Here is a 55,758-nt window from a genome sequence, read left to right as displayed (position 1 = left end):
TTGCCAGGCCCCTGGTGGAGGGCGTCGTCACGGCGTGTGCCCGCGACTTCGACCCGGATGGCACGCTGGGCCAGGCGGCCACGGATGCCACCGGCAGCTTCGAGGTGTTCTTCCCCGGAGACGTCTTCCGCCACATCCCCACGCTGCCGCCGCCCTTCGACTCCATCCTCCCGCACGAGCTCATCGGTGGGCCGGACCTCTACTTCAAGGTGCGCTCCGGCAACGCCTGGGTGGTGGACGAGCCGCCCTCGCGGGCCCGTGAGCGCGACAGGGAGAATCGCCGGAACTGCTCCTACCTGGAGCTGTGCGCCGAGCCTCCCCGCCTCGACACGATGACGCTCTGGACCCACGTGGGAGAGACCGGGCTGGGCCGGCTGGACGGGGCAGGGGACTGGTCCGGAGACGTCCAGTTCCGGGGCACCCTCGCGCGGACGTACCAGGGCGAGCCGGTGCGCTTCCGCTTCGTCCACGCGGCCTGGGCCGACACCGCGCCCCGCTACCCCCGGGACTACCGACCGCTGACGGCGGAACACCTCCACGGAGGCCAGGCGTACGCATACCTCCGCGAGCAGGTGGGCCCGGCGGCAGGGGATTGCATGTTGACGCCGGTGTTCCCCTTGCCGGACGCCGAGGGGTGGATTGCCATCCCCCAGGACCCGAGGCTCATCCACCTGGGGCGGCTCATCGGCCTCCGCCCGGAGTCCCTCGCTCCGCGCCCCGGGTGTGGCGCGGAGCCACGGCTGCCTTCCGGGAAGCAGCTCTGGCGGCGGAAGGTCTCCTTCATCCTCGAGGTGCGCACGGAGCGCCACGTGCTGCACCCACAAGGGCCGGTGACGCTCGTCCTGGAAGGACTCGCCGCTCCCGCGCACGAGGACGGGCAGACCTGCCACCCGGGGTGCTGAGAGCGGACCCTCCAGCCCCGGGTGGGCCTCCGGCGACCTGTTGGCGCTGGAGGCCCGTGGGCTCCCTCCGTGGACGGAGCCGGCGCGCCGGGCTACCGGGGCGCCTGCTTGAGGCCCTGCACGCCCACGTTGACGCCGGTGACGTGCGCTGCCTCGAGGAGGTTCAAGGAGACCTGCACGACGAACTTCTCGGTCAGCGCGAGGCGGGCCGCGTAGTCGTTTTCCTTGGCGGGGTTGGGGTCGCCGGTGGTCTCATGCTTCGGGTCGGACGCGTACACGAGGCACTCGGGCGCGTCCGGCCTCACTTCCGGGCATGGAACCTGGACGGCCGTGTTCAGCGTCTGCTTGGACGGGGCGTCCTGGGCCGCCGTCACGGAGCCGGCCTCCTGCCGCTGGACCCGCTTCCCATCCTGACGGTCGATGACGCGCCCCGCGCGAGGGTCCACCGTGAAGGCGGAGATGCGGCCGGGCTCGTTCACGTCCTGCAGGACGACACGGACGAGCGTCCCGGCGGGAATGTCTCGCGAGGGATTCCAGTCCGGCTCACGGGTGTGGCGCCAGCAACCGGACAGTGCGACGAGACACGACAAGGGCAGGAGGATTCTCTTCATGGAGATGACTCTGGCTGTGGGTGGGACTACTCGAAGAGCAGCACCTGCCGCACCCACGTGCTTCCGTGGCGCCGCAGCCAGTCCTGCCGTTCGTCCCGGAGTGCCTCGGCGGCGGGCGCTCCGGACCGGATGCGTGCCAGCACCAGTTCGAAGAAGGCCGAGGCCTCGGCATCGGGAATCTCCTGGGTTGCCGCCAGGACGGCCCGGGCACCTGACTCGATGAAGGCGAGCGGCAGCCCGAGATTCTCGTGGATATAGGCGCTGGTATGCGCGGCGTAGCAGGCGGCGAGCACCACGACGGGCCGCCCGCGCAGCCGCTGTCCGCGCAGGTCCCTGGTGGTCAGCGCGAAGCGCCCCGTGTCGCTCGTGGGCGAAAGCACGAGCACGGACGCATCCGCCACGCCGGGGTCGATGATTCCATGTGCATGGACCTGCACCTCCGTCGCATCCCGCATGGCCTCCAGCACGCGGACGGGCGTGGCCGCCGCGCCGCGCAGGACGGTGAAGGCCTCATCCGGACCGGTGGTGCTCCACGCCCGCAGCGCGGGGAGGCGCAGTGAGGCGGGAGCCAGTACGTCGGTGACGACCAGCCGGCGCTCCTGTTTCGGCGCCCGGGGTACCGACGGAGGTCCGACGCGGTAGGACCACGCCAGCTCCGGAGGCAGCAGGCCCGCGCGGCCCTGGACGGGGGGACGGGCCAGGACATGCACACTGGGACAAGCGCGCAGCGCCTCCACGATTTTCGAGGGCACCAGTCCTTCGACACCTTCGAGGGGAGACTTCCGTCCCGCGTCATAGTGGCCTGTCAGGCGCCCCTCGGCGTCCCGAGCCACCACGAAGGTGCGCTCGTCATCCACCGTGACGCCCAGCACGCACCGCTCCGGCGCGGGCAGGGCGCGCTCCTCCGCGAAGAGGGCAAGCCCCTGCTCCAGCTCCTCGTGTCGTCCCGCGTCGAGGAGGAGGGAGGTGTAGCTGTAGACGCGTGCCTTGCGCGCGCCCACGTCGGAGGCCTGCAGCTTCGCGGTCTCGGTCAGCACCTGCCGCAGCAGTTGCTGTCCCCGCGGGCGGTCCTGTTCGATGAAGTAGCGGCCCTCGAAGTGGCTCAGCATGGCCTGGTCTCCGGCGTCCAGGCTTCCGGAGGCGCGCAGCGAGGTCAGCGCTTCGACCAGTTGCTGGGTGTCCCCGGGCTGGTGCTGTGTCGTGCGGGCCAGCTCCGCGAGCAGGGAGATGCGGGCCATGGAGGGCTTCTGGCCGCAGCTCGAGGCCCGGTCCAGATGCTGGCGGGCACCCGCGAAGTCCAGGGCACGGTGGTGGGCGATGGCGAGGTTGGTGAGGGCCAACTCCCAGTCGGCGCAGCTCTCGGGCGTCTGGGAGACGAGCTCCTCCATATATGCGCGCGCCAGGACGAGGTCATTCCGCGCCCGGGCCACCTGCCCCAGGTCCTGAAGGAGGTTGCGCTGCGTGCCCCACTCCTGGCTGCTCCGGGCCAGCTCCATGGCCCGAAGGAAGTGCGCGGTGGCTTCGACGGGACGGTTCAGGCGGACACTCACCAGCCCCAGCTCCCGCTGCATCAGCATGCAGCGGTAGCCCTGCTTCGCGTCTGCCCTGCACGACTGCACCGCGGCCTCGAGTCGCTCCAGGGCGTGGTAGGGCTCGTCCCGCAGCGCCTCCGCCTTCGCCTGTCGCTCCTCCGCGAGCAGCGCGAACCACGGGTCCCTCGTGGCCAGCGCCAGCGTCCGGTATTCGTCCAGGTGCTCCCGGGCGTCGACGTACGTCATGGCTCCGAGGAGAATGTCCTCCTGGCGGGCCTTGCGCACCTTGTCGAGGAAGGACGCCTGCGCGGCGCCCTTCAGCTCGCCGCGAGAGAGTCGGACATAGTCCCGGGCCAGGGGCGCGCGGAGGGAGAAGTCCTGCCGGGCGGTGCGGCGCACGGCATCCTCCAGGTGGGAGCTGCCCTGCTTCTCGTCGAGCTTCGCCGCCAGGGGGCGCAGGGCCTCCACGCGCTCGGGAGTCGCCGCGGTGCGCAGGGCGTTGTACAGGCAGACCCGCGCCATTCCGGGCAGGGCGTCCGCCTGGGCCACGGAGAGGGGCGCGCCTCCCTCCACCATGCGCTGGCAGTCCTGCCGTGCGCCCTTCCAGTCCTTGCGCTCCGCCTCCGCCGCGCTTCGCAGCTCGCGGACCTTCTGGGCGGCCTCCTCGCTCCAGCCCGGCTCCTTCAGCGCCGCCACCTGCTCGAAGGACTCCGCCGCCTGGAGCGGCAGGCCGAGGGCCCGCAGCGCCAGCCCGCGGTTCCAGAGGGCCTGCGGGTGCTGGGGCCGTTCCTTCAGCGCGCGCTCCAGCAGCGTCAGCGCCGTCTGCCAGTCCTGCCGCTGCATGGCCAGCACGGCCTGGTCGGTGTCCACGTCCGGCGACTCGCGCAGCCTGCCGAGGTAGGCCGAGGCCTGCCCCAGGTCCCCGCGCAGCAGGAAGGCCATGGCCAGTCCGCGGTCGTCCCCCGCCTTCTCCAGCAGGGCCATTTCACGCATGGGCAGCGGCTGCGCCGTCGTGCCCTGGCTGCGCATCACCTCGTAGGGCTTGTGCAGGTCCGCGCCAGGCAGTGTCACCCGCGCCTCCAGCGTGCGCGTGGGCGCCTGGGCGAGCCACAGCGTGTGGGCGTCGGGCCGTGGGTCCGAGCGCGACACCAGCACCAGCGTGGCGAGGCCCGCTGCCAGCGCCAGGGGCACCACCATCAGCCACGCCTTGCGGCGCCAGGCGGGGGGCCCGTGCACGATGGAGGGGGCGGGCTCGTCGCTGGCGGCGTTCACCGCGTCGTCGGCGAGCAGCTCCATGGCGAGCAGCTCCTTCATCCGCGTCTCGCAGGGGCCGCAGCGGGTGAGGTGGTGGCGGAAGTTCTCCGCGTCCACCGGCATCAGCTCCCCGTCGACGAAGCGCTCCAGTCTCTCGCAGAGCTCGCTCATGACCCGGCCCTGCCTTCGCGCGGCGTCTCACCCGGCGTCAGCAGCTCCCTCAGGGCCTGACGGGCTTCGGAGAGCCACCGGCCCACCGTCCCCTCGGGCGCGCGAAGCTGCTGGGCAATGGCCCGGTAGCGCAACCCCGAGGCATGCAGTCGGTACGCATCCCTCAGGTGCGTCGGACGAAGCTGGTCGATGGCTCGCAGGAAGTCGTCCCTCGTCACCTGCTCCCACCGTTCCACGGGCACCGGCTCGCCCGTCGCATCCCCCTGCACCACGCGCAGCGCTGGCGCTCCGAGCACCTCGGTGCGCCGCCGGCGGCAGTGGTCCAGGAAGCGGTTGCTCAGCGTGGTGCTCAGCCACACGCTCACCGCCCCCGCGTTCTCCCCCACCAGCCGGTCGAAGTGGCGGTACGCGCGCTCCAGCGTCTCCTGCACGAGGTCCTCCGGGTCGGTGCCTCCTCCCGCGCACAGTCTCCGGGCAACCCTCAACAGGCCCGGGCGCCGAGCACGCGCGAAGTCCTCGAACTGGCGGTGCTGCACGTCATCCATCGTCGCGCCGCCCCCTACTCCCATCATTTCATGTCGTTCCACGCGTGGAGCGCCCCCTGCGCACGGGGAGAACGTGGGCGGGGAAATCTCTTCGGTGGAATCGTATAGCACGGCGCGTCACGGCCTCTTGTGGGAAGTGCCGCGGCCGGGGGCGGCCCGGGGAGGGGAGGGGACTCAGCCCAGGAGCGTGGCCGCGAGGGCGGGCCAGTCCGTGCCGGGCGGGAGGCGTCCCTCGGCGTGCTCCGGGCGGCCTCCGCCCCGGCCTCCGGCGGCCTCGGCGGCCCGCTTGAGGAAGGCACCGCACCCGAAGGTGGAGCCAGCGCCACGGGCAATGAGGACGGGCATGCCCTCGGGAAGCCGGCCGGCGAGCAGCACCACCGCCTCCGGTCGGGCCGTGAGGCGCGCGGCCACGGCGCGCAGCTGCTCGGGCCCGGCGCCGTCGAGCACCGCCACCACGCGCTTGTCCGCGGAGGCCTCCAGGGTGGCGGCGAGCTCCCCGGCGGTGTGCTCGGCCAGGCGTGCGCGCACGGCGCCGAGCGCCTCGCGGGCCTCGGTCAGCTCGCGGCGCAGCTTGTCCACCGCCACCGGCACCTCCGCCACGCCGCAGGTGAAGGCCCGGGCCATGGCGCGCAGCGTGCCGGCCTCCTCCCACAGCTCGCGCCGGGCGCGGGGGCCCGCGGAGAAGAGGACGCGGCCCTTGCCCTTGTAGCGCTCCACGCCCAGCACCCGCACCATGCCCACCTGGCCGGAGCGCGTGCAGTGCGTGCCTCCGCAAGGGGACACGTCGAAGTCGCCAATCTGGATGACGCGGATGTTGTCCGTCACCTTGGGGGCGCGGCGCAGCGGCAGCGCGGCCAGTTCCTCCGGCGTGGGGAAGAAGGCGCGGATGGGGATGTCGTCATCGATGATGTCATTCACCCGGGCTTCGGCCTCGGCCACCTGCCGCTCGTCCAGGGTGTCCTGGTCCGTGTCGATGGTGCACAGCGTCTCGCCCAGGCGTGAGGACACGGTGGCGGCCCCCGCGACGTCCACCAGCGCGCGCGACAGCATGTGCTGACCGGTGTGCAGCGACATGTTGGCGCGGCGGCGGGCCCGGTCCACCTCGCCCGCCAGCTCGGTGCCGGGCATGGGGAGCGCGGCGCCCGCGGGGACGTCCAGCAGGTGGTGGACGGTGCCGGCGTCGTCCACCTGCACGTCCCGCACGGGCAGGCCGCCGAGCATCCCCCGGTCGCCCATCTGCCCACCGGCCTCCGGATAGAAGGCGGTGCGCTCCAGGACGACGGAGGGCGCACCGCTCCAGGTGCCATGCGCGACGACGCGCGCGGTGAAGCGGTGGAGGAAGGGGTCGGCGTAGTAGAGGCGCTCGGTGGACATGCGCCGGAAGGGATAACACGGGCCCGCTGAAACTCACGCCGGGCTCGCGTCACTCCTCCTCGTGCGGGCGGAATGGCCCCGCGCCGCTGGCTCCCCGAGCGGGAGAGCCGGCGTTCCACTTCCCACACATCCGAAAGAGGTCCTTCCATGAAGCTCGTGGTCTCTACCGCCATGGCCGCTGGTGCCCTGCTCGCGCTCGCCGTCCCCGCCTTCGCCGGGGACAAGGCCTGTGACAAGGGGTGTCCGAAGGCGCAGGTGTCCGCCCAGAACAGCCCCATCGCCGCCACGCCCCGGGCCGACGCACCGTCGCTCGGAGCCCCCGACGCGCGGGTGACGGTGGAGGTCTGGTCGGACTTCCAGTGTCCCTTCTGCGCGAAGGGCGCCACCATCATCGACGGGCTGCGCGCGAAGTACGGCGAGCGGATTCGCATCGTCTTCCGTCACCAGCCGCTGCCCATGCACTCCCATGCGCGCCTCGCCGCCATCGCCACCATGGCCGCGCACGAGCAGGGCCGGTTCTGGGAGATGCACGACGTGCTCTTCAAGAACCAGCGGGAGTTGGACCGCGAGTCGCTGGAAGGGTACGCGCGGGAGCTGGGGCTGGACCTCGTCCGCTTCCGCAAGGCGCTCGACGGCGCCACGTGGGCCAACTACGTGGACGCAGAGGTGGTGGAGGCGCAGCGGCGTGGCATCGCCGGCACTCCCAGCTTCTTCATCAACGGCCAGGCGGTGATGGGCGCACGGCCGATGGAGGACTTCACCCAGCTCATCGACGCCGAGCTGGAGCGCTGAGGCGCCTTCCGGGGCCCGGCTCAGGCCGGGTCCCACTCCACGAGCAGCCGCCGGGGGCCACGGTGCAGGAAGTTGGGCAGGTACAGGACGGGGCTGCCCGGGGCCAGGCGCAGGCCGGGCAGTCGCTCCAGCAGCAGCTCCAGGGCGATGCGCACCTCCATCCGCGCCAGCGGAGCGCCGATGCAGTAGTGGATGCCCAGGCCGAAGCCCAGGTGCCGGCCCACGTCCGGCCGGCGCGGGTCGGCCTGGTCCGGTGCGTGGAAGGCGGCGCCGTCGCGGTTGGCGGAGGCGTAGAGGATGAGCAGCCGCGCACCCTCGGGCAGCGCCACTCCCCCGAGCGTCACCGCGCTCCGGGTGGTGCGCATCATGCCCTGCACGGGGGCGTCGAAGCGCAGAGCTTCTTCGATGGCGGAGGGGATGAGGCGCGTGTCCTGTCTCAGCGCCTCCAGTCGCTCTGGCTCCCGGAGGAGCATCACCAGCAGGTTGCCGAGCAGGTTGGCCGTCGTCTCGTGTCCGGCGAAGTGCAGCATGGACAGCAGGCTGATGAGCTCCACGTCGCTCAGCGGGGGCGTGTCCTCATGGCGAGCCTCGATGAGCGCGCTGATGAGGTCATCCTTCGGTGCGCGCCGTCGCTCCGAGATGTGGCCCGCGAGGTACTTCTGGATGGCCACGAGTCCTCGCGCGCATTCCACCTGCCGGGGAACGGGCGCGTTGCCGGCGGAGAGGGTAACGAGGTCCTCCGTCCAGGCCTTGAGCCGCTCCAGGTCCGAGTCGGGCAGCCCGAGAATGGCGCCAATGACTCGCGCGGGCAGGGGGAAGGCCAGGCCCTCCACGAGGTCCGCCCGGCCCTCGCGTGCGAAGGCGTCCACCAGCTCCGAGGCGATGGCGCGCACCCTCGGCTCCATGGCGGAGACGCGGTGGTGTGCCAGGGCCTTGGTGACGATGACGCGCATCCGCGTGTGGTTGGGCGGGTCGTCGTCCACGAGCGCCGGTACCTGCGGGTAGCCTTCCGCCAGCGCCTCCAGTACCTCGGGCGCGGGCGGCACGGGGTTGCGGAAGGCATTGGCGGACAGGAAGTCCCCCGGGTTCAGCAGCACCGTCTTCACGTCCTCATAGCGGGAGACCACCCACAGGTGGAGCTCCTCGCTGAATTGGACCGGCGCCTCCTGGCGGAGGCGCGCGTAGAGCGGGTACGGGTCCTCGACGTACCGGGGCTCGAAGCGGCTGGAGAAGGCGGGCGGCGGCGTCGACATGGCGCCCAGCTTAGCCGCGCAGGCGCTCGTCGGAGAGTCCCAGCTCCAGCGGCGGAATGCGCGGCAGGTGGATGGTGAAGGTGCTTCCCTGCTGGGGCGCGCTGTCCACCCGGATGCGTCCGCGGTGCGCGGTGACGATGCCATGCACCACGGCCAGGCCCATGCCGGTGCCCTCTCCCGTGGGCTTGGTGGTGAAGAAGGGCTCGAACAGCTTCGCACGCACCTCGGGCGTCATGCCCACGCCGGTGTCATGCACTTCCAGCACGGCCTCCTCGTTCTCCATCCGCGTGGACACGCGGATGCGCCCGCCGCCCGGCATGGCCTGGGCCGCGTTCATCAGGAGATTGACGACCACCTGGGCGACCTGTCCCGGATGGCCGAGCAGGTGCGGCAGTTCCGTCAACTCCAGAATCACCTCGCACTGGGGCCCCAACTGTCCGCGGGCGATGCGCAGCGCGACGGCCACTTCCTGGTTGAGGTCGTACTCCACCACCGCCTCCGGGTCCCCGCGCGCGAAGCGGCGCAGGTCCGAGACGATGGCCGTCACCCGACGGATGCCATCCAGCGTGGCGGGCAGCACGTCATCCACGTACTCGCGAAGCTCCTCGGGCAGCGCCTTGCACGCCCGGAGGTCCAGCAGGAGCGAGTTGACGTTGCTCTTCACGTAGCTCATCGGGTTGTTGATTTCGTGCGCCACGCCGGCTGCGAGCATGCCCAGGCTGGAGAGCCGCTCCTGCTCGCGGGCCCGCTGGTGGGCCAGGTCGAGCTGCCTGTGGGCCTGTGCCAGTTTTTCGTGCTGCTGCGCCAGGCTGCGCAGCGCCTGGTGGGTGAGGAAGACGCGGCCCTCGGAGATGAAATAGACGAGCAGCGAGAGCAGCACGAAGCACGCGGGCACGAGGGGAGGGCACCCGTCCGCCAGGGCCACGCCTCCCACCAGGGCCAGCATCCACCCCAGGCGCGGGCGGGCACCCGGGTCCACGAAGCGGTCCACCCACAGGGCGTTGAGGGGCAGGTACAGCCACATGGGCAGGGCCCAGTCGCTCGCCAGGCCGTAGATGATGTTGGCCACCATGTTCATGACGAACCGCAACGACTCCGCGGTCCGCGTGTGCTGGGAGAAGAAGCGGCTCGCGAGCACCTGGTTGGTGCCCGTCACCACCGCGAACACCGCCGTCACCAGGGCGATGCGCTCCCACTGCCCCCAGATGCTGTAGACGAGCAGCAGGTGGATGAGGATGCAGGCGAGCAGCGTGACATTCTTGAGGCGGGTGTTCACCCACGCTGCGTCGGCCTCCGGGTCCGCGGGCGTCAGAGACTGACGCCGTTTCATGCGTTGCCAACTCCGGGGCGCTCGGAGGGGGTCAGCTCTTCCGCGCGTACTGGCAGCTCCAGGCGCAACCGCTGGGGGCCACCCACCTCGGCGACGAAGGACAGCCGCCCGCCGTAGCGCTCCAGCAGACCGCCCACCACCTTCATGCTGTCCTCCGCCAGCACACCAGCGAAGCGCTCGATGATGGAGAGGGCCTGTTCCGCCGGGAAGGCGGGCTCCGCCATCTGCACCTTCAGCACCATGGACGCGTCGGACATGCCCACCTCCGCGCTCACGCCCGGCCGGGCCGTGCGGAAGGGGGCATACAACTGCGCCATCGTCTCACGCTGTCGCAGCAGGGACCGGAGATACGACACCAGCTCCGCGTCGTCCCACGGCTTGCTGATGAAGCGGCAGATCTCCCCCTCATTCACCGAGGCCACCACCGACTTGAAGTCCGCGTAGCCGGAGATGATGAGGCGCAGCGCCAGCGGGTGACTGCGCTTGACGCGCTGGAGCAACTCGCTGCCGGTCATCCCCGGCATCCGGAAGTCCGTCAGGATGATGTCCGGACTGAACTCCTTGAGCTGCTCCAGGGCTTCGCTGCCGCTGAAGGCCACCTGGACCTCGAAGCCTTCTCTGCGAAACAACCGGCGCAGCGCATGCGCCACCTGCGGTTCGTCGTCCACCACCAGTAGCTTGAATGCTTCCATGACAGCGTCGGCTCCTATGGCGGCCACTGTAACGAAGGCTCCGGCGAATTTCCCTGGGTCCTTCGTGGAGGTGACGGGTCACTCTCGCACCTGCGACAGGGTGGGAGTTCTCTCGGCGAATGTTGATGGCGCGCGAGGGCAGGCAAGGAAGCAGGCGATGCTTCGGCTATACGCGTATCCGGCATCTTTCCGTCAGGGGTCTCTCTTCGGGTGGGGAGCGCCTCGTTCGTCTCAGGCCGTGAGAGCCTGCTTCCACTCAAGTGGAAGTGACTCGAGGGCGCCGGCTGCTTCCACTCGAGTGGAAGTCAGCACTGCGGGTGTCGGCTGCTTCCACTCAAGTGGAAGTGAGCACCGCGGGTGTCGGCTGCTTCCACTCGAGTGGAAGTGACTCAAGGGCTCCGGCTGCTTCCACTCAAGTGGAAGTGACTCCAGGCGGCTGCAGCTTCCACTCAAGTGGAAGCTGCGTGACTGCGTGCCGTCCAGCGCGCGAGACGGTGCGACCAGCCTCCGGATGGTCGAGCCTCGCAGGTGTCACGCAAGTAGGCGTAACCACATGGGCACGTCGTTGGCTCGCTGGCTGCTCTTGCCGGGCGTGTCGCAATCACGCGGCACAACCGAACAGGCACCCATGGAAACCGACAACAACAGCACCCCCTCGTCCGCTCTCGAGCTTTCGTTGGACCAGGTCCACAAGCGCATCTTGAAGCTCGTCGAGCAGGGCCATCGCAGCGCCTATCAGATCGGGCGGCTCTACAACTACGTCGTGGACAGCGAGCTGGCGCAGAAGGACGGCTTCAAGGACGCCCGGGACTTCTTCCAGCAGAAGGTGAAGGTGCTCGGGCAGTCGGTGCTGAGCCGGAATGGCGCCGTGGCGCGCACCTTCCCCGAGGCGATTGCCCTGAAGTACGGGATGAGCAACCTCTACACGTTGCTCACGTACGCGAAGCTGGCGGGCCTCACGCTGGACCACGACGAGCCCGGTGCCACCCCCGTCGCGGTGTCGCAGGAGGACGGCGCGCTGCTGACGAAGCCATTCTCTGAATGCACCGTGGACGAGCTGCAGGGGGCGGTGAATCACAAGCGGGCGCCCCAGGTTCCGCTGCCGGAAGAAGACGCGGCCCGCGTCCAGCGCTACCGGGACAGTCTGCAGCGCCACTTCACCGAGAAGCTCAGCATCCGCGTGGACGCGCGAAGCCACATGGGGGAGCTGTACATCAGCCTGCGGAACATCCCCGAGAAGGAGATGCGGCGGCTCGTCGCGGCCCTGGCGGAGGAGTCCACCTCGCGTGACACGCGGGCGCAGGGCTCCTCGCACCGGGACACCTCCGAGCTCCACCTTGCCCCGGCTGCGCAGGCGCCCGTCTCCGCGCGTACTCCTCTCGCTCCGGTGGCTCAGCCGAAGGAGGTGGCCCACGACGATGGCCCCACTGCCGCCCCGCCCTCCACGGAGGCACGGTTCAAGGAGGCGGACACCCGAGACAGCCCCGTCGTGCCGCTCTCTCCGCTGCGGGACTCCGCGCAAGACGGCCCCTCCGCCGTCCTGCCACCCCTGGTGGCGCAGGTCGCCACCACCGCGCCGACGCAGGGCACGGCCCACAATGACAGTCCAGCCGTTCCCGCGACCGCGGTCGAGCAGCCGCGGGGCCCGGCGTACAACGACAATGTCGCCGTCCGCCCCACGCCCGTGGTGCAGCAGCCTGCCATGACGTCTCCGGCCTTCCCGGCGATGAAGGCCCCGACGTCCAATGGAACCACTCCCACTCCCGGGGTGGCGGCGGTGCAAGGCCAGAACGGGCCGCGTAACAAGTCGCAGGGGCTGGGGGGCTTCTTGCGCCGCATGACGGGCGGATGAAGCCTCGGGGGCACCTGCCCCCGGCCGGGCCTGCACGGTGAAATGCAGGCCCACTGCGGTCCGGAGCGGCAGTGGGGCTTCGGCCCGGAGGTCTATTGTCTATAGAACCTCTGAGGTACAGTCACCCAGGCTCAACCGGATGGTGCCCATGGATGAAGCAGTGGTGATTCAGGTCGGGAGTGGGCTGCGCACCGCGCGGCTGCGTGCCGGGCTGACCACGGCCCAGGTGGCGGAGGCGGCCTGCCTCCCGCCCGAGGCCTACGTGCGCATGGAGCGCGGAAAGCTGCTTCCCACCGTCTCCACCCTCGTTGCCCTGTGTCGCGCGCTCCGCATCCGCGCCGAGTGGCTTCGGCGCACCCCGGCTGCGGCCCGCTGACCGTCGTGACTCCCCATCCGGGAGCAGGAGGCTGGAAGCCGGGCGGCGCTTCGCCTATGTCGAAGGCCGGCACATTCCATGCGCGAGCTCCCGTCGCGGGCGCGAAGGCCCGTCCTCCTCCCGACCTGTGTGGTGGCGCTCCTGGCGCTCGCCCTCCTGTCGTGTGGTGTGGAGGAGGCCACGGGGCTGGAGCGGGTGCGGCGCGCGGGTGTGCTGCGCTGGGGCGCGGACGCGCAGGGGGGAGAGCCCTATGCCATGGAGGACCCGGACGAGCCGGGACGCATGCGTGGCTTCGAGGTGGAGCTGGCGGATGCGCTGGCGCGCGAGCTGGGAGTCCGCGCACGGTTCGTCCAGAACGACTGGTCCAGCCTCATCCCCTCGCTGGAGCGCGGCTCCTTCGACGTGGCGCTGAACGGGATTGAAATCACCCCCGCCCGTGCCGGCCGTGTCCTCTTCACCCGGCCCTACTACGTCTTCAACCTGCGACTGCTGGCGCGGCGGGACGACACGAGCGTTCCCCACCTGGAGTCCCTGCGGGGCAGGCGCGTGGGCACGCTGGCCAACTCCCAGGCGTGGGAGTTGCTCCTGCGCAGCGGCGCGCAGGCGGTGCCCTACGAAGGCGTGGAGGAGCCCTACATCGACCTGGAGCAGGGGCGGGTGGATGGCGTGCTGATGGACGACATCATCGCCCAGCGCTACGGCCAGCCACGTCCGGGGCTCCGCGTGGTGGGCGACGTGGGCGAGGGCTACTACGCGATTGCGGTGCGGCCCGGGGAAGAGGACCTTCGCGCGGCGCTGGACGCGGCGCTGGTCCGCATCGCCCGCTCGGGCGAGCTGCGCGCCATCTTCCGGCGTTGGGGCATCGACAGCGCGGCGCAGCAGCGCATGGTGGACTGGACGGACGCGCAGACGCGCGAGGTGCTGTCGGAAACGCGCACGACGCGCCTGGGCTGGGGGCAGCTCGTGTTGTTCCTCCAGGCGTCGCTGGTGACATTGCTGGTGTCGGTGGGCGCCATGGCGCTCGCCATTCCGCTGGGGATGGGGCTGGCCCTGGTGCGGCTGTACGGGCCCGTCTGGGCGGGGCGGCTGGCCACCGCCTACGTGGAGCTGTTCCGGGGGACGCCGGTGCTGTTGCAGCTCTATGTCCTCTACTACGGGCTGGCGGGCGTGCTGCGGCTGGACGCGCTCTCGGCGGCGATGCTCGGGCTGGGGTTGAACTACGCGGCCTATGAGGCGGAGGTGTACCGGGCGGGCGTGCTGGCCGTGCCGCGCGGGCAGCTCGAGGCGGCCCTGTCGCTGGGCATGCCCCTGCGACTGGCGCTGCGGCGGGTCATCCTGCCCCAGGCCTTCCGCGTGGCGCTCCCGGGCGTCACCAACGACTTCATCGCGCTGCTCAAGGACAGCTCCCTGGTGTCGGTCATCTCCGTGGTGGAGCTCACCAAGCGGATGACGATTACGGCGGTGGATGTTCGCAGCTGGCTGCTGCCCGGCGCGCTGTGCGCGTTGCTGTACCTGGCGATGAGCTACCCCCTGTCCCGCCTGGCCAGGCGGCTGGAGGCAAGGCTGGAGCGCGGATGATAGAGGTGAAGGACCTGTGCAAGCGCTATGAGGGACGCACGGTGCTGGACGGCATCAGCGCGGCCTTTGGGCCCGGCGAGGTGGTGGCGCTGGTGGGTCCCTCCGGTGGGGGCAAGAGCACGTTCCTGCGGTGCCTCAACGGGCTGGAGCCCTTCGACAGGGGCTCCGTGCGGGTGGGCGGAGACGAACTGGGACCGGGCGATGCGCGGGCGCAGGGGGCGCGACTGTGGAACATCCGCCGCCGGGTGGGCTTCGTCTTCCAGCAATGGCACCTGTTCGCGCACCGCACGGCGCTGGGCAACGTGACGGAGGCCCCCGTGCACGTGAAGGGCCTTGGCCGGAAGGAGGCCGCGGAGCAGGGGCGGGCGCTGCTGGCGAAGGTGGGCCTGTCCCACCGCGAGGGCGCCTATCCCGCCGAGCTGTCCGGTGGTGAGCAGCAGCGGGTGGCCATTGCCCGCGCGCTGGCCATGGAGCCGGAGGTGTTGCTCCTGGATGAGCCCACCAGTGCGTTGGATCCGGAGCGGGTGGGGGAGCTGGTGGACCTGCTGGCGCGGCTGCGCGGGGACGGGCTCACCCTGGTGACGGTGACACACGAGATGCGCTTCGCGCGTGAGCTGGCCTCTCGGATGTTGGTGCTCCACGGCGGGCGCATCATCGAGGAAGGTCCACCGGACCGGGTGCTCGCCAGTCCACAGCACGAGCGCACCCGCGCCTTCCTCGGTCTGGACCGCGTGGCCGGTCCGCCGCCCCAAAGGTCATGAGCGGCAACCGGTTGCGTCAGCCCGCCGGAGGAGCATGCTGACGGGCGAGCCGGGCAGAAGCAGCGCGTCCGCGGTGTTCCTCGCCGCGTCCGCGAGGGAATGACATGCGTCGAGAGGTGCAGCTCACCGAGTTGGGACAGGGCAGGGGGCCCCGGGTGCTCCTGTTGCCCGGGCTGGGAGCACGGGGCTCTGGCTTCCGCGCGCTCGCCGAGCAGCTCGCTCCCCTGGCCCGCCCTGTCCTGGTCGAGTACCCGGAGGGTGGGCATGCGGCCTGCGGCGCGGGCGCCCTGGCGCGGCAGGTGCTGCTGGCCGCCGGGCGCATGGACGCGGTGGTGGCCAGCTCCTTCGGCGGCATGGTGGCGGCGCATTTGGCGGCGGCCGGCGCGGCGCGGGGGGCGGCCTTCCTGGGCTCCTTCACCCGTCCCTCACAGCTGGGGGTGCGTGGACGCGTCATCGGGATGATGGGCCCCATCGCCATGTGGGGCCGGCCCGGCATCGTGGCGGCGGGGCTCGCGGCGTGGAAGCCGGTGCCCTTCGCCCGGGTCGCCGAGGTGGTCCCCACCACGCAGGTGGAGCGGAGCACGACGTGGCACCGCGCCCTGGCCATTGGCGACGAGCCGCCCCCGCCGGAGCTGCGACGGCTTTCCGTCTCCTGCGTGTGCATCCAGGGGGACCGCGACGTGCTGGTGCCCCCCTCCACCCTGGAGCGGCTGGCCGCGTCGCTCCCTTCCGGGACACCCCGGCACCTGCTGCGCGGCGCGGGCCACGTGCCCTACTTCACCCACCCGGAGGAGTGTGCCCGGTTGCTGCGGCCCTGGCTGGAGGCCCTGGCCCCCGCCGAGCCCGTCTCCGAGCCCGCCCGGCCGCGGCATCCGCGGGTGGCCGGTAGCGCCGCCTGAGCCTGGACGTCTGGCCTTCCGTGCCGTGAAGGCGCGCCCCACCCGGGGTGTGCCTCACCTGGCGGGAAGGGGTGGGGGGCGCGGGAGGGGGATGTACCTGACCGCGTCCCACCAGTAGCGTTCGGCCGCCAATGCGGACCCGCCTCGCTCGCGCGCTCACCCTCGTCCCCCTGCTCACCTCCGCCCCCGTGCTGGCCTCATCCGCGGCGGACTCCGGTTCCCCGCCTGACGCCGTGCGCGCCGCGCCCGTGCTGCCGGCCCCTCCGCCTGTCGCCCGTCCGTCTCCCCCCGAGGCGGAGCGCTCGCACACGGTGCTGCTGCTGGGCGACAGCCTCATCGCCACCGGCTTCGGTGAGTACCTGCAGGCCCGCCTGGAGGCGCACCCACGCATCCGCACCGCCCGGCGCGCGAAGTCCTCCACCGGGCTGGCCCGCCCCGACTTCTTCGACTGGATGGAGGTAGGGCAGCAGGAGGTGCAGCGCCACCAGCCCGACGTCGTGGTGGTCATCCTCGGGGGCAATGACGGGCAGTCGCTCAAGGACGGGAAGGGCGGCAAGCCCATCCACTGGGGGCGGCCCGAGTGGGAGCAGGCCTATCGCCAGCGACTGGAGGACTTCGCGAAGGTCCTCTCGGCGCCGGGGCGGAAGATTGTCTGGCTGGAGCTGCCGGCCACCGGGCGCAAGCGCTTCGAGCAGAAGCTCACGCTCATCCGCGGCCTCCAGCGCGAGGTCATCACCGCCCGCCAGGACGCGCTGCACCTGGATACGCGCCCCTACTTCACGGATGCGAAGGGCCGCGTCCTGCTCCAGGCCCGCGTCGAGGGCTTCCGCAAGCCGATGCGGCTGCGCATGGAGGATGGCGTCCACTTCACCGTCGCGGGTGGACGGTACTTCGCCAGCAAGGTGTATCCGGAGGTGCTGGGCGTGCTGGGGCTGGCGCCGGGATAGTGCTCCCCCGGGGCACGGGTGGGCTGCCGTCCGCGCGTCAGTGCGAGTGGGGCGCGGAGTCCGGGCCTCCGGGCAGGTTGTCGGAGCTGTTCCCCTCCGGGCGGAGCCGGCGGATGGCGCGCAGGAGGAGCTGCTCGTCGCGCGGGTTGGCCAGGAAGCCGCGCGCTCCGAGCTGACGGGCCCGCTCGAAGCCCTCATCGTCCGATGTGCCATGGACGATGAGCGAGCCGGCGATGCGGACTTCCCCGGCCAGCAGTCCCTCCATGGCCTGGATGGGCGCGAGCACGACGTCGTCGGGTCCGGTGTGCAGCACCTCCAGTGGGGTGGCCACCTTCGCGGGGATGCCGTGCCGGGCGAGCTGCCGGGAGATGAGGACGGCGGTGACGGGGGGCCAGCCGTAGAGCAGCAGGGGGCCTCCAGGGGATGGGCTGGGGACCGCGGGAGGCTCGGCGGGCTCTTCGATGCCGTACAGCGCGGCCAGCGCGCGGGTCAGCGCGGGGTCCGACGCGACATGTGCCTCGACGCGGGGCTTGCCAGTCACCGCCCGCACGGCGTCCACCGCTTCCAGGGAGACAGGGGCGGGCAGGGCGATGTGGAGCACCTCGCGCTCCCCCTGCTCCAACTGGAGCAGCTCCACGCGGAGCGGCACGGCGCGGTACTGGCGCGCCACGCGGGCGGGAATCAGCGAGGCCACGGCACGCTCGGGCAGCTCGCGCAGGTCCACGGCCTCCACGCCCAGCTGCGCGGCCAGGCCCCGGAGGACGTCGGCCTCGGAGCAGACGCCCTCGCGCACCAGCGCGCGTCCCAGCGGGACCTGGGTCTCATGATGATGTACCAGTCCCACTCGGAGCTGGGCGCGGTTGAGCACTCCCAGTTCCAGGAGTATCTCTCCGAGCGGACGTCGCGCGCCGGTCTCCATGGTAGGAAAGGAGTCTTCACTCCACGCCCCAATCCGCGAGGGACGGCGGGACGGGCGCCTGCCCCGTCGCTCGCTCCCGGGGCATGCCCTCAGCGGCGCGAGGCGAAGACGCGCGCGTAGGCGTCCGGCTGGAAGCCGACGAGGACGGTGCTCCCGGTGACGAGCACGGGACGCTTGATGAGCTTCCCGTCGGCGGCCAACCAGGACACCAGCTCCGCGTCGGACGCGGCGTCCACCTTCGCCTTGCCAAGCGCGCGGTAGCTCTGGCCACTGGTGTTGAGCCACTTGCGGACGGACACCCCGCTGCGGGGAATCCACTGCCCCAGCTCGGCCACCGTGGGCGGCGTCTCGACGATGGGACGCACCTGGTACGCCACACCCTGCTCCTCCAGCCACTTCTGCGCCTTCTTGCAGGTGCTACAGCCGGCGTAGGCCAGCACCAGGACGTCGTTCGGCATGGGCGCGCTTCTAACAAGGCGTGCGTTCCGAACCCAGGGCGTCGTGGCGGCCTGGTGCGGCTCCACCCCAGTCGGTTGGGCGCCATCCGTGCCCCGGTTGGCGGGCCCCGGCCACCGTGTTAACGCGGTGGGCCATGCCCACCCCGGTTCTTCTCCTCTGGAAGCAGACCCTCCTGGCCCTGACGCTGGGCCTGCTCGTCGCCGCCTGTTCCTCCAGTCCGGACCCGAAGCCCACGGACGCCCCTGGGGATGCTGGCACTTCGGAGGGAAGCGGAGATGCGGGCTCCACTCCTTCGCCGGACGGAGGCGACGACGCGGGCTCCACCGCCCCGGCGACGGATGGAGGGCAGGACGCGGGAACGGGCGCGGACGCGGGGCCCGTCATCCCGGTGCCGGAGGATGGAGGCACCGTTGTCACCGGCACGCTGTCGGGGCGGCTCACGGAGGCGGGCTCGCCCTACCGCGTCGTGGGGGACGCGAACGGCGTCGTCACCATTCCGAAGGGACAGGTCCTCACGGTGGGGCCGGGCGTCATCCTCGATTTTCGCGGCCGGCCGGAGGTGACGGAGGCGGATGTGGACTCCAGTTCGCCCGACAGTGTGATGAACCACCAGAAGGGACGGGTGGAGGTGCGCGCCTACGGTGCCATCCACGTCCAGGGCACCGCGGCGAAGCCGGTGCTCCTCACGTCCACCAATCCGCACGGCTGGTGGGGGGTGAACTTCTATGGACAGAACTCCGTGGGGGATGGCCACCCGACCTTCGAGCACATGGTCTTCGAGAAGGTGCGCAAGAACGAGTACAACGGCGCCCGTGACTGGACGCGTGGCGCGCTGTGGGCCTACTACCCGGGGCCGGTGACGATTGCCCACTCGGTGTTCCGCGACAACGTCGCGTCCGCGCACTGCGCCGCGCTCGACCTGATGTTCACCGACGGCTCGCGCGTGGAGGACACCGTCTTCGAGGACAACCGCATCCACGAGATTGACCGCTTCGCGCAGCCCGGCACCTCGTCCATGTCCGGTGGCGGGGCCGTGTGCATCACCCACGGCCGCAACTCGGTGGTGCGGGGCAACACCTTCCGAGACAACGGAGTGGAGGCCTTCGGTGGCTTCGTGACGACGGCGCTCGAGCCCCGGCCCCTGCTCACGTGGCCCAACGCGCAGAACATCTCCGACCTGGGCGGCGGGGGCGCGATTCACTACTTCCAGCCGGACAACGACCTCCTGGAGGACAACTTCTTCGAGGGCAACTTCGTGGCCATGGGCCCCGGGGCGGCCATCTACCTGGAGGACGTGGGCACGAGGACTGTCACCATGCGAGGCAACCGCTTCGTGAACAACCGGGGCGGCGCCGGTGGCGTCATCGTCTGCAACCGGGGCAGTGGTGACGTGGAGCTGGTGGTGGCCGCCGACAACGTCTTCACGGGGAACACGGTGAACGGGCAGCCAGCGTCCAACGTCACGGGCGATTGCAACACCGCCGCGCAGTAGCGCCCGTCGGGCCCGCGAGTCCGGCCCTCACTCTTCCTGCTTCGCCCCCGTGAGGGCCTGCACCACGCGGCGGGCGGCGCGGCCCGGCTTCACGGTGGCGCGGTGGTGGAGCTGCGGCTGGAGCGAGTGCGTGGCGCCCCGGGCCACCTTCAGCGCCTTGAGTTCTCCCCGCCGCAGCTCGCGGGTGGCCAGGTGCTCCGGCAGCCATCCGAAGCCCAGCCCCTCGAGGATGGCGGCCTTCTTCGCGGCGAAGTCGTTGAGGAGCACCGAGGAGCGGCTCTCCAGTGAGACGGTGCTGAGCTGCAGCCGGGGGTCCGAGCCGCGCACGGTGAGCAGGAGGTGCTCGGCCAGCTCCTCGTCCTTCAGGGGCCCGCGCCGCCGCGCCAGCGGGTGCCCGCGGTGGGCCACCAGCACCGTCTTCAGCTCCGGCAGCCGGTAGGTGCGCAGGCCTGGAATCGTGGGTGGCAGCACGGACACCATCAGGTCCGCCTCATCGCGCACGAAGGCTGCCTCCACGCCAGCGAGGAACTCCGCGGACACGTGGAAGCGCGTGCTGGCCCCTTCCGCGCGCAGCTCCTTCACCACCCGCAGCAACGGCACGGCGGGGAAGACGCCGTCGAAGACGATGCGCAGCGTGGGCTCCCAGCCGGTGCGAATCTCCGCGCACGCGGCCTCCAGCTCCCGCTCCGCGGCCAGCAGCTTGCGGCAGTGCTCCAGCACGCGCTCGCCCGCGGGCGTCAGCCGCGTGCGGTAGCCGCGCCGATCCAACAGCGTCAGCTCCGTCTGCTCCTCCAGCGTGCGCAGCGCGTACAGCACCGCGGTGTGTCCCTTGTGCAGGGCCTCCGCCGCGGCCGCGAAGGTGCCATGGCGGGCGAGGGCGTCCAGGGCACGGGCCTGCTCCAGGGTGACGTTCATGGGAACATTGTCTAATCCCCTGACTGCGGGAGGCATTGCTTGGTGCACCACCCTTTGGGGCGGCCCGGGACTTCGTGAGTTCCCAGGTCGGGAGCGACCGCGCACGTTCTCGACGCAGCGCGCCTTACATGCGTGGTGCGGGCCGTCATAGAGTGAAAGCTCACTTGTAGGGAGGGGTTATATGACGGGAAGGCTGTATAGAGCCCTTGCGGTAGTGACCACGCTTGTGTCCTCGGCTGCCATGGCGCAAGAGGCGACGAGCTCCAGCGTCAGGAGTGGGCTGGAGTTCACCGTGGGGCTCGGCTTCCAGGCCGGCGCCGGCTACGTCTACAAGAATGGCCCGAGGGCCGACGGCACGGTGGGCGATGTGAAGCTCAGCGACGGCGCCAACGGCGGTGTCGCGTTCCTGTTGGAGGCCGGTTACCGCGCCAGCCCCAACTGGTTCATCGGGGCCTTCGGTCAGTACACGCACATCCTGACCAAGACCAACCCCTACTCCTGCCCCGAGGGCTTCGACTGCACCACCAGCTCGATTCGCGTCGGTCCCCAGGTGCAGTACCACTTCTCGCCCGAGGCCTCGTTCGACCCCTTCGTGGGCATCGGCTTCGGCTTCGTCACCCTGACGAGCAAAGTCGAGGGCCAGTCCCCCACGCCTGTCCCCGGCCTCAACGCGGACGTGGACATCGAGAGCACGTTCCGCGGCCCGGAGTACGTGAATGCCACCGTCGGCGGCAAGTGGCGGCTGAGCAACTCCCTGTCCTTCGGCCCGTACCTCACCGGCACCTACGCCCGCAACACCGTGCGCGCCGGCACCCAGACGGTGACCCTGCCTGCCCAGCTCGGTGGCACCACCGCCACGTCGGGCGTGCCCGCCGTGGATGACGGCCCGTACGGCCTCATCATCCTGGGCGTTCGCGGCACCTTCAACCTGTAGTCGGTTGTCCCGCCCGGGGCCGCGCTGCTGTGCGCGGCCCTGGGGTGACACGGAGCTCTCGCTCCGCGCCACGAATCGGGGCTCGGAAATGGCGGTGCCCGGGCGGTCATGTCGCCCCGCGGCTTCCGGTTCCAGGCGCCCCGTATCGCAATCCACTTGCAAGGCTCTCAGGGTGGCCTCCGGCTTGGCTTCCCGGCCCTGTCGCGCTGCCAGGCCCGGCGGGTGAAACCTCGCACGCCCGCAGGGGTTCCAGCCGGTTGCCGGGCCCTCCGCCCGACCCGTCCTCACGGCAAGCCTGCCTTCGCGCCGAGGTGTAGCTTGAGCGACATGGCCCCCTCCGAAGCCGGCGACACCGCCCGTTACAAGCGCGAGGCCGCCGCGTGGGCGGTGGATGCGTTCTTCCGCGACGGCATGGTGGTGGGGCTGGGCACGGGCAGCACCGCCGCCTTCGCCGTCCAGCGGCTGGCGGAGCTGCGCGCGTTGGGGCGGCTCACGGACGTGCGGGGCGTGCCCACGTCACGCCAGACGGAGGCTCTGGCACGGGAGCTGGGAGTGCCCCTCACCACGCTGGAGGAGCACCCCGTGCTGGACGTCACGGTGGACGGCGCGGACGAGGTGGCTCCGGACCTGTCGCTCATCAAGGGTGGGGGAGGCGCGCTGCTGCGCGAGAAGGTCGTCGCGCAGGCCAGCCGGCGCGTGGTCATCGTGGTGGACTCGGCCAAGCTGTCGCCACGGCTCGGCACCCGCTGGGCGCTGCCGGTGGAAGTCCTTCCCTTCGGCTGGCGCTCGCAGGCGCTCTTCCTGGAGTCGCTCGGCGCGCGCGTCACCCCGCGGCGGGACGCGGCGGGCGAGCCCTTCCTCACGGACCAGGGGAACCTCGTGCTCGACTGTGGCTTCGGCCCCATTGAAGCGCCGGAGGCGCTGGCCGTGCGCCTGGGCTTGCGCGCGGGCGTGGTGGGCCATGGCCTCTTCCTCGGCCTGACGACGGACCTCGTGGTGGCCGGCCCTCACGGCGTGGAACACCGCGCCCTCTGACGCGAGCGCTCTTGGCGCGCGCTCCGGCGGAAGGCCTCGAATCCCCGTGCGTGCTCGCCTCCCTGCCCCACGAGCCGGGAGCCTGCGCCTGCACGTCACGTGCGCCCGAGAGGCACATCGCGTGAATCCGGCCGCGCGGAGTCGGGTGGTACCTTCTCGCGCATCGGTGCGGTGCGCAGGTGGCTCTCCTGCTTCCACTTGGGGTGGACGTGGGTGGCTGTGGGGTTTGGGAGAACTGCAATCCAAGGACTCTTGGAACAAAGTCTCTCGTTGCCTGTCCGCGAGGATGAAATGCGTCAGTGTGGCTGCAAAGCGCGAGGCCATCGCTCGCGTTCATGAAAACCTCACCGACCTCGACAGGGTGAGCGGTTACAGTTGTCAATGCGCTGGCGCTCCAGAGGGGGTTTTTCCGGGAGTCGCTGGTACGAGGGTGCCTTTCGTATGCGAATCGTTCGTTTCTGCGTTCCCGCGGCCCTGCTGCTGGCCGCATCCTGCTCCGGCGACATCACCGCGAAGGAGCCTCCGGAAGTCTCGGATGCCTCACCGGCGCGCGTGCGGCGACTGACCCGGGTGGAGTACGACAACAGCCTCAGTGCCATCTTCGGCGATGCTCAGCTGACACTGGGCCAGGGCCTCGCGCCCGAGGACACCATCCTTGGCTTCAGCACGCACGACCGGCTCCAGGTGACGTCGCTGCTGGCGGACCAGCTGGACAACGCCGCGCTCAACGCGGCCGAGGTCGTCAAGCGCAAGCTGGCCATCGGCAATCAGTGCCCGGCCGGCCCGAACGAGGAGACGTGCACGACGGACATCCTGCTCGACACGGCCAGCCGCGCCTTCCGCCGGCCGCTCACGGCGGAGGACCGCGCGGAGCTGCTCGCCTTCTGGCGCGAGGCCCGGACCACCGCGGACCCGCAGACCGCGCAGCGCATCTTCCTCCACGGCATCTTCTCCTCCGCCTCCTTCATGTACCGCACGGAGCTGGGTGAGCCTGGTGAGGGCGCCAACCAGGTGGTGCGGCTGACGCAGCACGAGGTCGCCTCGGCGCTGTCCTTCGCCATCACCGCTGGCCCTCCGGACGCCGAGCTGCTCGCCGCCGCGGTGGCCGGTGAGCTCAAGACGGCGGACCAGCGCGAGGCGCATGCGCGCCGGCTGCTGGCCACTCCGGCCGCCCAGAAGCGCCTCCACCACTTCATCCGCGAGTGGCTCGGCCTCACCGGCCTGGCCAACCTCAACAAGAACAACCAGGTCTTCCCCAACTTCAGCGCGGCCTTCAAGGACTCCAGCCAGGGCGAGACGCGGGCCTTCATCGACCACGTGATTGCCAACGAGGGCGGCTCCGTCAAGGAGCTGCTGGGCGCGAACTACACCTTCGCGGACGGCCGCATGTCGGCGTTCTACGGGACGACGACCACGCCCAACGGAGCGCTGGGCAAGGTGCCGCTGCCGCCCGAGCGCGCGGGCATCCTCACCCAGGCCAGCGTGCTGGCCACGTACGCGCTCTTCGACTCCAGCTCGCCCATCCGCCGCGGCAAGTTCGTCCTCACCCGCCTGCTGTGCCGCGAGGTGCCGCCTCCGCCGGCCACCGTCGTCATCATCCCCCCCGCGCCCGCGCCGGACGCCACCACCCGCGCGCGCTTCGCGGCCCACACCAACAACCCCGCCTGCGCCGGCTGCCACCGCACGCTGGACCCCATCGGCTTCGGCTTCGAGAACTTCGACGGCCTGGGCAAGCACCGCACGACGGAGAACGGCCTCGCCGTCGACGCCAGCGGCGCGGTGGAGCACTCCGCCGGCACCTTCACCTTCACCGGAGGCGGCGACCTGGCCCGCTTCCTCGCCAGCAGCGAGGACGTGGCCAACTGCGTGCCCCTCCAGATCTTCCGCTACGCCATGGGACGTGAAGAGGACACCGTCGACGAGCAGCTGCTCACCGAGATGCGGACCGCCTTCAAGGCGAACCCGAGGCTCCAGCTGGGAGACGCGCTCGTCAGCCTCGTGCGCTCCCCCTACTTCACCCACCGGCGTACCCTCTCTCCCTGAGTCGCGACCATGCTCCGCCAACTCTCCCGACGAAACCTGCTTCAGCTGATGGGTGGCTCGGCCGCGGCGCTCCCGCTGGCCAACCTGCTCGGCACCTCCGACGCGCACGCGCAGACCACCGCGCCCCCGCTGCGCTTCATCGCCATCTTCACGCCCCACGGGTGCCTTCCGGAGTTCTGGAACCCGCAGGGTGGCGAGACGGACTTCACGCTCGACTTCCCCAACTCCATGCTGCTCCCGCTCCAGCCGCACCGCTCCAAGCTGCTGGTGCTCAACGGCATCGACTACCGGGTGCTGTACGAGCACGGCCTGACAGGCCACGAGGGCGCGCCCGTCACCTTCCTCACCGGCAGCAAGGTCAACACCTCCAGCGGTGACGACCTGCCGGACAGCGCCTCGCTGGACCAGGTGCTGGGCAACGCCATTGGCGGCACCACGCGGTTCCGCTCCCTCCAGCTCAACGCGTGGGAGCAGTTCGGTGGCCAGCACGTCTACAACAGCATCAGCTTCACGGGGAACGGCTCCCGCGTGCCCTTCGAGCGGGACCCGGCCGCCGTCTACCAGCGCCTCTTCGGCAACGCGCCCCCGCCCGCCGCGGACCCGGCCGAGGCCGACAAGGCCATCGCCCGTCGCAGGAGCCTGCTCAACTTCCTCGTCAAGGACGCCAACCGCCTTCGCGACAGGCTCGCGGCCGATGAGCGCCAGAAGCTGGAGTCGCACCTGGCGGCGCTCGCGGACATCGAGCGGCGCATCGGCTCGCTGAGCACCTCGCCCAACCCCACGCCCACGCCGGTGCCCTCCGAGTCCGCCTGCGCGGGTGGCGTGGTGCCGCCGGCCTATGGCCTGGACCAGCTGGGCAACCTCAACCGCATGCCCGAGCTGACACGGCTGCACCTGGACCTCATCGTCCGTGCCTTCGCGTGTGACTTGACGCGGGTGGTGACGCTGACCATTCCGGGCCCGTCCATGCCGTGGCTGCAGATCAACGAGGACGTGCACAACGACCTGGCGCACCGACTGGACGTCACCACCGAGCCGCTGCGCACGCAGATCCGCACGAAGATGGTGACGGTGCAGCGCTGGTACGCCGAGCAGGTGGCGTACCTCATGACGCAGCTGGCCTCGGTGCAGGAGGGCAGCGGCACCGCGCTGGACAACACGCTCATCCTCTGGGGCAACGAGTTGGGCGACGCCGCGGGCCACATGAATGTGCGCGTCCCCACGGTGCTGGCCGGTGGCGCGGGCGGCAGGTTCCGCATGGGGCGCTTCCTCCACGCGCGCCCGGCGGGCTCCAACCCGCTCTCCGGCTGGACTGGCCCGGGCACTCCGCTGCCGGGGGCCATCGCCCACAACAAGCTGCTGGTCTCCATCGCCCAGGCCTTCGGGGTGAATGTGAATACCTTCGGCCACCCGGACTACACCGGTCCGCTGGCCGGGCTGACCTGAGCGAAGTCGCGTCTGTCGTCATGGCCCCGGTGGGAGGAGCGACTCCTCTCCCGGGGCCGTGTCATTTCCAGCTCCCGGAGGGCTGGAGCAGCGAGTCCAACAGGGCCTGTCCCCGGGGCCAGTCGCCCAGGCCGGAGTCGGAGTTGATGTGGCCCGCGGGGCCCGCGTCCTCCAGCCGGCTGCCCCAGTCTCGTGCCAGGGCCTCGCTGCGCTCGAAGGTGGCGTACGGGTCATCCCGCGAGGCCACGAGGATGGAGGGGAAGGGAAGGCGCTGGCGCGGCGTGGGCGCGAAGCCGAGGATGGGCGCGGGCACGTCCGGGTGCTCCAGGTCCGGAGGCGCCACGAGGAGCGCGCCGCGCACGGGCCGGCGGTGCCGTGCCGCCCAGTGCGCCGCCGTCGTCCCGCCCAGCGAGTGCGTCACCAGCACGGGGGGCTCCCCGCACGCGGCGATGGCCGCGTCGAGCGAGGCCACCCACGCCTCCAGCTCCGGAGCGTCCCAGTCGGGCATCCGGACGCGCAGGGCGCCGGGCAGGAGCCGCTCCCAGTGGCTCTGCCAGTGGCGGGGGCCCGAGTTGCTGTAGCCGGGGACGATGAGCAGGGGCGCGGACATGGCGCGCAGGATGCCATGGCCCATGGGGACTCCACCGCCCTCAGGGGACGCCGCTGGCTCCCGCGTCCCCGCCGTCCTCGCGGGTGGGCCCGGCCGAGCCGCCCCGCCACCGGCGCAGCAGCTCGCTCGCGCTGCCCCCGCGCTCCAGCCGTGCCTCCGTGACACGGTTGCCCGCGTCCAGGCGGATGACGAAGCCCAGCGTGGGCTCGCCACGCAGGTGGTAGCGCAGGTCGGAGATGCGCACCTCGCGGCCCCCGTCGAAGGGGGCCACCGTGACGACGGGGAAGCGGGCCCAGGCGAGCGCCTCGCGCACGGGGCCCACCTCGCGCAACTCCTGGGGGAGCGCGTCCACCGAGGCGTCCACGCGGCGTGCCTCACGCGGCGCGCCGGCCAGGGGCACCTCGCCCGCGGCGAGCACCCCGCCGGGCAGGGTGGCCACGTACCGCCAGGTGCCCACGGAGAAGGGCAGGGGGAAGACGCGCACGGACACCGCCGACGCGTAGGTGGCCTCCACCCGTCGCGTCAGCACGCCCCAGGACACCACGCGTGCCCCCACGTAGGCCACCGAGCACGCCAGGCCCACGAGCAGCGCCCGGCGCCACGCCGCGCGCCGCCGCCAGGCCACCAGGGCCCCGGCCAGCAGCGGCAGCGTCACCCACGGGTCCACCACCATCGTCCAATCGAGACTGAGGCGGACGTCGGAGAAGGGCAGCAGCAGCCGCGTCCCCCAGCCCGTCCACAAGTCTGGCAGCAGGTGCGCGCCGAGGACGGAGGCCAGGCTGGCGGCGAGGACGGGACGGGGCCTGGCGCCCCGGAAGACGGCGCACGCGGCCAGCGTGGCGCCGAGCGCCACCACCGGGCTGAAGAGGAGCGAGTGGGACAGGCCCCGGTGGGCTTGGAGGGCCACCGTCACCGCGTCCCCGCGCGCCAGCAGCGTGTCCAGGTCCGGCAGCTCCGAGGCGAGCACGGCGCCCAGCAGCACGGCGCGGTCCGTGGGCGAGGTGCGCCCTCCCGGGGGCGCGTCGGGCCTGCGCAGCGCGCCGAGGGCGAGCCCCAGCAGCCCGTGGGTGAGGTTGTCCATGGCGTGGCCTTCCGTCTACCGTCCCGCCACGGGCAACGCCAGGGCCAGCCCCTGAAACGACGAAGCGGGACGCCCGGCACCGTGCCTGGCGTCCCGCTGGGACTTTCAGTCGTGCGACCGGGGACTACCCGCCCAGCGCGCCGTTGATGAGGGGCGCGACAATCTGCATGCCGGGGTCCTCGTTGTTGTACCAGTTGGTCGGCTCGTAGACGCGGACGCGCTGGTTCTCGTTGATCCACCGCGAGAGGAACGTGTCCATGCCGACGAACTCGCTGTAGCACTTGTACGTCTGGGTGAAGGGGAACTCGAGGTACTCGTACCAGTACCGCTTCTTCTCCATCTTCTGGCAGGCGTGCGCACCGATGAAGGTGATGATGGTGCTGCAGTGGCTGGAGTTGATGGCCCGGTGGTGCGGGATGAAGTAGCTGAAGTTGTTGTAGAGGTTCAGCTCCTGCACGAGCCGGTCCTGGTCCTGCTTCCAGTAGCCGTGCACGGACTCCTCGTCGTTGGGCGTGTGGAAGCGGTCATAGGAGAAGCGCGAGTAGTTGTAGTCGCGCGTGTAGCCCGTGTACGCGAGCTGGTCGTTCGGGAACTCCTGCGCCACCATGCGGTTGATGGTGCCGAAGTCGTTCTGGTTGAACGTGGCCGGCAGCAGCGAGAAGACCGAGTTCAGGTTCCACGACTGGCGAATCTTGTCGTGCAGCGAGCGCGAGCGGTACGTGGCGTTCGGCGCCAGGAAGATGGGGCCCGAGTCATTCAGCAGGTAGCCGCGGGCCGGGTTGATGGCCTTGCGCACGAAGTAGTAGCCGGCCGACGTCGCCGTGCCGCCCGCGCTGTAGCCCGTCATCAGGAACTTCTGGACGTTGGGGAACTGGGTGCGCGTCCAGTTGGCCGCCGCCATGGTGTTGGTGTAGCCGGAGTGGTGCCACGTCAGCGGCGGGTTCTGCCCCGTCGTGTCCGTGTACGTCGCCACGTTGTTGCCGATGTGCACGTCACCCGTGCAGTACGGCATGTAGACGATGTTCCAGTCCTTGGTGGCCAGGTCCTTGCGGCTGCGGCCCGGCAGGCCCGGGTCGGCGCCGTTGACGAGCGGCGACACGTACTTCGCCGTGAACTGGGTGATGTAGTCGTCGCTGATGCCGTTCGGGTTGGCCGCGCCCAGCACGCCCGCGCGCCCGCTGCACGTCTCGAAGTCCCAGCACGCGCCGCCGCCCTCCAGCAGGAACAGCAGGTTGGGCGAGCCGGTGCGGTGGACGTAGAACTTGTACTGGGAGCCGTTGCCGCACTTCGTCCCGGGGAGCTCCACCTTCTGCCAGTTGTAGTTGTTACCTCCGTCCACGAGCACGCTGACGATGGAGGAGACGATGACCTCCGCGCGAGCCATGCCAGGTACCAGCGCTGCGGCCATGAGACAGGCCAGGAGTAGGCGCTTCATTCAGGAACCTCCGGGTTTGGTGGGAATCCCTGTCTATACAATGCAATTGCAAGAGTGTCAGGGGCTTTGTGCCGAGTTCATGTTTCATGGGGGGCGCCGGTTTGTGATGCATTGCGGCAAGCGCAGCCACGCCTGAGTCGCCGGGCGTCGCGGCAAGAAGCCGGGTTGCCAGGCGCGCGCGACGCGCGATATTCGGAACGGCATGGCTGCGAACGCTCGGTGGAAGGGCCTCCCGTGGGTTGTCGCGACGGGAGTCCTCGTGGGACTTGCCGTCCTCCTCGCCGTGCTCTTCCGGAACCCGGAGCCGTCGGCCCCACTCTCGCCCGCCCCCACCGCCGCGCCCGCGGCCCCGGTGGCGGCCCTCCCGGCCGGTGCGCCCCCGCCCACTCCCGCCGCGCCCACCCCCGGGGTGGGGAGCAGCGGCACGGGCCTCCTGCCGCAGCCGCCGTCCTCTCCGGACGACGAGGCGCCCCAATTGCACCCCGTGGACCTCACGGCGCTGCGCGCGAAGCTGCCGGACAACCTCTACTGGTCCCTGGGCGCGCCCACGCAGGACCCGGAGGTGCTGAAGCGGCGCGACGAGGACACGCGGCGCTGGAATGACCTCTACGGCAAGGTGCTGTCGGGCATGGCCACCGAGGAGGAAGTCCGCCAGTACTACGCGCACCGGCGCCAGGTGTCGGAGGACCTCATGGTGTTCGCGAGCACGGTGCTGGCGGACTACGGGGACCAGCTCCCCGAGCAGGAGCGGGGCCTGTACGAGCTGAGCCTCGACATGCACCGCACCAAGCTGTCGGAGCTGCCGCGCCAGGAGCAGGAGGCGCTGACCCGCCGGGAGGAGCAGGCACAGCGCCGCGAGGCCTGGCGCCAGGGCCAGCAGCAGCCCTGAGCTTCTCCACGGCGGCGGGGCCCCCTCCCGGGCCGGGGCCTGGCGCGGGTGCCGCGTCCGGCTCGCACCCCCGGCGTCCGCCGCCTGCCTGCCGGAGCCCGGGCGCCCGCCCGCTCGCCCCTCCGCCCGGCCTCGCGCCTGAGTGTTGGGTGTCGAGCAGTCGCCCGGCTGGCTGGAGTGGGGCGCATGGGAGGGAAATGTTAAGCGTTGGAAACGACTTCCGTGGCCCGCACCCTCCTCGACCGCGTGGAACAACCCTTGACCGGACAGGGCTTTGCCAGTGCCGACCCCCGTGGGCCGGACCTGGCGGGCATCGACACCGTCCTCCTCGACCAGCTGCCGGAGAGCGTCGCCGTCTGTGCGCCGGACGCGGTGTGCCTCTACGTCAACCCGGCCATGGAGCGGGCCTTCGGCAGGCCGAGGGCGGACGTGCTGGGCTGTGTGCTGTGGGAGCTGTTCCCGGACACGCTGGTGGGCTCGGTCCAGGAGCGCTTCCGCCGGGTGCTGGAGACGGGCGTCTCGGAGGAGTTCGAGTGCCACTTCGTGGTGCGGGAGCGCTGGTTCGTGAAGCGGCTCTTCCGGGGCCACGGCCGCATCTACGTCTTCTCCCGGGAAATCACCGCCGAGAAGAAGCAGGAGGCGACGCTCCGGGGCCTCTATGACGAGACGCGCCGCGCCCAGCGCCACGCGGCCTTCCTGGCGCAGGCCAGCGCCGTGCTGGCGTCGTCGCTGGAGCAGGACCAGATTCTCGAGCGCATGGCCCACCTCGCCATCCCCACCCTGGCGGATGGGTGCGCCGTGGACGTGCCCGGGCCCGACGGGCAGGTGCGGCGCGTGGCGGTGGCCCACGTCCGGCAGAGCATGGTGGAGCGCACCCACGCCTTCCACGCCCGCTACCCCATCCGCATGGACGACGCGGCCGGCATCGGCAGGGTGCTGCGCGACGGCGTCACCGAGTTCACCCCGGAGGTGTCGCCCGAGCTCCTCGAGCAGGCGCTCGCGCATGACGCGGAGCGGCTCCAGGCCACGCGGGAGCTGAGCGTCCGCTCGTACATCTCCGTGCCGTTGATCAGCCGCGGCAGGGTGCTCGGGGCGCTCTCGCTGGTGAACACCGAGTCCGCGCGGCGGTACACGCAGGCGGACGTGCGGCTCGCGGAGGACCTGGCCCGGCGCGCGGCCGCGTCGCTGGACAACGGCCGGCTCTACACGGAGGCGCAGGACGCCATCCGCGCGCGGGACACCTTCCTCTCCGTCGCCTCCCACGAGCTGAACACGCCGCTCACCTCGCTCACCCTCAACGTCCAGGCCCTGCGACGGGACTTGGAGCCGCGTGCCACGGGCGGCTCCCCTCCAGAGGCGCTCGCCACGAAGGTGCATGCCGTGCAGCGGCAGCTCTCCCGCCTGTCGAGCCTGGTGCGCGAGCTGCTGGACGTGTCCCGCATCACCGCCGGCCGGCTGCGGCTGGAGCGCGAGGACCTGGACCTGGCGGCGCTGGCGCGGGAGATGGTGCCGCGCTTCTCGGAGGACCTGGCGCGGGCGGGGTGCGAGCTTCGCCTGGACGCCCCGGGCCCCGTGACAGGCCACTGGGACAGGCTGCGGCTGGAGCAGGTGCTCCAGAACCTCTTGTCCAACGCGATTAAGTACGGCCGGGGGCGGCCCATCGACGTGCGGGTGGGCGCCGACGGCGAGCGCGCCTGGCTGTCGGTGCGGGACGAGGGCGTGGGCATCGACCCGCAGGGGCAGACGCGCCTGTTCCAGCGCTTCGAGCGGCTCGCCAGCGAGCGGCACTACGGCGGGCTGGGCCTGGGGCTCTGGATTGTGAAGCAGATTGTCGACGCGCTGGAGGGCCGCATCCGGGTGGAGAGCGCGCCCGGCCAGGGGTCGACGTTCACCGTGGAGCTCCCGCGCCAGCAGGCGGCATGAGGTGCGAGCGCACGCCGGAGGACACCACCCACAGCTGGTGTGACGTGCGGGTAATCGCCACGTGCAGGCGGCGGCGCGACTCGTCGTCCACCGGGTAGGCGCGCGCCGTCACGTCCGGGAGGATGACGTAGTCGAACTCCAGGCCCTTCACGCTGCCCACGTCGGTGACGTCCACGCCGGGCTCGAAGGTGAACTCCCCATCGCTCACCTGGCGGGCCCACGGCATGTCCGCGACGACGCGGTAGACGGCCTCGGCGGACTCGGGGCTGCTGGCGATGACGCCCACCGACGCGTGGGGCTCGCGGGCGACGAGGTCCCTCAGCGCCTCGCCGATGAACAGCTGCGCCTGGGCCTCGTCCGGGAAGTGGTGGAGGCCCACGGGCGCGCCCGGGCGGCCGGCGTGCGCGGAGGCTTCCGGCGCCTGGGTGCCGAGCACCTGTCGCGCCAGCTCCACCACGGGCTGGGGGCAGCGGTAGGACACCTGGAGCCGGCAGGTGGCGGCGTCGCGGATGTCCAGCTCGTTGAGGACGGCGGGCCACCCCGCGAAGCCGGCGTCCGTCTGCTGCATCTCGTCTCCGGCCAGCGTGCAGCTGCGGCCCTTGCCCAGCAGCCGCCCCACGACGAACAGCTCGAAGAGGGAGAAGTCCTCCGCCTCGTCGAGGACGGCGTGCGCCAGCCGCTCCAGGCCCAGCGAGGTGTGCTGCGCCTTGAGGAACATGAGGATGGGCAGGTCGTCCAGGTCCACCGTGCCGGCCATGGCGTACGGCGTGTCCTCCTCAATCGCCTTCCCGTCCACGGTGACGAGCCTGTCCGGGTCGGTGATGTCCTTGAGCTCCTTGGACAGGGGCGTGGCGTGCTGCAGGCGCGTGTGCTCCATCGTCTCGTCGATGGCGGTGCGCGGCAGCTCGCCCCGGGCGGCGCTCACCACGGTGTCCAGGAAGTGCCGGTCCAGGAACGCGTCAGCCAGCCGCGTGCGCAGCCGCTCCAGCGTCGTGCCCGCCGCCGTCTTCGGCACGCCGATGCGGGCGGCCAGCGCGCGCCGCAGGGTGGGGTGGCGCTTGAGTCGCGACACCAGCGGCGGCGTGTCGTGCCACAGCTTGATGCCGGGCAGGTTGAAGGCCTGGCGCGCGGTGGCCAGCAGCCAGGAGTCCCGAGTCTGCACCGCCACGCCGCCCAGGCCGAGCGGCGCCAGCAGCCGGCGCGACAGCCGGGCCAGGCCCTCCTCGGGGACGATGAGCTTCATCCGCGCCTGGGGGTACGTCTGGGGCTCGTCGAAGGCAATCTTGGCGAGCCGGTGCAGGGCCACCGTCGTCTTCCCGCTGCCCGCGCTGCCCAGCACGAGCAACGGCCGGTCCGGCCCGGTGCTGACGGCCTCGTACTGCTCGGCGTCCAGGAGGGCGGTGACGCCGAAGGCATCCTCGCTGCGCCGCGCGCCCTTGCCGGTGCCGAGGAACTCGGGCCGCGCGGCCGTGCCCGCGCCGCCGGACTGGAGCGTGGCGATGTCGAGCCCCACGCTGTGCCAGGTGCCGTCCTGCGCCCGCTCCAGCACCAGCGGGCCGGAGAGGATGCGTGTCAGCACGCCGCGCTCGATGACCACCAGCCGGCGCGTCTCCACGGTGCCCTCGGCCAGCTGCTCGCCGAAGTACTCCTCGTACGAGTCGCCCTCCTCGTAGGAGTAGAAGACGCGGGCCACGGGGGCGAAGCGCCAGTCGATGATGCGCACGCCGGCGCCCACGTCCGCGAAGCTGGTTCGGCCCAGCAGGTAGTCGCGGGGGCCGGCGGCGCCGTCCAGGCGCAGGTGCGCGAAATAGGGGGCCTGGGAGTCCGGCAGGCGCGCGGTCTCCTGGCGCTCCATGAGGGAGCGCAGATGGTTCATCTCCGTGAAGATGTGGGGCAGGTCCGCGACGGAGGCGCTGGCCGCCTCATCGCGGAGCACCTGGAGCTGGGCGACCAGGCCCCGGGTGTCCACGCCGCCGCTGGCCTTGCGCCGCGCCGTCTCCAGCGTCGCCTGGACGCGGGCGAGCAGCGCCTCCTCCTCGGCGATGACGGCGCGGGCGTGCTCCGGAAGGGTGCCATGGGCGTGGCTCATGCGCGGCAAGGTGAACCCTGACGGCGTGCAGGTCAACCCGTTGTTCTTCCTCGGAAAGTTGCTACTTTAGGGGTACTCGACAGGAGCGGACATGCGGCGCCTCACCCCTCGACTGGCGCTGGTGGTACTGGCGTTGCTGGCATGCTCGGCCTCCAGCCCGCGCACCGTCCTCTACGAGAAGCAGTCGCCCTACACCTTCATCTCGGTGACGGAGGACGTCGAGGGCCGGCGCTATCTCCAGTTCGACAAGACGGGCGCGCTACAGAGCGTGGTGCGGCCGGGGCGTCCGCTGGATTTGGAGCTGCCCTACACGCGCGTGTCGATGGTGGGGCTGGCCTTCGTGCCGGAGCCGAAGCGCATCCTGGTGGTGGGCCTGGGCGGTGGGGCGATGCCCATGTTCCTGCGGGCGGTGGTGCCCGGGGCGCACATCGACGTGGTGGACATCGACCCGGACGTGGTGGACGTGGCGAAGCGCTTCTTCGGCTTCCGCGAGGACGAGCACCTGCGCGCGCACGTGGGTGACGGCCGGGGCTTCGTGGAAGCGGCGGGCCCGGCGTATGACCTCGTCTTCCTGGACGCGTACGGGCCGGACAGCATCCCCGAGCACCTGGCGACGGTGGAGTTCCTCAAGGCGGTGCGGGCGCGGCTGACGGAGCACGGCGCGGTGGTGGGCAACGTCTGGGAGTTTCCACCCAACCCGCGCTTCGACTCCATGGTGCACACGTGGCACGTGGGCTTCCGGCAGCTGTACACGTTCGACGTGCGGGGCAGCGGCAATCGCATCCTCGTGGGACTGTCGCGCCCGGAGACGCAGGCGCGAGCGGCGCTGGAAGCGCGCGCGGAGAAGCTGGAGCGCGCGAAGTCGATACCGTTCGACCTGAGCGAGCTGGTGGTGGAGGGCTACGAGGATGCGACGCGCCGCAAGCCCCGGGGCTCGGTGCTGAAGGACGCGAACCTCCCGAAGCCCAAGCAGGCACCCGCACCCGCACCCGCACCCGCACCCGCACCCGCACCATCGCCCACGCCGGCATCGGCGCCAACTCCAGCACCGTGAGCAGGCAGAGCGCCTGGAAGGGCCGACTCTTCTTCGGGCCCCGGCGGCTGCTCTACGCCGGCCCGCTGGGCGAGACGCGCCCGCACGCGCACCACACCTTCCAGCTCCTCCTGTCGCTCGGGGAGCCCGTCGTCTTGCGGGACGCCCACCAGCGGGAGGCACCCTGTCACGCGGCCGTCGTCCCTCCGGACGTGGAGCACACAGTGGTCAGCATGGCGCCCGCCGGGGTCATCCTGCACGTCAACCCGGATGACGTGGTGGGGCGCCAGCTGCGCACGCTCGCCATCGGCACGGACGTGGAAGCCTGGCGGCACACCGGAGCCCCGCTGCTGTCCCACGGGCTCCCCGCGCTGCCACGGCGCTGGGCCGACGCCGAGGCGCTCGAGCAGTCCATGCTGCGCGCCCTCCAGGCCGACGCGGGGCAGGCCCCGCCCGCGCATCCCGCGGTGAAGAAGCTGCTGCGCCTCCTGCCGGAGCTGCTGGAGGAGGACGTGCGCCTGTCCGCGCTCGCGCCGCGCGTGGGGCTCTCGGCCGGGCGCCTGTCGCACCTCTTCGGCGAGGAGGTGGGCCTGCCGCTTCGGCCCTACGTCCTCTGGCTGCGCCTGCGGCGTGCGGCCGAGCACCTCCAGCGCGGGGCCACCCTCACGCAGGCGGCGCACGCCGCGGGCTTCACCGACAGCGCGCACCTGAGCCACGCCTTCCGCCGCACCTTCGGGCTCGCCCCGTCCGAAATCGCCGGCGTGGTGGACTGGGTCCTCCCGCCTCCGGAGTAGCGAGTTCTTACAAGCCCGGGGCTGCCTCCCGCGCGAAGGTGAGGGCACTGCAACCTCTCGGGAGGAAGTCATGCCCATGAAGCCGAAGCTGCGCGCCGCCTTCGAGGCGGAGCTGCGCGAAGCCCACCAGTCCGAGTCCCAGGGAGACGTGGCCCGTGCCTGGCGCCACCTCGAGCGGGCCCATGTGCTCAGCCAGGCCTATGCGGGCCCGCATGTCCGCGTGCACTGCCGGATGTTTGGCTTCGGGTGGCGGCGCCACGACGTGCGCGAGCTGCTGGGGCAGCTCGCCAGAATCCTCGTCGCCGGGCCGGGCTCGTGGCTGGGCCGGGCGCCGCTCGGCAACACCGGCGGCGCCAACGTGAGCATCCTCACGCCCATGCCCATCCCCGAGGACTTACGGGCCCTGCTGGACGCGTGAGCGCCGGGGGCCGGGCGCGCGTCAGTCCCCCGGGTTGAGGAACAGGTTGACGACCGGGTCGTTGCTGGAGTTCCAGCCCAGCACGCCGACGTACAGTCCCCGGCGGCCCCCGGTGTCGGACTGCGCGTCGAAGCCGGATGGGCAGGGGCTGCTGCCGCACAGCCAGCCGTGGAAGAAGATGCGCTGCCCACCGTCGAGCGCCGCCGCGATGTCCCCGCCGCCGGGGCCGCAGACCCCGTCCGTGCTCCCGGGGGTGAGCAGCGTGTGCTGGGTGACGGTGTTGAAGGCGTTGGTGCCCAGGCCGGGGGCCCGCATCCAGACAGTCTCATAGCTGCACTTGTTGTAGGGGCCGCGCGAGGCGAACAGGATGTAGGCGCCGCCGCGCTTCACGACGACGGGGTTCTCGACGATTCGGTCCGAGCGGAGCAGCTGGCGGCTGGTGGCGTCGCTGGCCACGTGGGTGCCGGCCGCGTTGAGGCGGACGATGCGCAGCGACGACGGCAGCTGCTGCGTCTTGTAGAGCAGGAAGCGCGTGCCATCGCTGTCCTTGAAGCCGGACGGGTCGATGACGCCGGCATTCGTGATGGGCCGGTCCGGGACGGTGTCGTCCGCGGTGGGGGTGTTGGCCAGCCCCGGGCAGACCAGCGGCCCGCCGGCGACGGGGGTGAACGGACCCAGGGGCGTGCTGGCGGTGGCCGCTCCAATGCAGCGCTGGCCGCTGCCCAGGCCGTCGACCGGTGCGGCGAAGTAGAGCACCCACGCGTTCGCGCTGATTCGCTCGAGGTCCGGGGCCCACATGCCGCCGCCCGTGGCCCAGGAGGGCTTCTCGGTGAGGGCCGGGCCCTGGGCCGTCCAGGGCCCGGAGGCGATGTCGCCCCTGGCCGAGGGGACGAGGCTCCCGGTCGCCATGCCGTAGAACTGGCCGTTCTCGCTGACCGCGGAGGGGTCGGGGAACCCGTTGGTGGGCGCATAGACTGGCTTGGGTGGGGCGGCCAGGGCGGGGATGGCGCTTCCCAGACACGCGGCGAGGACGACGGCAGCGCTGGACGCGCGGCGACTGAGTGGCTTCATGGGTTCTCCCAGGTGGGGTGTCAGCTGCGGTGCATGGAAACCCTTGGAGGGAAGTGCCTCCCCGAAATCTCACTCAAAATGAAACTCCATATTCTTTGAGATGCTTGCGGGTCCGCGCCCTCCGAGGAGCATGTGGGCACGCGTTGAAAAAGGAGGGTTGTCGATGCGGTATGGGCTCGTCGCCGGGGGTGCATTGCTCCTGCTGCTGGCGTTGCTCGGCGTCGCCCTCGCGCCCGGGGGTTCCGATGGACGAGGAGCGTCCGCGGAGGCGCGGGCTGCTGACACCGATACGGGCTCGGGCTCCTCGGCGCCGGACCCGACAGCCAGCGAGCACACCACGCGGAGCGGATGGGCCCGGGATGCCGGCGCGGCGGCCCATGGTGAGCGGGTGCTCGAGCCGCTGAGCGAGGACGCCTCGGGAGCCGACGTCGAGCTGGAGCCGGCGGGCGGGCTCCACGTGCGGGTGGTGGGGGCCCGCTCGGGCCGGGAGCTCGAAGGCGCGAGCGTCCAGTCTCCCGCCGCACCGGAGGTCCGCTGGCGCGAGGAGGGCGTGGGCCACTTCCGGACCGCTCCGCTGCTGCCGGGCTCGTATGCCCTCCTCGTCCGGGCGCCGGGCCATGGGGCCGTGCAGCGCACCGTCACGGTGGACGTGGGCGCCGAGACGCAAGTCGAGGTCGCGCTGCAGCAGGAGAGCGTGCTGGCGGGCCGAATCCTGGGCCCCGAGGGGCTCGGGCTGGAGGGGGCGCGGATTGAGCTCGTGGGGCCAGGGCGCGGCGGCGCGGAGGAGGTGCGCACGGGCGCGGATGGGCGCTTCGAGGTGCGTGAGCTCGCGGAGGATACCTATGACTTGCGCGTCGAGCGACCGGGGTACCTCTCCGTGTCGCGAGAGGTCCGGCTGCCGAGGACCGAGCCGCTGGAGCTGCCCCTGTCGCCCGCGGCGGCGGTGGCCGTGAAGGTGTACGGCACGCGCGGGGCGCCCGTGGAGGAAGCGTCTGTCTCCCTCACGCTGGTGGGTGAGGGGCGCGGGGAGACGGTGCGGGAGCAGGGCACGGACGCCCGGGGCGACGTCCAGTTCGGTGGGCTCGTCCCGGGCAGCTACCTCGCGCAGGCGCGTGCCCCGGGCTACCTCACGTCCGAGCCCCTCCCGGTGGAAGCGTGGGACGAGGAGGCCGTGCCCGTCACGCTGATGCTGCGCGAGGGCCTCACGCTGTCCGGCCGCGTCCGGGATGAGCGGGGAGCGCCGGTGGCCGAGGCGGAAGTGGGCGTCCTGGAGGAGGGAACGAGCGTGAGCAGTGCCCGCACGGATGTCCAGGGCCGCTTCACCCTGTCAGGCCTGCTCCCGGGACGCCTGCGGCTGCGGGTGGAGAAGTTCGGCCATGCGACGCGAGACGCGGAGGTGCAGGTGCCCGCGACGCAGGTGGAGCTGCTGCTGGAGAGCTCCGCCGCGGACGATTGAGCGCCTCCCGGGAAAGCCCCGGGAGGCGCCGGCGCCGTCCTCAGTTCTTCAGCTGCGAGCGCTTCAGGACCTTCGTGGAGACGGTGACGCCCGCTCCGGTGATGCTCGAGCGCTTCTGGGGGTTGTTGATGACCTTGAGGGTGACGGTGGGGTCCGCCAGCGTCGTGTTGAACTCCATGATGCCGAAGCTGTATTCGGCCGGGTCGGCGCCGACGCCAATGCCGGATGAGGTGAGCTCCCACAGCGGGTAGCCCCCGGTGGGCGTGCGCTGGGTGACCTGGCTTCGGTGGATGTCACCCGTCACGAAGAGCACCCCGCCAATCTTGTTGTTGGTGATGTAGTCGAACAGCGAATCCCGCTGGCTTCCCCAGCACTCGCTGCCCAGGGTGGAGCCATTCACAATCACCTTGAAGGTCGCCTTCGAGGCCAGCAGCTCGGTCTTCAGCCAGGTGAACTGCGTCGCGCCGTACATCTTCGGCGAGTACCCCGCGGGCATGGACCTGGGGCAGTCGCGTCCCCAGCGGTCATCCATCATGAAGAACTCCACGCCGCCGGCCCCGCTCCCATCTCCGGCCCAGGTGAACTTGTGGTGGATGCCGTCTCCGACGAACGGGGGATGGGGAAAGAGGGCCGCGTACGTCGAGCGGGCGATGTCCTTCTGGGCGAAGGTGCCATCCTCGTCGTTCGGGCCGTAGTCATGGTCATCCCAGATGGCGTACGTCGGGAAGGCGCGGAAGACGTTCGAGAACTCCGGCACATTGCGCTGCTGGAAGTACTTGAACCAGTAGTGGTCCTTCGTCGGGGGGGTCTGCGTCGTGTACATGTTGTCCCCCACGAGCATCTGGATGTTGGCCTCTCCGGTGTTGAGCTGCTCGTGCAGGATGTCGAACGAGGGTTGGCTCAGGTTCTTCTCGCCGTTCATGCAGGACGCGACGCCAACCTTGAAGTGCGCCGGTCCATTCGGCTCGGTCCTGAAATAGAAGCCACCGCGCTCGCCGGTGAAGCCCGAGGCGAAGATTCCATAGTGGTACCGGGTGTTGGGCTTCAGGCCATCGACGACGCCCTTCCACGCGCGGAAGCCGCCTCCGGTTCCCGAATCCGTCATCTCCACCGTGGACACCCAGCACGTCTCACAGGCGGACGCCTCCCGGGCGCGCAGGGTCAGCTTCTCACCGGCGGCATCCCCGAAGGAGTCCGAGGTGCCTACCCAGATGCTGGCGCCGGTCTGGAAGGCACGGCCCACGAAGGGGACGCGCACGAGGGGCGCGGCGAAGGCGTGCGCGACACTGGGAACCACGAGGCCGATGGCTACGAACGCTCCCAGCAGCACGCCGGGCACGGAATTCTTTGTCATTGTCATTTTCCTCAGCGCATCCCCTTCTTCGGGAGGGATGCCGCTCGCGGGGAGGTCTTCTCCCGCGCAAGAGAGGGCTCGCCCCTGCCTGTCGTCTTAAAAAAGAAATATCCCTTCTTTTTTGTCCCGCCCCCTGGCCAGCCTCTTCGGAACCAGGGCAACTTCAGACACGGCGGACAGCAGCGGTCCTGCGATTGAAACCGGAGGATGGGATGAACGCGCCAAGACCCGCCGCACCGGAAGCACTGACGCGACGAAGTCTCCTCAAGCGAGGGCTCTTCGGGGGAGCGCTGCTGGCACTGGGCGGCAGCGCGGTGCTGGCCTCGCGGGACGGGCTGTCGCTCCCGCTGCCTCCAGAGGGGCTCCGGGTGCTGGGCGCGCGCGAGTACGCCGCGCTCCAGGCCCTGGCCCGGCGCGCCTTCCCGCCGCGTCCCGGCTGGCCGGATGCGGACACGGCGAGCGTGGCCTTCACGGCGGACGGGTTGCTCGCGCGGGGAGACCCGGCCGTCGCGAAGGAGGTGAAGGAGCTGCTCGGCCTCTTCGACAACGCGCTCGCCGGCTTCCTCTTCGCGGGCCGCGTCACGCCCTTCTCCCGGCTGTCCCCCGAGGCGCAGGACGCCGCCTTCGAGGACTGGAGGACGTCGCGACTGATGCTGCTGCGCACCGGGCACCATGCGCTGCGCACGCTGGTGTACAGCGCCTACTACATGCACCCGGCGACGGCTGCGGCCGCGGGCTACCTCGCGCCGGAGGGCTTCCATGACGCGAACGCGGTGCCCTGGAAGGGCGAGGGCCCGCGCCCCGCGCCGCTGACGCAGAAGGAGGGCTCCACGCCATGAGCGGCCGCATCTTCACGGGGGATGAGCTGACCGAAGACCGTGTCGTCACCTGCGATGTCTGCGTGGTGGGCAGCGGGGCGGGCGGCGGGGTGCTGGCCCATGAGCTGGTGCGGCGCGGCCTGGACGTGGTGATGCTGGAGGAGGGCGGCTACCGCACCCGCCGGGACTTCGACCTGAAGGAGGCCACGGCGTACCCGGCCATGTACCAGGAGCTGGCCAACCGGGCGACGGACGACCTGGCCATCAGCATCCTCCAGGGGCGCACCGTGGGTGGCGGCACCACCGTCAACTGGTGCGCCAGCTTCCGCACCCCGCCGGAAATCCTCCAGCGCTGGCGCGACGTGCACGGCGTGAAGGGGCTGGACGAGGCCACCCTCGCGCCGCACTGGGACTGGCTGGAGGAGCGGCTGCACATTCGCGACTGGCCCATTGAACGGGCCAACCGCAACAACCAGCTCCTCTGGGAGGGCCTGGGCAAGCTCGGCTACAGCCGGGGCACGGTGAAGCGCAACGTGAAGGCCTGCGCGGCCCTGGGCGCCTGCGGCCTGGGCTGCCCCACGGACGCGAAGCAGTCCATGCTGGTGACGCTGATTCCCGACGCGGTGGAGCAGGGGATGCGCCTGTTCGCCAACGTCAGCGCGCGCAAGCTGGAGCTGGAGGGAATGCGCGTGACGGCGGTGCACGCGGACGTGCTGGACCCGCGCACGGACCGGCCCTCGGGCCGTCGGCTCACGGTGAAGGCGAAGGTGACGGCGGTGTGCGGTGGGGCCATCAACTCCCCGGCGCTCCTGCTGCGCAGCGGGCTCACCGCGCGCGGGCGCGTGGGCAAGCGCCTCTTCCTGCATCCGGTGGTGGTGTCCACGGGCCGCTTCCGCGAGCGCGTGGAGGCCTTCTACGGCGCACCGCTCACCGTCTACTCGCGCGAGTTCATCGACCGGGGGCCGGGGAAGCTGGGCTGGCTCCTCGAGGTGCCGCCCATCCACCCCGTCCTGGCCTCGGTGACGATGCCGGGCTTCGGCGCCGCGCATCAGGAGATGATGGAGCAACTGCCCTACGCCAACGCCCTCATCTCCATCACCCTGGACGGCGTGCAGCCCGGCGACGAGGGCGGTACGGTGGCGCTGCGCGGCGAGCGCGAGTACTCGCGGGTGAAGGTGGAGTACCCGCTCACGGACTTCCACTGGGAGGGCTTCCGCGAGGCGCTGAAGGTCTCCGCGCGTCTGCAATTCGCCGCGGGCGCGGAGCAGGTGCTCAGCCCCCACTCGTCGCCGGTGGTGATGCGGAGCGAGCAGGACGTGGGGCTGTTGGACAGGGCGCCCTACGCGCCGCTGCTGTGTCGCGTGGCCAGCGCGCACCAGATGGGCGGGTGCGCCATGGGCGGCAGCGCGAAGACGAGCGTGGTGGACAGCACGCTGCGCTACTGGGACGCGGACAACCTCTTCGTGGTGGACGGCTCGGTCTTCCCCACCGCGCTGGGCGTCAACCCCATGGAGACCATCCTCGGCCTTGCCCACTGGGGCAGCCAGCACGTCGCCGCCGCGGTGGGCGGGCGCGTCTGAGCCGGGCTCCCTCATGGCGCAGCCCTGATGCCTGACGCCTCCTCGCCTGGTCTGCGTACTTCCAGGCGAGGGGGAGGCGGGGCGGCCACTCCGCCTCGGCGGACTGCCTACCTTCCTGCGAGCGAGGACCCATCAGGAGGGCAGGCCGCATGAGGTGGCAGGGAGGACGTCGCAGCTCGAACATCGAGGACCGGCGGGGCAGTGGCCTGGGCCGTCCGCTGGCGGTGGGCGGCGGGGCCGCCTCCATCGTCGTGGCGCTGTTGGTGATGCTGCTCGGCGGAGACCCCTCGGACGTGGTGTCGGGGGGCGGCGGCTACCAGGACCCGGGCACGGGCGGCTCGGGGCAGCCGGTGGACCCGAGGCAGGACGAGCTGAAGGACTTCGTCTCCGTCATCCTGGCGGACACGGAGGACACCTGGCCCGGGCTGCTGCAAGCCGAGGGGGTGACGTACCAGCAGCCGCGCCTGGTGCTCTTCACGGACCTGGTGCAGTCGGCGTGCGGCACGCAGGAGTCCGCGGTGGGCCCCTTCTACTGTCCGCCGGACCAGCGCGTGTACCTGGACCTGGGCTTCTTCGACGAGCTGGACCGCCGCTTCGGCGCGCCGGGTGACTTCGCGCAGGCGTACGTGGTGGCGCACGAGGTGGGGCACCACGTGCAGAACCTCCTGGGCATCTCCGACCAGGTGCACGCGCAGCGAAGCCGCATGTCCCAGCGCGACGCCAACGCGCTGTCGGTGCGGATGGAGCTGCAGGCGGACTGCTTCGCCGGCATCTGGGCGCACCACGCGCAGAAGCAGCGCAAGGTGCTGGAGGAGGGCGACGTGGAGGAGGGCCTGGGCGCGGCCACGGCCATTGGCGACGACACGCTCCAGCGCCGAGCACGGGGCCGCGTGGTCCCCGAGTCCTTCACCCACGGCTCCGCCGAGCAGCGCGTGGGCTGGTTCCGCCGCGGGCTGGAGCAGGGGACGCTGGCGGCGTGTGACACCTTCAACGCTGCTGGCTCGCGAGGGCGCTGAGCCGGTTGGCGTTTCCACCCCACTCCGGGCTTGAATGGTGGGTGCGGACCTTGCTCCGCGCTCACCTGCCTCGGAGGGGGACATGCCAGCACCCAGGGCCCTGTTGTGCGCGGCGCTTGCCGTCAGCCTCCTTGCGGCTCCAGCGGCGGACGCGCGCTTCGGCAAGCGCGGCACCCCTTCGGACGCCCCGAAGGACGAGCCCCATGAGGCCACCGCCATCGGCACCGACGATGACGATGACGACGACGACGACGACGACGAGGAACCCTCGAAGGAGGGGAGCCACTCGTCCTCGGACTCTGACTCGGACGGAGCAGGCTGCTGCGCCAGCGCCGGGCGGGGGCTGGGCGAGGAAATCGTGGGCGGGCTGCTCCGGCTGATGCTGGAGGGACTGGTGTACGCCATCGCCACCAACGGCACGCACCTGGAAGGAGAGCCGGAAGCCACGCTCGTGCCCCGCGAGAGAGGAGAGCGCCGGCACGCCGCACCGCTGTCGCTGCGCATGGGCGTGCAGGGTGTGCTGCCGGCGGGTGAGGCCCGCGGCATGGACCTGTACTTCGGCCTGGAGGGGCGGCGCTTCGGCGTGGCGGCGAATGTCGTCCGGCTGGCGCTGCCCGCCGACGACGGGACGGAGGGGGTGGACCGGCTGACGCTGGTGGAGGCGCACGTGAGCCACTCGCTCCACGTCGACGAGCGGGTGCGGGTCCGCGCGGAGGCGGGGGTGAGCACCGCGAAGGCGCCGGACGTCACCCTGGTGGGGCCCAGCGTGGCCGTCTCGGTCGAGGCGTGCGTGCTGGGGCCGCTGGACGTGGAGGCGCGGGCGCAATTCACCCCGCTGCCCTACCGGCAGCTCGACGGCACGGCGGGACTCGCCCTGCACCTGGGGGGCTTCGTGCTGCGAGGCGGCTGGCGAGGCCTCTTCCTGGACGACCTGGGCGTGGTGGACGGCATCGCCCACCAGGACCGCCTGCACGGCCCCTACCTCGGCCTGGGCTTCGCCTTCTGAAGCTCCAGGACCGGGAATCCCCAGGGGTGGCGGCCACTTTCCGTTGCCTTGACGATTCGTCCGCCATAACGGATATTGGAGTCAGGAGGCCCCCAATGAGCGCAGCGGTCATCGACCTGCAGGACTTCCGCAAGAAGCGTGAAGCCGAGCAGTGTCAGATGATGCGCCCCGCGCCGGTGCGGCCCTGGATGCCCGTCTGGGTGTGGGTAGTAGTCTGGCCGGTATGAAGTCGGTTCGGGAGAACACGGGTCGGCGGAAGACAGACGCTCCAGAGCGCGGCCCCCGCGAAGCGAGGGAGCCGGAAGCGGCGCCCTCGCCCCGGCCGCCCGCTGAGCCAGCGCCCGCCTCCCCGGCGGCCCCCGCGGACCCGGACAAGGCGTGGGCCTACGAGGTGGCCTCCGCCGACGCGGACCAGGACCTGGCGCCGGTGGTGGGCAAGAACCTGCGCCGGCTGCGCGGCCAGCGAGGGTTGTCGCTGGAGCGGCTGGCGAAGGCGTCGGGTGTGAGTCGGGCGATGCTGGGGCAGATTGAGCTGGGGCAGAGCGCGCCCACCATCAACGTGCTCTGGAAGATTGCCCGCGCGCTGGACCTGCCCTTCTCCGCGCTCATCAGCATGACGGGCGGAGCGGGCACGCGGGTGATGCGGGCGCGGGAGGCCAAGCGGCTCACCTCGCACGACGGCGGCTTCGTGTCGCGGGCGCTCTTCCCGTTCGACGAGCCCCGGCGGGTGGAGTTCTACGAGCTGCAACTGAAGGGCAACAGCGAGGAGCGGGCCGAGCCGCATCCACCGGGGACGCTGGAGAACCTCATCGTCACACACGGCGCGCTGGAGCTGGAGGTCGGCACGGAGCGCCACCTGCTCACCGCGGGTGACGCCATCCTGTTCGAGGCCGACAAGCCCCACGTCTACCGCAACGTGGGGCCGGACGAGCTGCGCATGTATCTGGTGATGACGTACGCCGAGGAAGTCGGCTGAGGCGAGCCCTTCAGCGGGCCGTGCACATCATCATCGGCATGCCGTTGCACATCATCATCACCGGCGCGCCCATGGCCATCATGGCGTTCATGGCGTCACAGCACTCCTTCATCATCGCCATGTCCTGACCGTCCATCGGCATCATCCGGCACATCATGCCGTCCTTGCCCATCTCACACGTCATCCGGACCATCATCGGCGCCATCTGACGCATCATCATGGGCATCATCATCGGCATGCCCATGCCCATGGGGTTCATGCCCATGCCCATCATCGGGTTCATCGGCATGCCCATGGGATTCATGCCCATGCCCATCATCGGGTTCATGGGCATGCCCATGGGGTTCATGCCCATGCCCATCATCGGGTTCATCGGCATGCCCATGCCCATCATCGGGTTCATGGGCATCCCCATCATCGGCATGCCCATCATGGGGTTCATTCCGGTGGGCATGGAGGGGTTGGACGTCGTCGGCATCGGGTTCGTGGCGGCCATGGGGCGTGCTCCGGGTACGGGTGGGAGAGGGCGGGTGCGTACGGCAGCAGCGATGGGATAGGCCCGCGCTCGCGGGAGCGGAATGTGACGGGAGGGCAGGTCTGCGTTTTCCTCCGAGGCAGCGGAGGACCGGCTGGTGCTGGCGGAGGTGTCGCCGTGTGGAGCGGACACCGCTCCGCTGGCGCGGACGAAGTGTCTTCCGTGTCACGCCGGTGTGGGCGTCTGGCTCCGCCCGGATTCGGACACCGGGCTCGTCCTCAGGTGAGGCGGTCCACGGGGAAGAGCCGCACCTCGCGCAGCCGCCAGTCCAGGCGCTTGAGGTCCTCGGCGGCGTTGCTCAGTCGGGTGACGAGCTCTGGCCCGCGCTCGCGAGGGACGAGCTGTACGTCGGCGCAGAAGACATGCCCGTCCTCGCGCACGCGCACCTCGGCGTCCTCTACCCATTCCAGGCCGCACACGGCGTCGCGGAGCTGGCGAGGAAGCGGCTCATGGTGCTTGGGGTCCAGCGTGCGGGGAGCGCGGTCCATCAGGTCTCCCAGGGCGGTGCGCAGGTGCCGTTGTCCGTCCCAGGCGATGTCCACGGCGATGACACCGGCGGCGACGGCGTCCGCCCACCACCAGCCCAGGCCGATGCCGAGCACGCCGAAGCTGGCGGCGGCGGCGGTGAGCCAGTCCGCCTTGTTCATCAGCGCGTCGGCGTGGAGCACCTTGTCGTGGAGTGCCTCGGCGAGGGGCAGCTTCGCGCGCCCCAGGAGCACGGAGGGCACGCCGGTCCACACCAGGGCCGCGAGCATGAGCCAGCCCAGCCACACGGTATGGCCGAACAGCTGGACGCTGCCGATGGAGGGGTGCTCCATGCGGGCGAGCTTGAGGACGGACTCGACGAGGAGCCACAGCCCCAGGGTCAGCAGCGTCACGGAGCCCACGAGATAGGCGACGGTGGTGGCGCGGTGGTAGCCGTAGGGGTACTCGGCGGTGGGCTTGCGGTGGGCCACGCGGCTGGCGACGAGGAACGAGATGGGGGGGATGAGGCTGAGCACGTCCTCCAGCCATGCGGCCTTCATGGCCTGGGATGAGCCCAGGGTGAGGTAGATGAAGGTGATGGCGGAGACGAGGTAGACGAGGGACCACGCCTCCAGGCGCCGGGCGCGCTTGAGGACGTGCTTCTTGTCGGGGGGCAGGTCCGAGGTGTCCCCATGAGAGAGCGCGGTGTCGGCGCGAAGCTTCTTCGGGAGCCACCTCATGGCCGGGTCTTCTCCGGGCTGCCGGGAGTGGGGCCCGAGCGTGCCAGCGCGAGCAAGCCCTGGCGGATGTCCGTCGCCTGCGCGAGGACGAAGCGGTCCACGGTGAGCAGCCAGCGATTCTCTCCGGAGGGGACGACCCAGACCCACTTCTCCTCGCGCAGGGGCTTGGGGCCGGGGACGTAGCCCCAGCCTTCGAGCTGCCAGTCCCAGGCGGCGCGAAGACCTGGGGCCTGGTGCAGCCTGTCTGCCTCGTGGACGCGGGCGCCCTTCTTTTCGAGCAGGGGGCCGGCGACGCTGCCCGGAGCGACGGCGACGGAGGCGCCCTCGAGCTGCTCGGGCACGGACTGTCCAGGGGGTGCGCCCACGAGCAGTCGCGTGGTGAGGAAGGGCTGCCCGGCGCCAAGGTCCTTCACCCAGGGGGACTTCGCGGACACGCCGCCGACGACGAGGTCCAGGGCGTGTTCCTTCAGGCCGTGCATCAGCTCGGATTCAGGGGCCACGGTCCAGACAACGTGCGCGCCCAGCTTCGAGGCGAGCTGCTCCACCGCCTCGACTTCGGGGCCGGCGGGCTTGCCGTCACGGAGGCAGGCCCAGGGCTCATGCCGCACGAGTCCGGCGCGAAGGACACGTTCGCGCTGGATGCGTTCCTGGGTGCCTTCGGTGTCCCTGGGCAGGCCACAGGCGCCAACGGCGAGTGCCAGCAGTCCCGCCGCGAGCGCACCTGACCTCGGCAACCTCCGCCCGCTCCGTCGCAAGGCTTCTTCCCTCCCCGGTGCGTGGGTGGTCCCCACGAGGACTGCCCCTCAAGGTTGGGAACGCGACGCGCAGGGCGCCAGGAGAGTAGGAATGCCGTGCGTCCCCGAGAGCATGGGCTCGCCAGGCTGCCTGCACTCCACTGAACCGCTTCGGGCCCGAAGCCAGCGCCCCATGCCCCGGCAGTCGAGCCGTCACCTTCCGGATGGCGGAGTGAGACGCCGCGCTTGCTGCCATCCCGCGTCCGGCGACACGCGGAATCGAATCAAGGGCACCTGACGATAGCTGCGGACGTTACGGCTATGGTGGGCTGATGCCAACGAGCCTCCGGTGGTGTGCCCTCGCACTGGTGCCGTTGCTGGTGGGCTGCGCGAGTGCGCGCGTGGTGCGTCTGGACACGGGCACGGGCCAGCCTCTGGCGTACACGCCGCCCACGTCGAGCCGCTCCGTCCAGGTGGGCGAAGGCGATTTCGAGAAGGCCCTCGCGAGGCTGGTGCTCGAATTTCCCCTGTCCCTGCGTCCGCCCGAAGCCGGGTGGCTGGTGCGCGCCTCGACTCATGGCGGCGCCATGGACAAGGCGCTGCAGGTGGCGCTCCGCAAGGGCTATGGGCGTTGGTGCCAGGCGCACGAAGGGCCCGGCGACTGTCTGTCGTTGCTGGAAGACGGCCTGGGCTTCAGTGCCGTGGACAGGCTGAAGCTGGCGGTGGGGCTGTCTTTGGACCCGATGCACGAGAGCCTCGCGGACGCGGTGGAAGGGACGCTGAGCCCGACCTTCTTCAAGACGGTGGTGGTGTCGGCGCTGGTGTCGTGGGCGCTGCTGGCGGCGAATCCCGAGCCGTTGTTCACGAAGGCGGCGGCGACGGTGGCCGTGCTGGTGCTGGCGTACGTAGGGATGGAGGTCTTCCTGGAGGTGGTGAAGGCCTGCCGTGCGCTGAAGCTCGCGGTGGACCGGGCCACGACGTTCCAGGAGTTGGAGGAGGCGGGAGCGCGCTTCGGTCGGGTGCTGGGCACGGAGGGAGCGCGTGTCTTCGTGCTCGCGGTGGCATTGGTGACGGGCAGGGGAGCGGTGGGCGCCGGGACGTGGCTGGCGACGAGGCTGCCGCTGTTGCCGGGCTTCGGTGCGGCGGTGGCGCTGAGCGCGTCGCAGCTGGGAGTCAATCTGGCGGCGATTGAGCAGGTGAGCGCGGTGGCGGTGGTGGAGGGCAGCGTCGTCATCAGCCTCGCGCCCGGCGCGGTGGCGATGGTGGCCCTGGGCCCGGGAGCCATCCAGGGCGACCCGGATGGGACGGTGCACCACATCTGCACGGACAAGAACAACGTCTCCGACGCGGAAGGTGGGCCGTGGACGCCCCTCTTCGAGAAGATATTCCGGACAGCGGAGATGTCGTTGAAGAACGACCCCGCGAACCTGATACGCATCCGGGGGCACGCAGGACCCCACCCGAAGGCGTACCACGAGGTGGTCTTGCGACGGGTGCGGGACGCGACCATTGCCTGCTCTTCCGTGGCAATCTGTCGTCAGCGCCTGACGCGCGAACTTCGGCGCATCGCGCGGGAGCTCTCCACGCCCGGCAGCAGGTTGCGGCGGCTTCTCACCGAGGACTGAGGAAGATAGAAGTCCTTCCAATGCGCTACTTCGAGCTGGACCAGAACCTCTACATCCCCGGTCTCTGGTACCTTGACACGCCTGTTGACGGCAGAGGCGGAAACGCTGGCAGCTGGCTCTTCACGCGGGGTCGTCCCGCCACCGTGACGGAACCCCTGACGGTCGGGCTCTTCCAGGCCGGCAATCCGCTCGACTTCTCCCTGGCGGATGCTGGAGCAGTTCCCGTCGTTCACCCCACGGTTGCTGACGTGTTCACCTCCCTGGCCCCTGGAGATGTCCAGACCTGGCCCATCCAGGTGGAAGGCCAGCCGGTGCCCTACGTCCTCATCAATGCCTCGCGTCTGGTGGACTGCATCGACGATGCGGCCTCGGAGCACGTGGAGCGCTGGGTGCCCGAGGACGAGGACGACCAGCCCGAGCGAGCCGGCGAATACCGCAACGTCGTCGGCATGCGCATCGACAAGTCCCGAGTAGGAGACGCCAAGGTCTTCCGCCCCTGGGGCTGGACCATCGTCCTCGTCGTCACCGAGGACATCAAGGACGCCCTGGAGCGCACGGGCGCCACCGGAATGACCTTCACGGAGGTGTAGGCGCCGCCCTCAAGGAAGCCGGCCCTTCACCTTCCACCAAAGCAGTCCAATGAACGACTCGGGCAACGGCTCCGGAAGCCGCATGGCCTCCTCCTCATCCACCGTCCGCCGCTCCGGAAGCGCCACCGTCCGCCGAGCCACGGGAAGCGGCAGCGGCTCCGCGCTGTGCAGTCCGCGCTCCGCCCGCTCCAGCGCTTCGGAGAACGACCTCCGCCCACCCTCCCGCGCTTCAATGGCCCCCACCCCGGACACCCGCTCCGGAGCACGGATGCGGGGAACGGCATCCGCGCCCTCGACGCGGCGGATGCCCTTCACCCCGCCAATCGGTCCTCGGGACTTCCGTCCATGGCTCATCGCGGACCTCTCACGGCGCGCGGTGGGCGCGCCGGCTCACTGTGGCGACTGGCTGGACACCGTGTCCTTCGTCCGGGCCACCAGCTCCTCCCGGCGCAGGAGCAGCCGGGCATTGTCCTTGGGGAGGATGCGCAGCTGGAAGCGGCGGCGGTGCGGCGCGTCCTGGCCGAACACGCCCCGGTCGCTCACGAGCAGCAGGGCGGTGGGCACGACGAACCGGGACGAGCGGTTGCCGTAGTAGTGCACCACGACGTTGTAGGGCCCGGGGGCGGCGGTGCGAGCGTGGTACAGCTCCGGCCCCAGTCCATCGGTGATGTCCCAGAACAGCTTCCCGCCCAGCCGGGTGTTCTTGTGCTGGTAGAAGCAGCGCTCGCCGTTCGGCTCGATGACCCACAGGTCGATGTCCGTGCTGTCCGAGTTCCAGTGCGTCGTGAGCTGGTAGTCGATGGGCTCCAGCCGGACGCGCTCGTCCACGTCCTTCCCCCCCAGCTCGTCCATCCGTGCCCGCATGACGGCCATGACGGGCTCCGCGCGAGGATGCCGCGTCAGCGCCCACAGCATCCGCGCGTAGTGGTACCGGGCGACGACGCGCATCTCGGACGTGTGCCGGGACCAGCCGCGGGCGAGGACGATTTCATAGTTCCGCGCCGCCTCCGCGTAGCGTCCCGCCGCGTCCAGGGCGAGCGCCTCTTCGAGGAAGGCCTGCCCCTCGAAGGGGCGGTTGAGGCGCACGTGCTCGAACAGCTCGGCGGCGGCGGGGTACTGCCCCATGGCCAGCAGGCCGTAGCCGACGAGCCGCAGCGCCTCGGCGTCCTTGGGGCGCAGCTCCACGGGGGAGGACAGGGCGCGCACGGCGCCCCAGGTGTCTCCCGAGAAGGCGCGCTTGCGGGCCACCGTCTCGTAGACCATGACGTCATCGCGGTTGGCGCGGCGGGCCTGGCGGTAGGCCTGCTCGGCCTGGAGTCGCTCCTCGCCGCCGGCATAGGGGTCCTCGCGCAGGGGCTGGCGCTGGAGCAGGGCGGCCAGGGCGGTGCGGTGCTCGGTCAGCCCGCGCACCACGTCCTGTCCGGACTGCGGCACGTCGTCGAGGGCGATGCCCTGGAGCTTGTCCCGGCGCTGGTCCTGCTCGCGGCGGCGCAGGGCCTCCAGGTCGGTCAGCTCCACGCGCTCGTCGCGGATGGCGTAGAGCTTGTAGTCCGCCTCGGACTCCAGCACGAGCATGGACGCGCGCGCATTGGCCAGCCGGTAGTGCTGGCTGAGGGCCACGGCCATCCTGTCCAACCGCTCGTCATCCAGGGCCACGAGCCGCGCGACGAACAGCTCCGCCCACGCGCGCGGGGCGAAGGGGCTGTCCACGTCACGGGGCAGGGGCACGCGCAGCACGCGCTCCTCGCCATTGGCGCGAGTCACCACCTCCAGCTCGGCGCTACCGTCCTCGGGCAGCCGTCCGGCCACCAGCAATTCCTGCCCCGGGAAGACGAGGTGTGGCCGGCCCGCGACGACGAGGTCCTTCACCGCGGAGCCCTTCACCTCCACGCGCTCCAGCACCACGGAGGCGGCGCGGTGGGCCAGGGCGGCGGCGTCCACCTCCGAGCCGGAGAGCACGTTGACCACCCGGCCGCCGCTGGAGCGGGCCAGCGCGTCGAACAGCTCGCCATTCACGGCGGCCTCGCCGAAGCGGTACGTCACCCAGCGCAAGGACTCCGCGCTGGAGTGCCGGGAGATGAGCGACTCGACGTTGCTCTGTCCCCAGGTGACGTTGCCGTCGGACAGGAGGAAGGCGGTGACCTTCTCCCCGGCCTGCGCGGGCTTCAGCCACTCGCCGCCGGCGCGGTCCAGCTCGGACAGCACGCCGTCCACGTGGGATGCGCCCTCGAGGAAGACGCGCTCCAGCTCGGAGAAGGTCTCCTTCCGGTGGTTGGCGTCATTGGTGCGCCAGCCCGTGCCATGGAGCCAGCGCGGGCGCACGTCGAAGAGGAGGACGGCGTACTCCTTCATTGAGGAGTCCTTCTCCAGCAGGGCGCGCAGGGTGGCGGCCTGGAGCGCCCAGGCGTTGCCGTCTTCGATGGACAGCGAGGTGTCCACCACCAGCACGGCGCGTCCGGTGGGGGGCCCCTGGGTGTCGGAGGTGAGCCGCGCTGGCAGGCGCACGCGGGCATGGAAGGCCTGGCCCGGCAGGCCCGCGGTGTCGCTTCCGACGAGCACGTCCGCGTCGGCCTGCTTCGGGGTGAGGGCCGCGGCGAGGGCGCCATCGCCCTTCAGTGCGGGGAAGTCATACGTGCGCCACGGGCCCAGGGTGCGGGGCGCGGCGGCGCCGTCGGGCTGCACGGTGATGTCCGCCGTCTGGCGCGGGTCCACGTGGAGGCGGGCGGAGACCTGGAGGTCCTTGCCGGCGCCGACGGGCAGCGGCCACGTGTAGCGCAGGCGCTGGCCGTCGAAGATGAGCGTCTGCTCGTAGGCGATGACGACGCGCTTGAGGGACTTCGGGGGCAGGGGGAAGACGCGGGCGCTGAAGGTGGAGGCGCCGGCCCACTCCAGCAGGGCGGGGTCCACGTTGCGGCGGACAATCTCTTCATAGACTTCGCGGGCGCGCTTCTGCTCGACGACGCGGGCCTCCTGGCGCTCGCCCCAGGAGCGCCGGGCGCCCTTCGGGCTGGGAGGCGCGGACGCGCCCAGTTCCTCCACGCGGGCCGAGTCGTCGCCCAGCGGCGGCAGCAAGTCCGGGGACTGGAAGAGGGACGGCGTGTTGACGGCGACGGCGCCGGAGTAGAGGGCGAAGCCGGCCACGGCGGCGCCGCCGGGGAGCGGATAGTAGAAGGTGCCTTCGAGGGCGCGGTTCGTGTCGTTCTCGAAGAGGTGGTCCACGACGGTGCGGGCGCGCGAGCCCTGGATGTACGTCACCACGCGGACGGCGCGAGTCTTCAGGGGCTGGTAGCGGCCGGCCTCGTCCATGACGAGCACCTTGGCCGCGCGGGGGGCGGCCTCCACCTTGGGCAGCACGGGGGTGGGGAGGTCCTCGCCGTCGTCGGGGGCCTTCTTGGAGGGCTTGGCCGCGGAGGGACTGGAGCCGTTTCCACCGCCGCCCTTGATGATCTGGATGATTGACCGGCGCTTCTGCTCGAGCACCGGGGTCTTGGGCTCTGGCTCGCCCCCGGAGCCGGGCCTCTCGGCCACGACCCCTCCGAGCACTCCGCCCACGACGCCACCCACGACACCGCCGACGACACCGCCCTCGACCACGCCGTCGTCGGCTTCCATCTGGGGATCCGCGGGGGCGGGAGCCGCGGCGCTCGTGGGGGCACGGGCGGCCGTGGGGGCGGCCCTGGGCGGGAGCGGACGCTCGACATGGAGCACCTCTGCCTGTGCCGCGGCCTCCTCCCGCACCTCGCCCTCATCCCGCTCGCTCTCCGCCCGTGCCAGCTGGGCCCGCGCCTGCTGAGCCTCGCGGTGCCGCAGGTCCTCGGAGAGGGCGGCGCGAGTCATCTCGGCAATCTGGTCCTCGCTGAGCACCTGCGGGTCGGCCACGGAGTCCCGCAGCTCCGCGAGGTCGACCTCGCCCGGGTCCGGCTGCCCGGGTGCGGTGGAGGGCGCAACGAGTCCGGCCTTCTCGAAGCCCGGGGACAGCGCGGCCCGAGGTGCCTCGGCGGGAGGCTGCGGAGTCGATGGCGAGTCGCGCTTGCAGCCCGCCACGACGAGACACGTCAGCAACACTGCGGTGGAGAGGCGCATGAGGGGCATGGTGAAGGACGTTAGCCCAACCACCCGCCCCGTCGCCTACCCCCCACCCGGGCGTCCCAGTCCCGGGCCGGGCGGCTGCCCCTGCTTGTGGGCGGGGCGGGTCATCCCAACCCTGAACCGTCAGGAACCCGAATGAGCACGCTCTCCATCGGCGACTACGCGCTGCTGTCGGACTGCCGCTCCGCGGCGCTGGTGAGCCGGCTGGGCTCGGTGGACTGGCTCTGCTTCCCGCGCTTCGACGGGCCCTCCGTCTTCGCGAGGTTGCTGGACGCGAAGGCGGGCCACTTCTCGCTGCGCCCCGACGGCGAGGCCCGCGCCACCCGCCGCTACCGGGACAGGACGCTGGTGCTCGAGACGACGTTCCACACCCCCACGGGCACGGTGGTGCTGGTGGACGCGCTGGCGATGGGAAGCCAGGAGCGCGGGCACGAGCTGGGGCGAGCCTCGCCCGGAGTGCTGTTGCGCCGCGTCACGTGCACGGCGGGCGAAGTCGCGCTGAGTCTGGAGCTGAGCGCCAGGCCGGAGTACGGCCTCGTCTCGCCGACGCTGCGCCCCAGGGCCGGAGGCGTGGAGTGCCGGGGAGGCGCGGAGGCGCTGCTCGTGGCGGCGGCGGTGCCGTTGCGGCTGGAGGGCCAGGACGTCCGCGCCACCTTCACCCTGCGCGCCGGCGAGTCCACGGGCTTCGCGGTGCAGCACCACCTCGCCTACGACGCGCCGACGGCGCTCTGGACGCAGGAGAAGATTGCCCACCGCCTGGAGGACACGGTGGAGACGTGGCGCTCCTGGTCCGACGAGCACCAGGGCTACGAGGGCCCGTGGCGCGAGCTGGTGCACCACAGCGGCCGGGTGTTGCAGGGGCTGACCTTCCAGCCCACGGGGGCCATCATCGCCGCGCCCACCACGTCGCTGCCGGAGGTGCTGGGCGGCATTCGCAACTGGGACTACCGCTACAGCTGGGTGCGCGACGCCAGCTTCACGCTGGACGCGCTGTGGGTGGCGGCGTGCCCGGACGAGGCGGAGCGCTACTTCCAGTTCCTGGCGGACGCGGCGCAGTCCCAGCTCGCCAGCGGGCAGCAGCTGCAGGCGCTGTTCGGCGTGGGCGGAGAGCACGACCTCACGGAGCGCCAGCTGTGCCACCTCTCCGGCTGGCGCGGCAGCGCGCCGGTGCGGGTGGGCAATGATGCATGGTCTCAGCGGCAGCTGGACGTGTACGGCGAGCTGCTGTGCTCGGTGCACCGGCTGGAGGACCTGCTGGAGCGGGTGGATGGAACGTTCCGTCGCTTCCTGGTGGACTCGGCGGAGCTGGCGGCGACGCG

At 71.2% G+C, this 55,758-nt stretch carries 50 protein-coding genes (2 of these 50 running past the window's edge); 29 read left to right on the top strand and 21 right to left on the bottom strand.

Annotated features, from left to right (window positions below; translation table 11 throughout):
• On the top strand, positions 1-902 hold the 3' portion of the coding sequence (locus G4D85_RS45800) for a hypothetical protein (protein ID WP_164020950.1). 448 nt of this gene lie to the left of the window's left edge; the window shows 902 of its 1,350 coding nt (coding positions 449-1,350); its start codon lies beyond the left edge, outside the window; it ends in the stop codon at positions 900-902.
• 92 nt (positions 903-994) lie between these two features.
• On the opposite strand, the gene G4D85_RS45795 is transcribed toward G4D85_RS45800, so the two are convergent.
• The 4 genes from G4D85_RS45795 to G4D85_RS45780 form a co-directional block, all read right to left on the bottom strand.
• The gene (locus G4D85_RS45795) at positions 995-1,513 is read right to left on the bottom strand and encodes a hypothetical protein (RefSeq protein ID WP_164020948.1); all 519 of its coding nucleotides are present in this window, start codon (positions 1,511-1,513) and stop codon (positions 995-997) included.
• Between the two features lie 26 nt (positions 1,514-1,539).
• On the bottom strand, positions 1,540-4,470 hold the full coding sequence (locus G4D85_RS45790; RefSeq protein ID WP_164020946.1) for a CHAT domain-containing protein: 2,931 nt from the start codon (positions 4,468-4,470) through the stop codon (positions 1,540-1,542).
• Positions 4,467-5,042 carry an RNA polymerase sigma factor gene (locus G4D85_RS45785; protein ID WP_164020999.1) on the bottom strand — a complete coding sequence of 192 codons (576 nt, stop codon included), beginning with the start codon at positions 5,040-5,042 and terminating at the stop codon, positions 4,467-4,469. Before G4D85_RS45785 ends, G4D85_RS45790 begins: the two co-directional genes overlap by 4 nt.
• Before the next feature lie 147 nt (positions 5,043-5,189).
• Positions 5,190-6,389, bottom strand: coding sequence for an alanyl-tRNA editing protein (locus tag G4D85_RS45780; protein ID WP_164020944.1), 1,200 nt, complete (start codon positions 6,387-6,389; stop codon positions 5,190-5,192).
• A 147-nt stretch (positions 6,390-6,536) separates the two neighbouring features.
• Here G4D85_RS45780 and G4D85_RS45775 point away from each other — a divergent pair, with 147 nt between their 5' ends.
• Positions 6,537-7,181 carry a DsbA family protein gene (locus G4D85_RS45775; protein ID WP_164020942.1) on the top strand — a complete coding sequence of 215 codons (645 nt, stop codon included), beginning with the start codon at positions 6,537-6,539 and terminating at the stop codon, positions 7,179-7,181.
• Positions 7,182-7,201: 20 nt separating this feature from the next.
• On the opposite strand, the gene G4D85_RS45770 is transcribed toward G4D85_RS45775, so the two are convergent.
• From G4D85_RS45770 to G4D85_RS45760, 3 genes are read right to left on the bottom strand one after another with little or no spacing between them, the layout of a single operon-like run.
• Complete coding sequence (locus G4D85_RS45770; RefSeq protein ID WP_164020940.1) at positions 7,202-8,434, bottom strand: cytochrome P450; 1,233 nt, start codon at positions 8,432-8,434, stop codon at positions 7,202-7,204.
• A 10-nt stretch (positions 8,435-8,444) separates the two neighbouring features.
• Entirely contained in the window at positions 8,445-9,764 is a 1,320-nt protein-coding gene (locus G4D85_RS45765) for a sensor histidine kinase (RefSeq protein ID WP_164020938.1), read from the bottom strand.
• The gene (locus tag G4D85_RS45760; RefSeq protein ID WP_164020936.1) at positions 9,761-10,456 is read right to left on the bottom strand and encodes a response regulator; all 696 of its coding nucleotides are present in this window, start codon (positions 10,454-10,456) and stop codon (positions 9,761-9,763) included. The genes G4D85_RS45765 and G4D85_RS45760 overlap by 4 nt, the downstream gene beginning before the upstream one ends.
• A gap of 628 nt (positions 10,457-11,084) precedes the next feature.
• Here G4D85_RS45760 and G4D85_RS45755 point away from each other — a divergent pair.
• The 6 genes from G4D85_RS45755 to G4D85_RS45730 all read left to right on the top strand — a co-directional run bounded on the left by G4D85_RS45755 (position 11,085) and on the right by G4D85_RS45730 (position 16,869).
• Positions 11,085-12,308: a hypothetical protein gene (locus tag G4D85_RS45755; RefSeq protein ID WP_164020934.1), complete on the top strand. Its 1,224-nt coding sequence runs from the start codon at positions 11,085-11,087 to the stop codon at positions 12,306-12,308.
• Positions 12,309-12,456: 148 nt separating this feature from the next.
• A complete protein-coding gene (locus G4D85_RS45750; protein WP_164020932.1) occupies positions 12,457-12,684 on the top strand; it encodes a helix-turn-helix domain-containing protein in 228 nt (75 codons plus the stop codon).
• A 78-nt stretch (positions 12,685-12,762) separates the two neighbouring features.
• Positions 12,763-14,262: an ABC transporter substrate-binding protein/permease gene (locus G4D85_RS45745; RefSeq protein ID WP_205526000.1), complete on the top strand. Its 1,500-nt coding sequence runs from the start codon at positions 12,763-12,765 to the stop codon at positions 14,260-14,262.
• Positions 14,259-15,023, top strand: coding sequence for an amino acid ABC transporter ATP-binding protein (locus G4D85_RS45740; RefSeq protein ID WP_164020930.1), 765 nt, complete (start codon positions 14,259-14,261; stop codon positions 15,021-15,023). The genes G4D85_RS45745 and G4D85_RS45740 overlap by 4 nt, the downstream gene beginning before the upstream one ends.
• A gap of 104 nt (positions 15,024-15,127) precedes the next feature.
• Positions 15,128-15,922 (top strand): alpha/beta fold hydrolase, encoded by a 795-nt coding sequence (locus tag G4D85_RS45735; protein WP_164020928.1) that lies wholly within the window; start codon positions 15,128-15,130, stop codon positions 15,920-15,922.
• Between the two features lie 131 nt (positions 15,923-16,053).
• A complete protein-coding gene (locus G4D85_RS45730; RefSeq protein ID WP_164020926.1) occupies positions 16,054-16,869 on the top strand; it encodes an SGNH/GDSL hydrolase family protein in 816 nt (271 codons plus the stop codon).
• A 37-nt stretch (positions 16,870-16,906) separates the two neighbouring features.
• Here G4D85_RS45730 and G4D85_RS45725 read toward each other — a convergent pair whose 3' ends face one another.
• Positions 16,907-17,788: a GspE/PulE/PilB domain-containing protein gene (locus tag G4D85_RS45725; RefSeq protein ID WP_164020924.1), complete on the bottom strand. Its 882-nt coding sequence runs from the start codon at positions 17,786-17,788 to the stop codon at positions 16,907-16,909.
• Between the two features lie 89 nt (positions 17,789-17,877).
• Positions 17,878-18,246: an arsenate reductase family protein gene (locus G4D85_RS45720; RefSeq protein WP_164020922.1), complete on the bottom strand. Its 369-nt coding sequence runs from the start codon at positions 18,244-18,246 to the stop codon at positions 17,878-17,880.
• A 134-nt stretch (positions 18,247-18,380) separates the two neighbouring features.
• Between G4D85_RS45720 and G4D85_RS45715 the strand changes: the two genes are divergently transcribed.
• Complete coding sequence (locus G4D85_RS45715) at positions 18,381-19,739, top strand: right-handed parallel beta-helix repeat-containing protein (RefSeq protein WP_164020920.1); 1,359 nt, start codon at positions 18,381-18,383, stop codon at positions 19,737-19,739.
• 27 nt (positions 19,740-19,766) lie between these two features.
• Here the strand turns inward: G4D85_RS45715 and G4D85_RS45710 are convergent, their stop codons facing one another.
• A complete protein-coding gene (locus G4D85_RS45710) occupies positions 19,767-20,654 on the bottom strand; it encodes a LysR family transcriptional regulator (protein ID WP_164020918.1) in 888 nt (295 codons plus the stop codon).
• 181 nt (positions 20,655-20,835) lie between these two features.
• Between G4D85_RS45710 and G4D85_RS45705 the strand changes: the two genes are divergently transcribed.
• From G4D85_RS45705 to G4D85_RS45690, 4 genes are all read left to right on the top strand, one after another.
• The gene (locus tag G4D85_RS45705; RefSeq protein WP_164020916.1) at positions 20,836-21,588 is read left to right on the top strand and encodes an outer membrane beta-barrel protein; all 753 of its coding nucleotides are present in this window, start codon (positions 20,836-20,838) and stop codon (positions 21,586-21,588) included.
• Positions 21,589-21,915: 327 nt separating this feature from the next.
• Entirely contained in the window at positions 21,916-22,623 is a 708-nt protein-coding gene (gene rpiA, locus G4D85_RS45700; protein WP_164020913.1) for a ribose-5-phosphate isomerase RpiA, read from the top strand.
• A gap of 441 nt (positions 22,624-23,064) precedes the next feature.
• Positions 23,065-24,666 carry a DUF1592 domain-containing protein gene (locus G4D85_RS45695; protein ID WP_164020911.1) on the top strand — a complete coding sequence of 534 codons (1,602 nt, stop codon included), beginning with the start codon at positions 23,065-23,067 and terminating at the stop codon, positions 24,664-24,666.
• A gap of 9 nt (positions 24,667-24,675) precedes the next feature.
• Positions 24,676-26,112 (top strand): DUF1552 domain-containing protein, encoded by a 1,437-nt coding sequence (locus tag G4D85_RS45690; RefSeq protein ID WP_164020909.1) that lies wholly within the window; start codon positions 24,676-24,678, stop codon positions 26,110-26,112.
• Positions 26,113-26,173: 61 nt separating this feature from the next.
• Here the strand turns inward: G4D85_RS45690 and G4D85_RS45685 are convergent, their stop codons facing one another.
• The 3 genes from G4D85_RS45685 to G4D85_RS45675 all read right to left on the bottom strand — a co-directional run bounded on the left by G4D85_RS45685 (position 26,174) and on the right by G4D85_RS45675 (position 29,238).
• Positions 26,174-26,746, bottom strand: coding sequence for an RBBP9/YdeN family alpha/beta hydrolase (locus tag G4D85_RS45685; protein ID WP_240359909.1), 573 nt, complete (start codon positions 26,744-26,746; stop codon positions 26,174-26,176).
• A gap of 16 nt (positions 26,747-26,762) precedes the next feature.
• A complete protein-coding gene (locus tag G4D85_RS45680; RefSeq protein WP_164020908.1) occupies positions 26,763-27,803 on the bottom strand; it encodes a metal-dependent hydrolase in 1,041 nt (346 codons plus the stop codon).
• Positions 27,804-27,927: 124 nt separating this feature from the next.
• Positions 27,928-29,238 (bottom strand): pectin acetylesterase-family hydrolase, encoded by a 1,311-nt coding sequence (locus G4D85_RS45675; RefSeq protein ID WP_164020907.1) that lies wholly within the window; start codon positions 29,236-29,238, stop codon positions 27,928-27,930.
• A gap of 259 nt (positions 29,239-29,497) precedes the next feature.
• Between G4D85_RS45675 and G4D85_RS45670 the strand changes: the two genes are divergently transcribed.
• Both G4D85_RS45670 and G4D85_RS45665 read left to right on the top strand, forming a co-directional pair.
• A complete protein-coding gene (locus tag G4D85_RS45670; protein WP_240359908.1) occupies positions 29,498-30,127 on the top strand; it encodes a hypothetical protein in 630 nt (209 codons plus the stop codon).
• Positions 30,128-30,349: 222 nt separating this feature from the next.
• Positions 30,350-32,050, top strand: a complete 1,701-nt coding sequence (locus G4D85_RS45665; protein WP_164020902.1) for a PAS domain-containing sensor histidine kinase — start codon at positions 30,350-30,352, stop codon at positions 32,048-32,050.
• Here G4D85_RS45665 and G4D85_RS45660 read toward each other — a convergent pair.
• Positions 32,016-34,139, bottom strand: a complete 2,124-nt coding sequence (locus G4D85_RS45660; RefSeq protein ID WP_164020900.1) for an ATP-binding domain-containing protein — start codon at positions 34,137-34,139, stop codon at positions 32,016-32,018. The genes G4D85_RS45665 and G4D85_RS45660 overlap by 35 nt on opposite strands.
• A 91-nt stretch (positions 34,140-34,230) precedes the next feature.
• Between G4D85_RS45660 and G4D85_RS45655 the strand changes: the two genes are divergently transcribed.
• The 3 genes from G4D85_RS45655 to G4D85_RS45645 all read left to right on the top strand — a co-directional run bounded on the left by G4D85_RS45655 (position 34,231) and on the right by G4D85_RS45645 (position 36,384).
• On the top strand, positions 34,231-35,193 hold the full coding sequence (locus G4D85_RS45655; protein WP_164020898.1) for a spermidine synthase: 963 nt from the start codon (positions 34,231-34,233) through the stop codon (positions 35,191-35,193).
• Positions 35,190-35,966 (top strand): helix-turn-helix transcriptional regulator, encoded by a 777-nt coding sequence (locus G4D85_RS45650; RefSeq protein ID WP_164020896.1) that lies wholly within the window; start codon positions 35,190-35,192, stop codon positions 35,964-35,966. Before G4D85_RS45655 ends, G4D85_RS45650 begins: the two co-directional genes overlap by 4 nt.
• A 76-nt stretch (positions 35,967-36,042) precedes the next feature.
• Positions 36,043-36,384: a DUF3703 domain-containing protein gene (locus tag G4D85_RS45645; RefSeq protein WP_240359907.1), complete on the top strand. Its 342-nt coding sequence runs from the start codon at positions 36,043-36,045 to the stop codon at positions 36,382-36,384.
• 21 nt (positions 36,385-36,405) lie between these two features.
• On the opposite strand, the gene G4D85_RS45640 is transcribed toward G4D85_RS45645, so the two are convergent.
• Positions 36,406-37,455, bottom strand: a complete 1,050-nt coding sequence (locus G4D85_RS45640) for a glycoside hydrolase family 43 protein (protein WP_164020892.1) — start codon at positions 37,453-37,455, stop codon at positions 36,406-36,408.
• A gap of 163 nt (positions 37,456-37,618) precedes the next feature.
• Between G4D85_RS45640 and G4D85_RS45635 the strand changes: the two genes are divergently transcribed.
• The gene (locus G4D85_RS45635; RefSeq protein ID WP_164020890.1) at positions 37,619-38,911 is read left to right on the top strand and encodes a carboxypeptidase-like regulatory domain-containing protein; all 1,293 of its coding nucleotides are present in this window, start codon (positions 37,619-37,621) and stop codon (positions 38,909-38,911) included.
• Between the two features lie 40 nt (positions 38,912-38,951).
• Here the strand turns inward: G4D85_RS45635 and G4D85_RS45630 are convergent, their stop codons facing one another.
• Positions 38,952-40,265, bottom strand: a complete 1,314-nt coding sequence (locus tag G4D85_RS45630) for an alkaline phosphatase D family protein (protein ID WP_164020888.1) — start codon at positions 40,263-40,265, stop codon at positions 38,952-38,954.
• A 212-nt stretch (positions 40,266-40,477) separates the two neighbouring features.
• On the opposite strand from G4D85_RS45630, the gene G4D85_RS45625 reads away from it, so the two are divergent.
• The 6 genes from G4D85_RS45625 (at position 40,478) to G4D85_RS45605 (ending at position 45,661) form a co-directional block, all read left to right on the top strand.
• A complete protein-coding gene (locus G4D85_RS45625; RefSeq protein WP_164020886.1) occupies positions 40,478-41,104 on the top strand; it encodes a hypothetical protein in 627 nt (208 codons plus the stop codon).
• Positions 41,101-42,663, top strand: a complete 1,563-nt coding sequence (locus G4D85_RS45620; RefSeq protein ID WP_164020884.1) for a GMC family oxidoreductase — start codon at positions 41,101-41,103, stop codon at positions 42,661-42,663. Before G4D85_RS45625 ends, G4D85_RS45620 begins: the two co-directional genes overlap by 4 nt.
• Before the next feature lie 149 nt (positions 42,664-42,812).
• Positions 42,813-43,679: a KPN_02809 family neutral zinc metallopeptidase gene (gene ypfJ, locus G4D85_RS45615; RefSeq protein WP_164020882.1), complete on the top strand. Its 867-nt coding sequence runs from the start codon at positions 42,813-42,815 to the stop codon at positions 43,677-43,679.
• An 82-nt stretch (positions 43,680-43,761) separates the two neighbouring features.
• Positions 43,762-44,685 carry a hypothetical protein gene (locus tag G4D85_RS45610; protein WP_164020881.1) on the top strand — a complete coding sequence of 308 codons (924 nt, stop codon included), beginning with the start codon at positions 43,762-43,764 and terminating at the stop codon, positions 44,683-44,685.
• Positions 44,686-44,780: 95 nt separating this feature from the next.
• Positions 44,781-44,912, top strand: a complete 132-nt coding sequence (locus tag G4D85_RS50535) for a hypothetical protein (RefSeq protein ID WP_256445442.1) — start codon at positions 44,781-44,783, stop codon at positions 44,910-44,912.
• The gene (locus G4D85_RS45605) at positions 44,909-45,661 is read left to right on the top strand and encodes a helix-turn-helix domain-containing protein (RefSeq protein ID WP_205525999.1); all 753 of its coding nucleotides are present in this window, start codon (positions 44,909-44,911) and stop codon (positions 45,659-45,661) included. Before G4D85_RS50535 ends, G4D85_RS45605 begins: the two co-directional genes overlap by 4 nt.
• A 10-nt stretch (positions 45,662-45,671) precedes the next feature.
• Here the strand turns inward: G4D85_RS45605 and G4D85_RS45600 are convergent, their stop codons facing one another.
• The 3 genes from G4D85_RS45600 to G4D85_RS45590 form a co-directional block, all read right to left on the bottom strand.
• Positions 45,672-46,157, bottom strand: coding sequence for a hypothetical protein (locus G4D85_RS45600; protein WP_164020877.1), 486 nt, complete (start codon positions 46,155-46,157; stop codon positions 45,672-45,674).
• A 257-nt stretch (positions 46,158-46,414) separates the two neighbouring features.
• Complete coding sequence (locus G4D85_RS45595; protein ID WP_164020875.1) at positions 46,415-47,401, bottom strand: cation diffusion facilitator family transporter; 987 nt, start codon at positions 47,399-47,401, stop codon at positions 46,415-46,417.
• Positions 47,398-48,009: a transporter substrate-binding domain-containing protein gene (locus tag G4D85_RS45590; protein ID WP_164020873.1), complete on the bottom strand. Its 612-nt coding sequence runs from the start codon at positions 48,007-48,009 to the stop codon at positions 47,398-47,400. Before G4D85_RS45590 ends, G4D85_RS45595 begins: the two co-directional genes overlap by 4 nt.
• Between G4D85_RS45590 and G4D85_RS50530 the strand changes: the two genes are divergently transcribed.
• The 3 genes from G4D85_RS50530 (at position 48,001) to G4D85_RS45580 (ending at position 50,350) form a co-directional block, all read left to right on the top strand.
• Positions 48,001-48,126: a hypothetical protein gene (locus G4D85_RS50530; RefSeq protein ID WP_275900405.1), complete on the top strand. Its 126-nt coding sequence runs from the start codon at positions 48,001-48,003 to the stop codon at positions 48,124-48,126. The genes G4D85_RS45590 and G4D85_RS50530 overlap by 9 nt on opposite strands.
• A gap of 341 nt (positions 48,127-48,467) precedes the next feature.
• Positions 48,468-49,760 carry an AHH domain-containing protein gene (locus G4D85_RS45585; RefSeq protein WP_164020871.1) on the top strand — a complete coding sequence of 431 codons (1,293 nt, stop codon included), beginning with the start codon at positions 48,468-48,470 and terminating at the stop codon, positions 49,758-49,760.
• Between the two features lie 20 nt (positions 49,761-49,780).
• On the top strand, positions 49,781-50,350 hold the full coding sequence (locus tag G4D85_RS45580) for an imm11 family protein (RefSeq protein ID WP_164020869.1): 570 nt from the start codon (positions 49,781-49,783) through the stop codon (positions 50,348-50,350).
• A 9-nt stretch (positions 50,351-50,359) separates the two neighbouring features.
• Here G4D85_RS45580 and G4D85_RS45575 read toward each other — a convergent pair whose 3' ends face one another.
• Together G4D85_RS45575 and G4D85_RS45570 are read right to left on the bottom strand one after the other, a co-directional pair.
• Entirely contained in the window at positions 50,360-50,704 is a 345-nt protein-coding gene (locus G4D85_RS45575) for a hypothetical protein (RefSeq protein ID WP_164020867.1), read from the bottom strand.
• 36 nt (positions 50,705-50,740) lie between these two features.
• On the bottom strand, positions 50,741-54,433 hold the full coding sequence (locus G4D85_RS45570) for a VIT domain-containing protein (RefSeq protein ID WP_240359906.1): 3,693 nt from the start codon (positions 54,431-54,433) through the stop codon (positions 50,741-50,743).
• A 141-nt stretch (positions 54,434-54,574) separates the two neighbouring features.
• On the opposite strand from G4D85_RS45570, the gene G4D85_RS45565 reads away from it, so the two are divergent.
• Positions 54,575-55,758, top strand: the 5' portion of a protein-coding gene (locus G4D85_RS45565) for a glycoside hydrolase family 15 protein (RefSeq protein ID WP_164020863.1). The gene runs 673 nt beyond the window's last position; the window shows 1,184 of its 1,857 coding nt (coding positions 1-1,184); the start codon lies at positions 54,575-54,577; its stop codon lies beyond the right edge, outside the window.

This window comes from Pyxidicoccus trucidator (assembly GCF_010894435.1).
Classification (GTDB): Bacteria; Myxococcota; Myxococcia; order Myxococcales; family Myxococcaceae; genus Myxococcus; species Myxococcus trucidator.
The sequence above is the reverse complement of the archived record's forward strand: the minus strand, read 5'-3'. Positions and strand labels throughout refer to the sequence as shown.

Coding starts and splice junctions, on each gene's coding strand:
- G4D85_RS45715 (WP_164020920.1), top strand. CDS start 18,381: ATGCCCACCCCGGTTCTTCTCCTCTGGAAGCAGACCCTCCTGGCCCTG.
- G4D85_RS45745 (WP_205526000.1), top strand. CDS start 12,763: ATGCGCGAGCTCCCGTCGCGGGCGCGAAGGCCCGTCCTCCTCCCGACC.
- G4D85_RS45750 (WP_164020932.1), top strand. CDS start 12,457: ATGGATGAAGCAGTGGTGATTCAGGTCGGGAGTGGGCTGCGCACCGCG.
- ypfJ (WP_164020882.1), top strand. CDS start 42,813: ATGAGGTGGCAGGGAGGACGTCGCAGCTCGAACATCGAGGACCGGCGG.
- G4D85_RS45730 (WP_164020926.1), top strand. CDS start 16,054: ATGCGGACCCGCCTCGCTCGCGCGCTCACCCTCGTCCCCCTGCTCACC.
- G4D85_RS45725 (WP_164020924.1), bottom strand. CDS start 17,788: ATGGAGACCGGCGCGCGACGTCCGCTCGGAGAGATACTCCTGGAACTG.
- G4D85_RS45595 (WP_164020875.1), bottom strand. CDS start 47,401: ATGAGGTGGCTCCCGAAGAAGCTTCGCGCCGACACCGCGCTCTCTCAT.
- G4D85_RS45775 (WP_164020942.1), top strand. CDS start 6,537: ATGAAGCTCGTGGTCTCTACCGCCATGGCCGCTGGTGCCCTGCTCGCG.
- G4D85_RS45710 (WP_164020918.1), bottom strand. CDS start 20,654: ATGAACGTCACCCTGGAGCAGGCCCGTGCCCTGGACGCCCTCGCCCGC.
- G4D85_RS50530 (WP_275900405.1), top strand. CDS start 48,001: ATGCCGCACGAGTCCGGCGCGAAGGACACGTTCGCGCTGGATGCGTTC.
- G4D85_RS45675 (WP_164020907.1), bottom strand. CDS start 29,238: ATGAAGCGCCTACTCCTGGCCTGTCTCATGGCCGCAGCGCTGGTACCT.
- G4D85_RS45575 (WP_164020867.1), bottom strand. CDS start 50,704: ATGAGCCATGGACGGAAGTCCCGAGGACCGATTGGCGGGGTGAAGGGC.
- G4D85_RS45760 (WP_164020936.1), bottom strand. CDS start 10,456: ATGGAAGCATTCAAGCTACTGGTGGTGGACGACGAACCGCAGGTGGCG.
- G4D85_RS45680 (WP_164020908.1), bottom strand. CDS start 27,803: ATGGACAACCTCACCCACGGGCTGCTGGGGCTCGCCCTCGGCGCGCTG.
- G4D85_RS45785 (WP_164020999.1), bottom strand. CDS start 5,042: ATGATGGGAGTAGGGGGCGGCGCGACGATGGATGACGTGCAGCACCGC.
- G4D85_RS45705 (WP_164020916.1), top strand. CDS start 20,836: ATGACGGGAAGGCTGTATAGAGCCCTTGCGGTAGTGACCACGCTTGTG.
- G4D85_RS45690 (WP_164020909.1), top strand. CDS start 24,676: ATGCTCCGCCAACTCTCCCGACGAAACCTGCTTCAGCTGATGGGTGGC.
- G4D85_RS45600 (WP_164020877.1), bottom strand. CDS start 46,157: ATGGCCGCCACGAACCCGATGCCGACGACGTCCAACCCCTCCATGCCC.
- G4D85_RS45685 (WP_240359909.1), bottom strand. CDS start 26,746: ATGGGCCATGGCATCCTGCGCGCCATGTCCGCGCCCCTGCTCATCGTC.
- G4D85_RS45625 (WP_164020886.1), top strand. CDS start 40,478: ATGAACGCGCCAAGACCCGCCGCACCGGAAGCACTGACGCGACGAAGT.
- G4D85_RS45570 (WP_240359906.1), bottom strand. CDS start 54,433: ATGCGCCTCTCCACCGCAGTGTTGCTGACGTGTCTCGTCGTGGCGGGC.
- G4D85_RS45620 (WP_164020884.1), top strand. CDS start 41,101: ATGAGCGGCCGCATCTTCACGGGGGATGAGCTGACCGAAGACCGTGTC.
- G4D85_RS45605 (WP_205525999.1), top strand. CDS start 44,909: ATGAAGTCGGTTCGGGAGAACACGGGTCGGCGGAAGACAGACGCTCCA.
- G4D85_RS45765 (WP_164020938.1), bottom strand. CDS start 9,764: ATGAAACGGCGTCAGTCTCTGACGCCCGCGGACCCGGAGGCCGACGCA.
- G4D85_RS45645 (WP_240359907.1), top strand. CDS start 36,043: ATGAAGCCGAAGCTGCGCGCCGCCTTCGAGGCGGAGCTGCGCGAAGCC.
- G4D85_RS50535 (WP_256445442.1), top strand. CDS start 44,781: ATGAGCGCAGCGGTCATCGACCTGCAGGACTTCCGCAAGAAGCGTGAA.
- G4D85_RS45610 (WP_164020881.1), top strand. CDS start 43,762: ATGCCAGCACCCAGGGCCCTGTTGTGCGCGGCGCTTGCCGTCAGCCTC.
- rpiA (WP_164020913.1), top strand. CDS start 21,916: ATGGCCCCCTCCGAAGCCGGCGACACCGCCCGTTACAAGCGCGAGGCC.
- G4D85_RS45585 (WP_164020871.1), top strand. CDS start 48,468: ATGCCAACGAGCCTCCGGTGGTGTGCCCTCGCACTGGTGCCGTTGCTG.
- G4D85_RS45755 (WP_164020934.1), top strand. CDS start 11,085: ATGGAAACCGACAACAACAGCACCCCCTCGTCCGCTCTCGAGCTTTCG.
- G4D85_RS45720 (WP_164020922.1), bottom strand. CDS start 18,246: ATGCCGAACGACGTCCTGGTGCTGGCCTACGCCGGCTGTAGCACCTGC.
- G4D85_RS45635 (WP_164020890.1), top strand. CDS start 37,619: ATGCGGTATGGGCTCGTCGCCGGGGGTGCATTGCTCCTGCTGCTGGCG.
- G4D85_RS45735 (WP_164020928.1), top strand. CDS start 15,128: ATGCGTCGAGAGGTGCAGCTCACCGAGTTGGGACAGGGCAGGGGGCCC.
- G4D85_RS45580 (WP_164020869.1), top strand. CDS start 49,781: ATGCGCTACTTCGAGCTGGACCAGAACCTCTACATCCCCGGTCTCTGG.
- G4D85_RS45795 (WP_164020948.1), bottom strand. CDS start 1,513: ATGAAGAGAATCCTCCTGCCCTTGTCGTGTCTCGTCGCACTGTCCGGT.
- G4D85_RS45790 (WP_164020946.1), bottom strand. CDS start 4,470: ATGAGCGAGCTCTGCGAGAGACTGGAGCGCTTCGTCGACGGGGAGCTG.
- G4D85_RS45740 (WP_164020930.1), top strand. CDS start 14,259: ATGATAGAGGTGAAGGACCTGTGCAAGCGCTATGAGGGACGCACGGTG.
- G4D85_RS45695 (WP_164020911.1), top strand. CDS start 23,065: ATGCGAATCGTTCGTTTCTGCGTTCCCGCGGCCCTGCTGCTGGCCGCA.
- G4D85_RS45655 (WP_164020898.1), top strand. CDS start 34,231: ATGCGGCGCCTCACCCCTCGACTGGCGCTGGTGGTACTGGCGTTGCTG.
- G4D85_RS45660 (WP_164020900.1), bottom strand. CDS start 34,139: ATGAGCCACGCCCATGGCACCCTTCCGGAGCACGCCCGCGCCGTCATC.
- G4D85_RS45780 (WP_164020944.1), bottom strand. CDS start 6,389: ATGTCCACCGAGCGCCTCTACTACGCCGACCCCTTCCTCCACCGCTTC.
- G4D85_RS45640 (WP_164020892.1), bottom strand. CDS start 37,455: ATGAAGCCACTCAGTCGCCGCGCGTCCAGCGCTGCCGTCGTCCTCGCC.
- G4D85_RS45770 (WP_164020940.1), bottom strand. CDS start 8,434: ATGTCGACGCCGCCGCCCGCCTTCTCCAGCCGCTTCGAGCCCCGGTAC.
- G4D85_RS45630 (WP_164020888.1), bottom strand. CDS start 40,265: ATGACAAAGAATTCCGTGCCCGGCGTGCTGCTGGGAGCGTTCGTAGCC.